The following is a 55,640-nucleotide window of genomic DNA, read 5'->3' as shown; positions in this document are numbered from 1 at the left end:
GCGCTATCAGCAGCGCTGCTGCTGTCAGTTGCCAGACCGGCAACAGCTGCTGGCGCTGTTTGCCAAATATGGCTATGACATCAGCGCCGCCGGCGACGACGAGGGCTACCGCCAACTGGTGCGGGCGTTCCAGCTGCATTTCCGCCCGCAGAAATATGACGGCGTCATGGATGCGGAAACCGCGGCGATCCTGCAGGCGCTGGTAGAGAAATACGTGGCATAACGGCCAACCGGGCGCGCTGGCTGCGCCCGGTTTTCCCGCCGCGGGCGCCGTTTTTCTGCATTTCCGGTTATCCTTTTTCGCCCCGGCTCCGCTACACTGAGGGTTTTCCGTTATCAGCAAGTGGATACACCGTGCGTCTGGATCGTGGCATTTCCTCGTTTGAACATCTGATCTATCGTCATTACCGCATTGTGCACGGCGTGCGCATCGGGCTGGCGTTTATCCTCACCTTTTTACTGATCCGCCTGCTGGACGTGCCGGAGGGCACCTGGCCGCTGATTACGCTGGTGGTGGTGATGGGGCCGATATCGTTTTGGGGCAACGTATCGCAGCGGGCGCTGCAGCGCATTGCCGGCACGGTGTTTGGCGCCGCCTCCGGGCTGGTGGCGCTGTATCTGGCGACCTATTCGCTGTCGCTGATGCTGCTGTGGTGCGGGATAGTGATGTTCGTCTGCGGCTACTTTACCCTCGGTAAACGGCCCTATATGGCGCTGCTGATTGGCATTACGCTGGCGGTGGTGTGCGGCGAGGGCAGCGGCGATATGCAAACTGCGCTGTGGCGCAGCGGTGATGTAATCTTCGGTTCGATACTGGCGCTGCTGTTCACCAGCATTTATCCGCAGCGCGCCTATATTCTCTGGCGGATGCAGATGGCGGAGTGTTTTCGCACCGCCGGGCAGATTTACGGCGGCTATCTGTCGCTGAACGTGGTGGAGCGGCCGCGGCTGGAACTGCGCCTGAAGCGCCTGCTGAACCAGGTGGTGAAGCTGCGCAGCCTGATCGCCCCCAGCAGTAAGGAAAGCCATATCTCCGTTGAAGTGTTTGAGGCGGTGCAGACCCTGAGCCGCAACCTGGTCTGTACGCTGGAACTGCTGGCCGACGCCTACTGGGCCTCGCGTGAGACGCATTTTATTATGCTGAACGCCAAGAAGCTGCGCAGCGCCCAGCTGTTGACGCTGCGTTCGCTGGAGACGCTGGCGGCGATGATGGAGCACGGCGGTCCCGGCCTGCCGCAGCAAACCATCGGCGAGCTGGGGGAGATCTCCGCCGAGCTGAAAACCCTGATGCAGGAAGCCGGCGGCCAGCACGTTGAAGCGCCGATTTACGGCTATGTGTGGCTCAGCATGCAACTGGCGCAGCAGCTGGAGGAACTGAGCGATCTGCTGAAAGTTTGTACCGCCGACAGCGCAGAATAGTGGGTGAGATCATTAAGCGTGCGCTTCGGGTTTTGGCCGCGCGGCTAAAGTGGGTAAGATAGTGGCATTGGGAGTTGTGCCGCACCGCCACAAACCTGTATCTTGAGAACATTGTGGCCGTAAGCAAATGAATCTGTGTATTACTAAAGCAAGGGTTATAAAGATGGATAATGCAACTAAGCCGAGTTTCCAGGATGTTTTGGAGTTTGTGCGTATGTTCCGCCGTAAAAACAAGCTGCAGCGTGAAATCGTCGATAACGAAAAGAAAATCCGTGATAACCAGAAGCGCGTACTGCTGCTGGACAACCTGAGCGAGTACATCAAGCCGGGCATGAGCATCGAAGACATCCAGGGCATCATCGCCAATATGCGCAGCGACTATGAAGATCGCGTTGATGATTACATCATCAAAAATGCCGATCTGTCGAAAGAGCGCCGCGAGCTGTCTAAAAAGCTGAAAGCCATGGGCGAAGTGAAGTAACCCCGGGTTTCCCCCACAGGCCAGATATGCATCTGGCCTGTTTTATTTTACCTGCCTCAAAGTTATGCACGCTACCCGTTGCCAGCCGGTAAACCACGCTTTAGTCTGATATTGAAACGATGTTTTAGTATTAAACCAATGCGTAGGGATCACTCATGTCTTATTGTGCAAATGCTTCCCGATATGACCAGATGCAATACCGTTATTGCGGCAACAGCGGGCTACAGCTGCCTGCTCTGTCGCTGGGGCTGTGGCACAACTTTAGCGATGGCCACAGCCTCTCTTCCCAGCGGGCGCTGCTGCGTAAAGCGTTTGATCTGGGGATTACCCATTTTGACCTGGCGAACAACTACGGCCCGCCGCCGGGTTCGGCGGAAACCCATTTCGGCCAGCTGCTGCAGCAGGACTTTCTGCCGTATCGCGATCAGCTGATTATTTCCACCAAGGCCGGCTACGATATGTGGCCCGGTCCTTACGGCAGCGGCAGCTCACGCAAATACCTGCTGGCCAGTCTCGATCAGAGCCTGCGGCGGATGGGGCTGGATTACGTCGATATCTTTTATTCGCACCGGGTGGATGAACACACGCCGATGGAAGAAACCGCCGCGGCGCTGGCGCAGGCAGTGCAGAGCGGCAAGGCGTTGTACGTGGGGATCTCCTCCTATTCCACCGAGCGCACCGTGGCGATGGCGGCGCTGCTGCGGGAATGGAAAATTCCGCTGCTGATCCATCAGCCGTCTTACAGCATCCTGAACCGCTGGGTTGAAAACAGCGGTCTGCTGGACGCGCTGGAACAGCAGGGGACGGGCTGCATCGCCTTTACGCCGTTGGCGCAGGGCCTGCTGACCAATAAGTACCTGCACGGCATTCCGGATGATTCGCGCATGAAGCGCGAGCAGGGCGGTTCGCTGAAAGAGAGCATGCTGTCCGCGCAGAACCTGCACAGCATTCAGCTACTGAACCAGCTGGCGCAGCAGCGCGGACAAACGCTGGCGCAGATGGCGCTGAGCTGGCTGCTAAAGGACCGGCGCGTCACCTCGGTGCTGATTGGCGCCAGCCGGCCGGAGCAGTTGGAGGAAAATTGCCAGGCGCTGAACAACCTCACGTTCAGCGCGGCGGAGCTGCAGCAGATCGATGAGCACGCGGCCGATGGCCGGCTGAATCTCTGGCAGGCGTCGTCCGATCGCTAAACGCCGGAAAGCAAAAAGCCCGCTTAAGTTGCCTTAAGCGGGCTTTTCTAAATATGGCTCCTCTGACTGGACTCGAACCAGTGACATACGGATTAACAGTCCGCCGTTCTACCGACTGAACTACAGAGGAATCGTGTGAACGGGGCGCATAGTAACGAGCCGGGCGGGCTTTGTCAAAGCGCTAACGGCATTAAACGGTGCGTTCGCTGGCTTAATAAGCGATTTGCGCCATTTTTCAGCATGTTAATACCGAGGCGGACGGTTTTTACGCGCAGAAAAGGTGCAGTCGTCATTGCCTGGCGCGTTGTCGCCGGCGGTTGCTGGCCGTCAGACCGGCGCGGTGCACCAGGCGGCGGATTTGGCGTTGCTAAGCCGGCTTTTAGCTATTTTCCATATAGTTAACAAAAAAATAATAACCCTTCTTAGGTTGATACTTTCCTTTTCACCTTACTGTTTGTTGGGATTTTTCTGTGTTAGCATGATGGCTTGTGTGGGAATACCCCTGATAAATAGGCCGCTGCGCGCTCGCCAGGCGGTTTGATACCTATAACAGCACCTCATAACGGCACAGATACCTCGCCGTTGTCGGATTTCTGGGATTTTGAAAGTTATGAAAAAAACTATCGCAGTAGTAACGTTTTGCGCGTTACTGGCGGGTTGCCAACAGGCTGGCAACCGTTCCGTGACCAAGGCGGAGAAGGCGGAGCCGGCGCAGGCCACGGAAACGTCCTCCATGTTGCCAACCCGGCCGGAGGTGAGTGTGGGCAATGACGCCGCCCTGTATACCTGCATGAAAGAACTGAATGCGCTACAGCAGGTTGCGCCGGCGGCCTATCAGAGTAAAAACGCCGAGCTAAACCAGATTCTGGCGCAGGCCAAACTCTATACGCAGGTGCGCGCCAATCTGAGCAGCGAGATCAACGGTATTCTGGACTCCGGCTATCAATACCGCATCGGCAAAACCTGCAATGACATTCGCACCGCGTTAACCCAGGCGCTGGTTGAGCGGGTGGAGAAAATCTGACGGACGAAGGCGGATAACGCACCGGCACTGTGGATGGCGTCCGACAACGGCCGTCATCCTTTTTCCGCCGCCTCTGGCCGGCGTAAGTAAAAAAATCGCCATAAAAGTGTGATGGGTGTCGCGTTTTTTCCAACAATTGGATAAAATCTCTCCATTGCTTCCCACCTGTTCTGGATCTTGTTTACTCATGAACGAAGTCGCCGCTTCCCGCCGCACAGCCTGGCTGCGCGTTGTCGTGCTTGCCGTTTCCGCCTTTATCTTCAATACCACCGAGTTTATCCCGGTCGGGTTACTGAGCGATATTGCACAAAGCTTTGCCATGCAGACCGAGCAGGTGGGGCTGATCATTACCATTTACGCCTGGATTGTCGCCGCCGCCTCGCTGGTGTGCATGCTGCTGACCAGCAAAATCGAACGGCGTAAATTGCTGATTGGCGTATTTATCCTGTTTATCGCCAGCCATGTGCTGACCGCGGTCGCCTGGAACTTCACCACGCTGGTGATCTCCCGCGCCGGCGTAGCGCTGGCGCACTCGGTATTCTGGTCGATTACCGCCTCGCTGGCGATCCGCGTGGCGCCGGCGGGCAAAAAAGCGCAGGCGCTGAGCATGCTGGCGGGCGGTACCGCGCTGGCGATGGTGCTCGGCCTGCCGCTGGGGCGCGTCGTCGGGCAGCTGCTGGGCTGGCGGATGACCTTTATCGGCATTGCGGTGGCGGCAACGCTGGCGCTGCTGATGCTGTGGCGGCTGCTGCCGGTGCTGAAGAGCGAGCATTCCGGCTCGTTGGCCAGCGTGCCGGTACTGTTTAAACGCCCGGCGCTGGTCAGCCTGTATATGCTGACCATCATCGTGGTGACGGCGCACTTTACCGCTTACAGCTATATCGAGCCGTTTATCCAGCGGGTGGCCGGCCTGAGCGACAACTTCACCACGCTGATGCTGCTGCTGTTCGGCGCGACCGGTATTATCGGCAGCCTGCTGTTCAGCCGCTACAGCGAGCGCTTCCCGTCCGGGCTGTTTATGAGCGCGATTGGTCTGTTGGCCGTCTGTCTGCTGCTGCTGTTGCCGGCCACCGGCAGCGAGTTGCACCTGACGCTGCTGTGCGCGTTCTGGGGGATGGCGATTATGGCTATCGGCCTGTCGATGCAGGCGAAGGTGTTGAGCCTGGCGCCGGACGCCACCGACGTGGCGATGTCGATTTACTCCGGTTTATACAACCTGGGTATCGGCGGCGGGGCGCTGCTGGGCAACCAGGTCAGCCTGCATCTCGGCATGCCGAACGTCGGCCTGGTCGGCGCGCCGCTGGCGCTGATTGCGCTGGGATGGTGCGTACTGAACTTCTACCGCAGCGAACGCCTGCAGCACCACCGCGCCTGATGCGCGCACCGGCCGGCGACGCCTCTTCGCCGGCCGGTTAAATTTTCCCCTCAGCTAAACCGCATCCCCGCAGTTTTTTATGCTTAATTAATTTCTTTAGCCTGCTATTTAAAAATTTAACTCCGTCCGCGAATCATTAGCATAGACAATTAACGTCAATGTTATCGAGAGGTTGCGGGTGAGTGATACTTTTGTGGTGGATAACCGGCAGGCCGGCGCGCAATCGCCGATTTATGAGCAGGACCTGTCGGCCAGAATCGACGCGCTGCCGGCTTCGGCCGGGCTGTGGCGCTTTATTACCCTGCTGTCGTTAGGCGGCTTTTTCGAGCTGTATGACCTGTTCCAGACCGGCTACATCAGCGGCGCGATGATCGCCGAAGGTATTTTCCACCTCGGCGCCGACGGCGTGTTCGGCGTCTCCGATCAGGCGGCGTTCGCTTCGGTGACCTTCCTCGGCCTGTTTGTCGGCGCCAGCCTGCTCAGTCCGTATGCCGACCGCTTCGGCCGGCGGGCGACCTTTATGTTTGCGCTGGCCTGGTACGGCGCCTTCTCGCTGCTGCTGGCGCTGCAAAATCAGGCGGAATGGATCTTGCTGCTGCGTTTTCTGGTCGGCGTCGGGCTGGGCATTGAGCTGGTGACCATCGATACCTATCTCACCGAATGGATCCCGGCGCATTTACGCACCCGCGCGTTCGCCTTTGCTTTCTTTATCCAGTTTTTGTCGGTGCCGGCGGTGGCATTGATGTCATGGTGGCTGGTGCCGCAGACTATTTTCGGCCTGACCGGCTGGCGCTACGTGGTGATTATCGGCGCGCTGGCCTCGCTGGTGATTTGGCTGGTGCGTAAAGGCCTGCCGGAGTCGGCGCGCTGGCTGGTGCAGCAGCGGCGCTACGGCGAGGCGCGGCAGGTGATGGCGGGCATGGAGCGGCGCTGCGGCGTGACGGACGCGCCGTCGTTTCCGCAGCGCGATGCGCCGGCGGCGGAAGAGGGGCGGCAAGGGCGGTTTCGCGATATCTGGTCGCCGCGCTACCGCGGCCGGACGCTGATGCTGGTGGTGATGAACTTCTTCCAGGCGATCGGCTTTTTCGGCTTTGGCAACTGGCTGCCGGCGCTGCTGTCCGGCAAGGGGGCTTCGGTGACCCACAGCCTGCTGTATGCGTTTTTTATTACGCTGGCCTATCCGCTCGGTTCGTTAATCTGCAGCCGCTTTGCCGACCGCATGGAGAACAAGTGGCAAATCGTGCTCTCCTGCCTGATGACGGTGATCTTCGGCTCGCTGTTCGCCTGGCAGAGCAACCCGCTGTGGCTGGTGCTGTGCGGCTTCTTTATCACCTGGTCGAACGCCTGGCTGACCTACAGCTATCACTCTTATCAATCGGAAGTGTTTCCCACCTTTATCCGCGCCCGCGCGGTGGGGTTCTGCTACTCCTTCAGCCGCTTATCGACGGCGTTCAGCAGCATTATCATCGGCGTGATCCTGCAGTATGGCGGTTCGGCCGGCGTGATCGGCTTTATCGTCTTCAGCATGCTGATGGTGATGGGGGTAATCGGCATTTTCGGGCCGAAGACCCGCGGCCGCGATCTGGAAGCGATTTAAGCGGCGAGGAAAAGAACGGCCCGGATTGCCCGGGCCGTTTACCGTCAGCGGAACGGCGGCTCGTTAAAGGTGCGCAGCTTGCGCGAATGCAGGCGCTCGCCCTCGGCGCGCAGCAGATCGATAGCGTGGATGCCAATCTGCAGGTGCTCGGAAATCGCCCCTTCATAAAAGCGGTTGGCCTGCCCCGGCAGCTTGATCTCGCCGTGCAGCGGCTTATCGGAGACGCACAGCAGCGTGCCGTAAGGCACGCGGAAGCGGTAGCCCTGCGCGGCGATGGTGGCGCTTTCCATATCGACCGCCACCGCGCGGCTGAGGTTAAAGCGCAGCGCCGAGGCGGCGTAGCGCAGCTCCCAGTTGCGGTCATCGGTGGTGACCACCGTGCCGGTGCGCAGCCGCTGCTTAACCTCTTCCCCCGGCATGCCGCTGACCTGCTTGGTGGCGTCGTACAGCGCGCGCTGCACTTCGGCGATGCTGGGGATCGGGATGTCCGGCGGCAGCACCGCGTCCAGCACGTGGTCGTCGCGCAGGTAGGCGTGCGCCAGTACGTAATCGCCGATCGACTGGCTTTCACGCAGGCCGCCGCAGTGGCCGATCATCAGCCAGGCGTTCGGCCGCAGCACCGCCAGATGGTCGCAGATGGTTTTGGCGTTAGAGGGGCCGACGCCGATGTTAATCAGCGTAATGCCCTGGCCGTTGGCGCCGATCAGGTGGTAGGCCGGCATCTGGTTGTTCTTCCACGCCAGATCGGACACGGCCTGCTCCGGCGACGGAGTATCGGCGGTGATATAGATACCGCCGGCGCAGGAGAGCGCCTGATACGGGCTGTCCGGATCGGCAATCTCGCTGCATGCCCAGCGGACAAACTCATCCACATAACGGGTATAGTTGGTGAACAGCACAAACTGCTGGAAGTGTTCCACCGGCGTGCCGGTGTAGTGGCGCAGGCGCGCCAGCGAGAAGTCGGCGCGCAGCGCGTCGAAGTGCGACAGCGGGAAGGTATCGCTGGCGTGGGACAGGCCGTCGGCGGTGTCATCGCCGATTTGCGCCAGTTCGGGCACCGGAAAATGCTGCGCCAGGCCAGCGCTCATGGAACGGTCCAGCTCCAGCGAGGAGCCGTCGATCACGTACGGATAGGGGATTTCGCGCTGCGAGGGGGCCACGTCGATGATGGCGCCATACTCTTCCACCAGCAGCGTCAGCTGGTCTTCCAGGTAGTGGCGGAACAGCGCCGGCCGCGTCACGCTGGTGGTGTAGCAGCCGGGATGGGTGAAGCGGCCATAGGCGCGGGTTTTCTTGTCGCTGGGGGCGGCGCCGTGCCAGCTGACGCGCAGTTCCGGGTAGACAAACAGCCCGGCGGCGCGCGCCTGTGCGTCCGGCAGCGTGCCGTTATCAATAAAATCGCCAATCGCCGTTCGCAGCGCCTCGACCGCGCTCTGGTAGCGGGCTTCCAACTGATCCAGCGCGTCTGCGACCGTGTGGTTACTGCCTGTTTTGCTTTGAGCCATAGTACCTCTGAACGTATGGTTGTTCGACCGCGGGTATTGTAAGAAAGTAGCATATTCTCAATATGTTACAAATGTATATCCGCGTGGCGGCCGGTGTCGCTGCCGCCACGCGCGCGTGGCGAATTCTTCGCATAAAAAACTTTGCAGGATCGGCAGGGATCAAACATGATTTAAAACAGGGTTTCGTTTTATGCCATGGAGCAATGTTGAACGTATTTGCGCAGCTTCGTCAACGGGTGATCGCCACGCCGTGGTACCCGAAGCGGAAAAGTTACCGCGTGCTGTTTCGGCGCGAGATCGTGCCGCTGGCGGTGCCGATCCTGCTGGAGAACGCCTGCGTCCTGCTGATGGGCGTATTGAGCACCTTTCTGGTGAGCTGGCTGGGCAAGGAGGCGATGGCCGGGGTCGGGCTGGCGGACAGCTTCAACATGGTGATTATCGCCTTTTTCGCCGCGGTGGATCTCGGCACCACGGTGGTAGTGGCGTTCAGCCTGGGCAAGCTGGATCATCAGCGGGCGCGGGCGGCGGCGCGTCAGTCGCTGGTGCTGATGACGGTGGTGGCGCTGTTGCTGGCGGCGGTGATTCATCTGGCCGGCGCGCAGATTATTGATGTGATTGCCGGCGCCGCCACGCCGGAGGTGAAGGCGCTGGCGCTCTCCTACCTGCAGACCACGGTGTGGAGCTACCCGGCGGCGGCGATTGCGCTGATCGGCAGCGGCGCATTGCGCGGCGCGGGCAATACCAAAATTCCGCTGCTGATCAACGGCGGCATGAATATCCTCAATATTATCATCAGCAGCGCGCTGATTTACGGCATCGCGGGCTGGGACGGGCTGGGGTTTATCGGCGCAGGATTGGGGCTGACCCTGTCGCGCTACCTTGGCGCCGTCGCGATTATTTATGTGCTGGCGATCGGCTTTAACCCGTCGCTGCACATTACCCTGAAGAGCTATTTCAGTCGGCTGCAGCTGTCGATTCTCAAAGAGGTGCTGGGCATCGGCATTCCCGCCAGCATCGAGTCGGTGCTGTTTAACGGCGGTAAACTGTTGACGCAGATGTTTGTCGCCGGCATGGGCACCAGCGTGATCGCCGGCAACTTTATTGCCTTCTCGATCGCCTCGCTGATTAACCTGCCGGGCAACGCGCTGGGGTCGGCGTCGACCATTATCGTGGGCCGACGACTGGGCAAGGGGCAGATCGGCCAGGCGGAGCGGCAGCTGCGGCATATTTTTTGGCTGTCGACCCTGGGGCTGACGCTGCTGGCCTGGGGCAGCGCGCCGTTCGCCGGGCTGTTTGCCGCGTTCTATACCCAGCAGGATGATGTGAAAGAAGTGGTGAAAGTGCTGATCTGGCTGAACGCCGCCTTTATGCCGATTTGGGCCGCCTCCTGGGTGCTGCCCGCCGGGCTGAAGGGGGCGCGTGACGCGCGTTTCGCCATGTGGGTATCGATGCTGGGCATGTGGGGCTGCCGGGTAGTGGCCGGCTACGCGCTGGGGATCGAACTGGGCATGGGGGTGACCGGCGTCTGGCTGGGGATGTTCCTCGACTGGGCGGTGCGCGGCGCGCTGTTCTACTGGCGTATGGTCAGCGGCCGCTGGCTGTGGAAGTATCCGCGCCACAAACAGGATGCCACGCCGCAGGATTAGTTCTGCGGGTAGCGGGTATAGGGATTGTTGTTATTGAGCGACGGCAGAAACATGGCGCCGATCAACGCCAGGTGCGGCAGGCAAAACCAGCTGAAACACCAGGTGCCGCTGTAGCCGCCATCGTGCAGACGGCGGATATTGCTGGCCAGCAGCGGCAGCACGAAAATCATGACCAGGATCCATAAAAGCGGGTAATTCATCACCACCTTTAGCGCCAGATAGAACACAAACCACAGGTGCTGAAATACCACCAGCGTAATATAGAATGCGCGGCTGTCGCGGCCTTTGATATTGAACGACTGTCGGTATCCCTGGTAGATCACATTTAACAGGTAAATGATGACATCCTCCATGATGCACATTTCTTATATATCAATAAGTTAATAATTTATCGACCATGGAGGAAGAGAGCAAGCGTTTGTTGCTTACCCTGTAATGAGCGTTAGTTAGTGGGATGTCGTTAGCAGTCTGTAGGGTTGAAGCGTCGTGACGGACATCTAAGACGCTTATGGATTGAAACTGCTATAAAGGGTTAGTTATGTTACGGAAATGACGCATTTTAACGCAAAGGAGTTGCGTATATCGTGAAGAAATTACCCGGCAATCTGTATCACCTGTTTTATGACGAGTTACCGCCAGCCCGCTATGACAGGATCATCAACCCCCGTGCAGCGTGGTATGAAGTATGCCAACATTATGTGTTAGATACTGGCAGCTCCTGCGGTTTTAATATGTTCGGTGATGATATACAGCTACGCTCGCGATGGGATAATCGTGTGTTGAATGATACTGGCCGCTACGCCCGCAAGTTAAAGGGTGACATAGAATGCGGCAATGTCGTTTACATTGATGATAAAGAAGCATGGAATAGCTCGCGCTTTGCATTTTATATCAATGAAATAGGACGTTTGGTGAGCTGTGGCAAATTTAATTTTTTTGTGCTGAACGGTAGCAACCGCATCATTGACTACTACGAGCAGGCGATATGGAACAGGGGGGAAGGCCCGCGACCTTTGCCAACTGTAAGGTCTGCAGAATATTGCACGCCACCACAGCACGCTCAAGCAGCAAAAAAGCAGCCTGGCACGTTGAATAGCAGAGCCGTTGGGCGGTTGTTGGCCGCCGGGGGAATATACAATCAGAACGTGGAAGGTTTTGCACAGACGGCTAAGCAGTTGGGCGGCGATGCGGCCGAAGGTTTTACCCAGGTGGCTAACCCTCAGTCGATAGGTTCGCTGGTTGCATTATCTTCGATAGTTGCTGTTACTCGTATGCCCGGCGGCAACATTGCTAACATAAAGTCGTTAGAGGAACTTCAGCATTTTCTAGGGACGTACAAGGGTGATAAAAAATTACTCAACAATATTGATGTTATTAAAATGGATTATATTCAGAGACCGAGAGGTGAGTTAGTTGCGTTACGCTCTGAATTCAAAAACAAAGCAAAGGGTAATTTCCTGCGGGATATTGCAAGCCATGATGATATTGTCACGAGGTTTGACTCAGTGAGTAGGGAAAGAATGCTGAAAGGACTTAACCCTGAAGGATGGGAAGTACACCATAAATTACCATTGGATGATAGCGGAACTAACAGCTTTGATAATCTTGTTTTAATAAGTAAAGCGCCAGAGCATCGGGTGTTTACTACGGCACAATATAGAGTAACGAAATCACTGGATGAGAGTAAAACTGTACTGTGGCCTGTACCAAAGGGTGTTGTATATCCTTAAATTGAGGTGGTTATGCTTAATATTAAAAGTGTAGTGCAGGAGTTTCAGGAAATCAGTGCTAAGCTTGGTAATTCACTTTTTCCTGCTTACCTGGGGGAGGTTGTATATCATGATTTTGGTCGAGGCATTGATAAAAACCAAGATAACTTTTGGCTTGAGTATATCGAGTTTGCGCGCTTGAGTGATGGCCTTTTAGCTGATTCGGTGAGTTTCTTTGGGTTGGGGTATTACGATTGGGCTGATTTCAATAACCTCTATAAAAATAATGATATTTTCACAAAAGAGAAAGGTATGCATCATGAAGGTCTTGATGGTTTAATTGTTGTTGGTTCTAATGATACGGATATACTGGTTTACGACACGAAAAGTTTTCAGTGGGAAGTTCGAGACCGTATTGCAATTGACTTTTCAACCGATTCATTTAGTACGCTTGCGGAACTCATCAACGCCCAAATACTGGAACTAAAAAATATACATGGTGATTTATTATGAAAAAGCCGCCCGTAGGCGGTCTCCTGCTGTTCAAGGGATAACTTATTTATCCGTTGTTTTTCCCGCCATTTGCTGCAATAGCCAGTGCCGCAGCGCGATGATATCCGCCCGCTGCGCCGCCTCTTCGGTGGTAACCAGATAATAGCGTGCGCCGGGCAGCGACTCGTCAAACGGCGCGGTGAGCACGCCGCGCTGCAGCAGATCGTTCGCCAGCAGCCGGCTGGCGATCACCACGCCTTGTCCTGCCACCGCCGCCTGCAGCGCGTGCGTTTCATCGCTGAAAATCAGGCCGCTGTCGCAGTCCAGCCCGTCAGGCCCGTAGCGCCGCCGCCAGTTTTGCCAGGTGGGCGAGTCGGCGGGCACGTGCCGCTGCTCCACGTGGAACAGCGTGGCGGTGCGTAAATCCTCCTTTTCTTTGATGCCGAGCGACGGGCTGGCCACCAGAATAAAGTGGTCTTCATACAGCAGGGTGCTGTGCAGCTGGCTTTCCGGCGTTTCGCGGTAGCGGATGGCGGCATCGACGGTGCGCTGGCTCAGGTCTACCCGCTCGACGCTGGTGTGCAGACGTAAATCGATGGTCGGCAGCTGCGCCTTAAAATCGGCCAGGCGCGGCACCAGCCAGTGGGTGAGGAAGTTGGAGGTGGTGGTGACCGTCAGCGCCGGCGGCTGGGCGCGGTGCATAATCTGCGCGGTGGCGCTCTCCAGCGCGGCGAAGGCGCTTTGCGTTGCGGCGTATAACAGTTCCCCGGCATCGGTCAGGCGGACGCCCTGGGCGCTGCGCTCACAGACCCGGCATTCCAGCATCGATTCCAGCAGCTTGATCTGGTGGCTGACGGCGGTGGCGCTGACGCCCAGCCGTTCGGCGGCCAGCTTAAAGCTGAGACAGCCGGCGACGGCATGAAAGGCGCGCACGGCGCCCAGCGGCGGTAAACGGGGCTTTCTCATGGCTGAGTTATTCTCATCTGTGAATGAAATCTATGACTTTGATCGTCTGATTATACGCAGGATAAGCTGATAACACCGCTCACAGAGGGTGAGTTTATTTCATGATTATTGCGTATAGCGCAGGAGGGCGATGATGATGACGTTATCCCAACAGCCGGCCGCCGGCGCAGTTGCGTCGCCGGGCGCGGTGCTCCGGGCGATTGTGTTCAGCGTACTGCCGTCTGCGGCGCTGCTGTTATTCAGCCAGTACGGCGGGGCGCAACCGCTGCCCGCTTTGCTGCTGCCGCTCAGCCTGGCGCTGGCGTTTGCCTGCGGCGCGGCGCTGGGACGCTGGCGTCCGCTGGCGCAGCGGCCGCAGCTGGTGGCGGCGCGCTATGGTCTGCTGCTCGGCGCTGCCGGTCTGCTGTGGATCCTGCTGGCGCTGCACGGCGGTCTGGCATGGACCATGCTGTTGCCGGGGGCCGGGGTGACCGGCCTCGGGCTGGGCGCGGCTTACCAGAGCCAGCGCGCCGTCGCACCGCCGGGACAGCGTGCGGTGAGCGCTCGTATCGCCATGGCGCTGACCTGCGGCGCGGCGCTGGCGGCGACGCAGTGGCTGCAGTGGCAGGCGGCGCCGGCCGGGCTTAACTTTGCCCTGGCGCTGCTGGTGGATATGACGCTGTTCGGCGCGCTGCTGGCGCGCATTGTCGAACGCGACCGGGAAAACGACGCCTGCCGCTGCGGTTAGCCCGTTTTTTCGCTAAGCAACGCAGAAATGCGTATTTCCCTTCCGGGCCGCTAACGGCTTTACTTTGCTCAGGCGTCAATCACTGACTGAGGAGGGGAGCATGAAGCGTTTACTGGCTTTTTGGCGGTTCGGCCGCGGGACACAGGCCGAACCGCAGCAGAGGGGGCAGGACGGCGACAGCGCCGCGCTGCTGGATACCATGCTGGCCACCAGCCAGTTGTATGGTTTTGAGTTCCATCCTTCGCTGCTGCGCCATTATGGAAAATAATCGCTACCGCCGCGCCATGCGCTACAGCTATTGGAATGAGCTGTGCGTCACTGCCTGACTAAAAGGCGGTGTCGAGCTCTGCCTGCAGGTTGTAGTCATCATCAACCAGTAACAGCGTTTTCCATTTATCGAATGTCAGGCAGGGATGCGAGGTGCCGAAGATCAGGATATCACCGACCTGCACATCGCTGTCAGGCGCCAGCTTCAGCATACAGTGCTGATCCATGACCTCGCTGCTGGTATAGGCGCCGGGCCGGAACGGCAGCGCCTTGCCCGCCTGGTAATGGGCGACCGGCTGCGGCAGCCCGGCGTCAAAGGCGCAGTCACGCTTGCCGAAATTCACAATCGCCAGCCCGGCTTCCGGCACCGATTGCACCATCGCCACCAGCTGCAGTGCGGCGCTGAGATCGCCGCCGAGATCGCAGGCGATACGGTCGCGCGCCCGCAGCGCATCCTGCGCCTGTTGATAGATGCCGTTGTCATGGGTGATATAGCAGCCGGGACGAATCACAATCCGGCAGCGCGGCGGCTTCTGCGCCGTCAGCCAGATGTTGCATACCACGTCATACCAGACGGTGCCCGCACCGGTCAGAATAAACTCCCCGTCGACATGGGCCGCCATATCGCAGGCCAGCGCCGCCGCCGCGCCGAGCAGGGCTTCTATCTGCGGCTGCGGATCGTCGCCGTGCAGCACGCCTTCATACAGCTCCAGCCCGCGCAGCCGCAGCCCCGGCAGGCCGGCGACCTCGGCCGCCAGCGCCAGCGCCTCCGCCGTGCTGCGGCATCCGCAGCGGCCGCCTGGCACGCCCAGCTCCACCAGTACGTCCAGCGTTTGCCCCTGTGCATCAAAGAAGGCGGCAAGCGCGGCGGCGTTGCTCACGCTGTCGACGCAGCACAGAAAGTCGCACTGCGGATACTGCCGCTTCAATTGCGCGACCAGCTGCATATTGGCTTTCCCCACCAGCTGGTTGGCCATCAGCACCCGTTCGATGCCCGCGGCCATGGCGGCCTGCGCCTGCCAGGCGCTGCCGACGCCGATGGCCCAGGCGCCGGCCGCCTGTTGCTGACGGAAAATCCACGGCGTCATGGTGGTTTTGCCGTGCGGCGCGAGGGAAACCCCGCGCCTGTCGGCGTAGCGCTGCATCCAGCGGATATTGTTGTCCAGCGCGCCGGCTAGGATAACGGCGGCCGGCAGGCAGACCTCCTCGCGCAGCAGATTACCGGCGCTGGCGCGCATCGGCGCCGCTTTATGCGTTGCGTGACTGATAGCTGTCATTTGTTTTCTCCTGCCAGCGGTCCGATCGGTTTGGCGTCGCTGTGGGTGGTTTCCCGTTCGTCGGTGATCATTTGCAGCACTTCTTCGCGTGACAGTTTATTTTTCGGGGTGAGCAGGGTGACGACCACGGCGGCGAACAGGCTGACGAGCAGCGCCGGGAGCACCGGGTTGCCGAGCGCCTGTGACCAGGCCGGGATCAGAATCACGGTCAGTGAGGTCAGGCTGCCGCCCAGCAGCGCGGCAATACAGCCCTGCCAGTTAAAGCGCAGCCAGAATTTACCCAGCAGCACGGTGACGCACATGCCCGACATAATCATTGAAATCATTTTGGTGATATAGCCAATGATGTCATTCGAGGTCAGCGCGAAAATCAGCGCCAGCAGGATCACCAGCAGCAGGAAAATGCGCGACAGGTTGATGGCCTTCTCCGGCGGCGGCATTTTCCCCGTCACCATGGTGTAAATGTCACGCAGAATGATGGATACCCCGGCAATCGCATCCGAGCTGCCGGACGACAGGTTGGCGGACATGCCGGCAATCAGCACCACCATGGCCAGCGCGGCCGGCAGGGCATTGGTGGCGAACAGGAAGGCAAAGCTGGGGTTTTCCAGCTCCGGGTTCATCACATGGGTCGCCATGCCGATAATCGCCGGCAGGAAAGAGAAGCCCATATACAGCAGGCCGGTAATCACGAAAGACTGGCGGATGGAACGCGTCGAGGCGGCGGAGTAGATGCGCTGACGGTAGGACGGGGTCGCCAGTACGCCGATGCCGATGACGATCGCCAGGGAGAGCGCCGGCCACAGGCCGAGCTTGCCAATGCCGAACAGCGTAAAGGCCTGCGGATCGGTGTTGGCTACCAGGGTATCCCAACCGCCGACGTAGCTGACGGACAGCGCGGCCAGCACGATAAAGCCGACGAACAGCACGATGGACTGCAGCGTGTCGATCCAGGAGACGGCTTTATAGCCGCCGATGCCGACATAGAAGATAAAGCCGACGGCGATAATGATTTTGGCGACGGTGATATCGATATCCGCCGCCCAGGCCAGATACAGCCCGCCGCCGAGGATATGCGCGCCCAGCCAGCCGATAGAGGCGAGGAAAATCAGCAGGGCCACCAGGTTTTTCACAATGCGGCTGCCGCCGGTGTAATAGCAGATCTCCTCGCTCATGGTCATAAAGCGCAGTTTTCTGACCGGGCCGAACAGCCAGGCGGTCAGCAGGATGCCGGTTGCACCGCCGATGCCGTACAGCATGCCGGCCCAGCCGTTGGTGTAGCCAAAGCTCACCGCGCCGATGCTGGAGCCGGTGCCGACCATGGTGCCGACGGTAGAGCCGAGCGTCAGCAGCATCGGCAGCTTCCGGCCGCCGAGTATAAAGTCTTCCCCTGTCTTCTGGTGGCGGGTGACGTACCAGCCGACCGCCATCATGACGAAGGCGTAGAGGAGAAACCAGATCAGGAAATTGTTGTGTTCCATAATATTCCCTTAGGTAGCGTTAATGCCGTTAGTTTTGTTTGTAGTTGGCGTTAAAACAGGTGATGTCGACCTCGACCATACAGTCGACGACCAGATCGGCCACGCAGCACACGCGGGCGGGCGGATGCTCGGCAAAAAACTGGCGGAAGACTTTATTGAAGGACTGGAAGTAGCGTGCATCGGTCAGGAAGACCTTCATATGCACAATGTCTTCCTTGCCGAAGCCCGCCTCGCTCATGATGTCGAGGCAGTTTTGAATCGCCTGGGTGGACTGGGCGACGATGCCGCCGTCGATAATCTCCCCGTCGACCATCGGCGTCTGGCCGGAGACGTACAGCCAGCCGTCTGCGCTGACCGCTTTGGCGAACGGCAGGTTCTGGCCGCCGGTGCCGGTGGAGCCGGTAATTCCGTAACGTTTAATCATGATGTCCTCTTCTCGGGTTAATGGTTTCTGCTCAGGAATTTCCCGGCGCGCCGGCCGGTCATCTGTTGTTGGCTATAGGTCAGTACGCCGTTGACGAACACCTGTTCAATGCCCTCGGCCCGCTGTTTCGGCTGCTGAAAGGTGGCGGCGTCGTTGATGCGCGCCGGGTCGAACACCACCAGATCGGCGAAGTATCCTTCCCTGATCAGCCCGCGCTGCCGCATGCCGAAGCGCTGTGCGGACATGCCGGTCATCTTGTGCACCGCGGTCGTCAGCGGGAACAGCCGTTCATCGCGGCTGTAGTGGCCCAAGACGCGCGGGAAGGTGCTCCACAGGCGCGGATGAGGATTGGGATCGCACGGCAGGCCGTCGGAGCCGACCATGGCGCTGGGGTGAGCCAGGACGCGGCGCACATCGGCTTCATCCATCTGGAAATAGATGGCGCCGGCGGGCATCAGCCGCTGGGCGGCGTGGTGAATATCGCTATCCCAGGCGGCGGCGATTTCCAGCAGGGTTTTGCCCGCCATTTCCGGGTGCGGCGTGGACCAGGTGATCAAAATGTCGTAGTCCGCCGTAACCTGCTGCGGATCGAGGTTGGAGGAGCCGGCGCGGTACGGGTAGAGATCGCAACTGATATCCTGGCGTTGCTGATACTTCTCTATCAGCGCCAGCGTTTCTACCGTGCGCCCCCAGTTTTTGGCGCCCGCGCACTTATGGTGGGAGATCTGCACCGGCACCCGGGCGTGACGGCCGACGTGAAATGCCTCATGCATGGCGTCGATGATCCCGTCATATTCGGTGCGCATATGCGTGGTGTAGATGCCCTGATGCTCGGCCAGCAGCTCCGCCAGCGCGCAGATCTCTTCCGTTGAGGCGTTAACGGCGTTGCCGTAGGAGAGGCCGGTGCTCAGCCCCAGCGCACCCTGCTGCAGCGCCTGCCGCAGAACGGCGCGCATGGCATCGATATCGGCGCTCTGCGCCGGTTCGTCCAGGGACGCCACAGCGTTGTTGCGCAGCGTGGTGTGGCCGATCAGCGTGGCGACGTTCACCGAGGGCATGACCTCATCCACGGTGCGGCGATAGCTGGCCAGATCCGGGTAACGGAACTCCGCCAGCTCCCCCAGCAGGTTGAGCGGGTCGGGCACTTCGTCTTTCATCTGCGCGCAGGCGGCGCTGATGCCGCAGTTGCCGACGATGATACTGGTGACGCCCTGCGAGGTTTTCTCGATATAGTCCGGGTGCTTGATCACGATCAGATCGTCATGGGTATGAACGTCGATAAACCCGGGAGCCAGCACCCGGCCGCGGCAGTCCAGCGTAACCGCCGCGTCCTCATCAATGGCCGGCGCGATGCGGGTGATGCGATCGTCGCTGACGGCCACGTCGGCGGTGTAGCCGTCACCGCCGGAGCCGTCGATCACGGTGGCGTTTTTAAACAGGTAGTGATGTTTCATAGCGATACCTTTAAGCGTTCTGGTTGGCATGGGAGCGGTAGGCCGCCGCAAAGGCCTGCGCCTGCGCCGCGGTGCGGGCCGGCGTTTGTCCTGCGCGGTACAGATCGTTGCCGAGGCCGGCGCCGCTGCAGCCCGCCAGCAGGTAGGCGCCGAGCGTTTCCGGCGTGACGCCGCCGACGGCGTAGAGGGCGATATCTTCAGGCAGCACCGATTTCAGCGCGCGTACATAGCCGGGGCCGAACTGGCCGGCGGGGAACAGTTTGATTTGCCGGGCGCCGGCCTCGATGGCATTGAAGGCCTCCGTCGGCGTCGCGCAGCCCGGCAGCGCCGGCATGGCGTGGTGCAGCGCCCGGCGGATCACCGCAGGCTGCGTTGCCGGCGTCACAATAAACTGGCAGCCCGCCGCCGCCAGCTGGTCGACGTCGGCGACGTTTACCACCGTGCCGGCGCCGATCAGCGCTTGTCCGCCATAGCGTTGGGCCGCGTGGGCAATGCTGGTCTGCCATGACGGCGAGTTCAGCGGGATTTCAATCGCCTCAAAGCCGGCCTCAATCAGGACCGGGATGTGGTCGTCGACTTCATCGGGCGTAATGCCGCGCAGGATGGCGACCAGCGGTAGCGTAAGGTGCATTTTCATCGTGAATCTCCGGATGAGACGGCGTCGGACGGCGACGCGTACGGCGTTGCCGCCTGACGCATGATGATTTCCATCACGCGGATAGCGCCGATGCAGGACAGCGGCCGGGCGGGATCTTCGTCAACCAGCAGCGCGTCGGCGGTGAAAAAGGGATCGGCGGCGATCAGCGCGGCCAGCGCCTGTTGCAGGATCGGTTTGCCGCTGATGACCACGCGGGTCTCCGGCGTCAGCGTCAGCGCTCGGCTCTGTTTCATCGCCTGGATATCGGCGCAGAGCGTAACGCCCAGCAGATAGCTGGCTTTCTGGTCGTGGCTGGCGGCGGTAAACAGATCCAGCAGCCGCACGGAGAAGCAGGCGCGCGAAAGGCCGGTGCGCCGGCAGGCGTCGGCGCCCTGCAGCAGATAGTCGAGCTCCAGGCGGGCGGCGAACTGTCGATCCAGCGAGCCGGCCAGCAGGGAGTGGTGGGTGAGCGCATCCAGTAACTCGCCGGCCATGGTGGTGGCGCAGGCGGCAATGCGCTGCTGTCGATCGATACTGACGAACTTCGAGTGTGAGCCGGGCAGTACGATCACCGCCGGGCCGGGCACGGCCTGTAATGCCAGCAGGCCGAAGGTTTCCACTTCTTCGCCGCGCATCACGTCCATCATATCGAGGTTGGTGAGGTTCACCGTCGGCAGGGCGTTTTTGACGCCGGGAATAAACCAGATCGGCTGCGGAGCGATGGCCGGAATATGGCGCGCTACCGCGCCGTTCGCCAGCTGTTCAACGCTGACCGGCGCGCTCAGGTGGGGAAGCGGGCAGAGCCCGACATCGGCGGTGATCATGCCGGACGCCACGATCGCGCAGCGATCGAGCGTACAGCCCTCAGCCTGCGCCAGCGCGCGATCCAGGGCATCCTTAATCCCGGCGGTGAGCGTCGCCTGGCTGCCGGTTTTGGCGCTGTCGCGCACCCCGACCGCCGCGCAGGCGTCGGCGATGATCCTTTTATCTTGCCAGATACGCACCCGGGTATTGGTGGTACCGGAATCGATGGTGACGATGAACATATCGTTTCCTTAGTAACTAAAATTTCGGAACGTCATTCCTTTTATTTAGGCTATTTTTTATAAATAGGAATGTCATTCCGTTTTTTATCAATTGGTGAAGGGGGTCACAAACTGCGGGCGGGGAAAGACGAAGCAAGATATTCAATGCACTGAAAACAAACGAATTTTGTAGGATGTGGCATTGCGGCTACAATAACGGGAAATTTTCGAATGGGGGTAACAGGATGTCAGGTGGCGAGAGCACGAATGCTTCCAGCATTGATAAGGTTTTAACGCTGTTGGAAGAAATTGGAGACCACCCCGAAGGCATATCGCTGGCGGCGCTGGTCAAGCGCACCGGGATAGCGAAAACGACCGGATTCCGTATCCTGGAAACCCTCAAGGAGCGGCAGTATGTGATGCTGGACAGCGCGACGGAGCGCTATCATCTGGATCTGAAAAGCCTGGAGCTGGGGATTAAAGGATTAATGAATGTGAACCTGGTTGAGGTTTCCATTCCGTATCTGAAGAAGCTTTCCGCCAAAAGTGAAGAAACCTGTTTTCTGGGGGTCTACAACGAAGGCCACGTGGTCTACCTGTATAAAAGCGAAGGGACGCTCTCCATCCAGACCAACGCGCAGCTGGGCGCGCGCCTGCCGGCCTACTGCACCGGAATTGGCAAGGCGCTGCTGGCCTTCCAGCCGCAGGAAGAGATCGACCGCGTACTGAGCAAACCGCTGACGGCGTTTACCGAGAAAACGCTGGTTGACCGAGTGGCGCTGTATGAGGTGCTGGCGGATATTCGCCTGAAAGGCTACTCACTCGACAATGAAGAGAACGAAGAGGGCCTGACCTGCGTGGCGCGCCCGATCTTCAACTATACCGGCAGCGTGGTCGGCGCGCTGAGCGTCGCCGGGCCGACGCACCGTATGCAGCGTAAAATCGAGCGGGTTAACCAGGAGCTGGAGCAGGTGTGCTCACTGATTTCCCGCCGTCTGGGCTATCTGGGGAAATAGTTTTTCCCGGCGCGGCTAACGTCGTGCCGTTTGCCAGAGGGGGGGCGGCATGGTTAACGGGAACGCCCGGCAGGGCGCGCTTAATCATGCCGGTGGCCGCGGCTCAGGCGGCAAAAACTACCGTTTGCGCAATATTTGTACATACTGTGTAAAGCCGGGGAAGCGTTTCCCGGACGCGTGCTGAAGGCCAGCCGGCGCTTCACGCGTTAGTTATCCGGTTGTCTAACATAAGGATTGCGCTATGCGTTGGCCTCAGCACGCTTTGGTAATCTGCACCGCCGCGATGTTATCCCTTCTCACATTTTCCGCTCATGCACACGGCGATAAGCGCAGCGGTGTCGAAACTGAAACGCTGCTGGAATCGGAACACGCCTGGGACGGTACGCAGTATTCCGCCTATCCACAGGGTACCCCGCAGCTGTCGGTGCTGAAGATCACCATCGCCCCCAACAGCAGTCTGGCCTGGCACCAGCACCCGATCCCGAATGCCGTCTATGTGCAGAGCGGCGTGCTGACGGTGAAGAAGAAATCCAACGGAGAAACACGGCAGGTCACCGCTGGTCAGGTGCTGCCCGAAATGGTGGATACTGCCCATCGCGGCTATACCGGCAACGAGGGCGCGGTGCTGATTGCGTTTTACGCCGGTAAGAAGGGTGTGCCGCTGTCGGAGCCGACGGGGGAGAGGTGAGCGGGGAGGCAGTTGATATTTGACGTCGAGGATGGGAAAGTGTCAGAAGTGGACGTATGTCTTCCCCGTATCATTCCAAGCATATCATGCATCCGCAGGCTCTAATCCCGGAATAGGCAGCAAAGATTGTCAGAGCTTCGGTTCGAAGCCCTTTGTATAGTCGATAGACGACTTAGCTAAAATTGCAGTAAATTACCGTGCTCAAGGAGCAGATGGCGCGCGACGATGTTAGTTTCGTAATTGTTACGTTTTGGTGTATTGAAAAGCAGGATAAAATGAGAAGAAATCTTCAGTATATGTGTTGGCTACTAGGGGCATTCGTGAGTGGCGCATCAGCAGAGCAATACGGTACTCCTCTATCAAGTTGCCTCAATGACCAAACCATCCCGTTTATTAACACAGATAAACCCGCAGTTGAGATAGTTGATACTGCGTACGAGCAGTGCAATAAAGAGAATCTAAAATGGAAAGAAGAGCGTAAACCATTATCTCCTGAAATAGTTGCCAAACAGGATGGGGAACTTCATGACTTTTATGTGCGTATGATTGAAATAAGGCGTAAAGCCGCAGATAAAGCAAAGTGACTATAGTTTTTCTTCTCATTATGATAGAAGGTGAGACAGGAACTTTGCTGAATAAACGAAAGTTTGGCTGAAGTGCAAGTTTACAGTAAAGATGATTAGGTTTGAAAACATAAACACACCAACATTATAAAAGGGATGCAATTGTGTTGAAAAAATTAGTAACGGGACAACTAAGTTTGCCAATGACGTTCTGGGGGGGGGGTTGCGGAGGTCTGTTTATCGGTCTTATTGGTCTGGCAGGCATACATACAGGCCATACGGCAATGGTGCCGTTGTCTTACATACTTAAAACGGTTCTTTTCGGCGCGGTTCTTTCCGGTATTACGTCCATCCTTCGTAGAAAAATCACAGTGCTTGGTGCTCTTGCATTTTTTGTTGTCTTGATTCAGCTGATAATGAGCATCGTAATGATTTTAGGGCTTTCCTCATTGCTGTTTACGTAATTGAGTTAGAAATGAAAAGTATTTTCAAGGGAATAGACTACGGATTTGGCAGGTCTGTTATCACTCAGGAGGGGAATAATAATGGTACAGAGGGTGGGAGCTGGCTATTGCCCTGTTTCGGGGGAAGGAACCACTCCTATTATAGGGGGGAATAGACGTTTCATTGATAGATAACTACAGTATGCTCGGTGATTCTTCGGGCCAGGAGTGCAACTCTTACCATTTTCTCCGGTCCACACCGGTCCACTATATCCACCACATCCCCCAAAGCAAAAAGCCCGCTTAAGTTTCCTTAAGCGGGCTTCTCTAAATATGGCTCCTCTGACTGGACTCGAACCAGTGACATACGGATTAACAGTCCGCCGTTCTACCGACTGAACTACAGAGGAATCGTGTGAACGGGGCGAATCATAGCGAGCCGCCGCGGGCATGTCAAAGGGGGATTACGCATTCTGTGACTGTTTGCTTACAGAATGCGCAATTGCTTGAGTTTTTTGCAGATTTAGCATATTTCACCGCCAAAAGTCTTGCCCTGTCGCGGGGAGGAGGGCGTCAGGCGACGGCGACGCCGCGATAAATCCGCTGCGGGCGGCCGACCTTGCCGTAAACCATCTCCGCCGTCAGCTGCTGGTGCGCGCTGCAAAACTCCAGGTAGCGGCGGGCGGTGGTGCGGCTCAGCCCCAGCTGCTGCGCCACGCTTTCGGCGGTGTGGCGCGCGGCCGGGTCGCTGAACAGCTCGCGCACCTTGCCCAGCGTCAGCGCGTCGATGCCCGCCGGCAGCGCCGCCTGCCGCTCGCTGCGGGCGTAGGTGTTGAACATCTCGTCGATGCGCTGCTGGCTGACGCGGGTTTTTCCCTTCAGCGCCTGCCGCCGCTGGCTGAAGCGCTGCAGGGTCTGCGCCAGCCGGTCATAGGCCAGCGGCTTAATCAGATAGTCGAATACCCCGTAGCGCAGCGCTTCGGCCACCGTATCCATATCGCTGGCGGCGGTGATAAACACGATGCCGCCGCCGTAGCCCTGCAGCGTCAGCTCACGCAGCAGCTCAATGCCGCGGCCGTCGGGCAGGAAGTTATCCAGCAGGATCAGGTCGGGCTTAAAGCGCTCGCACATCGCGCGCGCCTGCGCCAGGTTGCCCGCCAGCCACATCTGCCGGCAGTTGCCGTGCTGCCTGATAAACTCGGCGTGCATCTCCGCCAGCGGCGTTTCGTCCTCAACGATTAAGATATTCAGCCATTCCATATGCTTCCCCCGATGAAATAACGCGTTAGCTGAAGGTAATAGATCTTCGGCCATCGGGTTACCGCGTCAGATCAATAAAAACGATAAAAATAATTAAGTAAATAAAAATCATTAAATAACTTATTAATCGCCAACGCTTTGTGAATTAGGTCAATTATTACCGCAATATTTCCCTTTACCATAATTTCCAGCTTACCTCTTTGTTGTTATATCCGGCATAACCTGATGGTTTTTAAGTTGTTATTTGGCCGTTATTGTTAATTCAAACCGGGTTTTGTATTTAAATTGTTATATTAGCGAGCGAGTTATGTTGGCGGGCGCCATATTTAATCGAGTCTACAGAACGGAGCATCAGGCCATTGCCGATATTCGCGCATTTCTGCGCGCCAATGAGCTGAATATGGATACGACGGTGGAAGTTTTTATTACCGTTACGCAGAACGATAAATTGGTGGCCTGCGGCGGCATCGCCGGCAATATTATTAAATGCGTCGCCATCAGTCCGCAGCTGCGCGGCGCCGGGCTGGCGCTGTCGCTGGCGACCGAGCTGGTCAATCTGGCGTACGAACGTCATCACAGCCAGCTGTTTATCTATACCAAAACGCAAAACGCCGACCTGTTCCGCCAGTGCGGCTTTTACCCGATCGCCGACGTGCCGGGCATTGTGGTGCTGATGGAGAACAGCCCGTGCCGCCTGCAGCGCTATGCGGCGCGGCTGGCGACACAGCGCCGGCCGGGCGGCGTGATCGGCAGCATCGTGATGAACGCCAACCCGTTCACCCGTGGCCACCAGTATCTGATTCGCCGCGCCGCCGCGCAGTGCGACTGGCTGCACCTGTTTCTGGTGCGCGAAGACACCTCGCGTTTTCCCTATGAAGACCGGCGTCGGCTGGTGATGCAGGGCAGCCGCGACATCGCCAACCTGACGGTGCATGAAGGCTCGCAGTATGTGATCTCGCGCGCCACCTTTCCCTGTTACTTCATCAAGGAGCAGGGCGTGGCCGACGACTGCTACACCGAAATCGATTTAAAAATCTTCCGCCAGTATCTGGCGCCGGCGCTGGGCATTACCCACCGCTTTGTCGGCAATGAACCCTTCTGCGCCGTGACGGCGAAATATAACCGCGATATGCGCCACTGGCTGGAAACGCCGGCGCTGCCCAGTCCGCCGATCCAGCTGGTGGAGATTGAACGCCTGCAGTATCAGGGCACCGCCATCTCCGCCTCCTGGGTGCGCAAACTGCTGGCCGCCGGCGATTTCCACGCCGCCGCACCGCTGGTGCCGGAAGACACCCTTTACTACCTGCAGGATCTGCAGGCGCGACGCCAGGCTCACGCGGCGTCGCCGGAATTTGAGTCCGCACAATCAGGTGAATGATGAAGATAATCCGAGAAGCAATGGCCGGCACGCTGGAATCCAGCGATGTGATGGTGCGCATCGCGCCCGGCGACGGCCCGCAGCATGACCTGCTGATTGCCAGCAGCGTAGAGAAACAGTTCGGCGCGGCGATCCGCCGCACGCTGCTGCAGGTGTTGAACCAGTACGGCGTCGAGCCGGTGCAGGTGATGGTTGACGATAAGGGCGCGCTGGACTGCGTGCTGCGCGCCCGGCTGGAAACCGCGCTGATGCGCGCCAGCGACGGCGGCCAGCTGCCCTGGGAGGTGAACGATGAAAACGCTGAATAAATCCCGTCCGCGCCGCAGCATGCTGTTCGTGCCGGGGGCCAACGCGGCGATGGTCAGCAACGCCTTTATCTATCAGGCCGATGCGCTGATGTTCGATCTGGAAGACTCGGTGATCCTGCGGGAAAAAGACGCGGCGCGCCGGCTGGTGTACCACGCGCTGCAGCACCCGCTGTATCAGGAGGTGGAAACCATCGTGCGGGTCAACGCGCTGGACTCTGCCTACGGCCTGGCGGATCTGCAGGCGGTGGTGCGCGGCGGCGCCGACGTGGTGCGGCTGCCGAAAACCGACAGCGCGCAGGACGTGCTGGATATGGCGGATGAAATCGACGCCATCGAACGCGCGTGCGGCCGGCCGCAGGGCAGCACCGGCCTGCTGGCGGCGATTGAGTCGGCGGCGGGCATCACCAACGCCGTCGCCATCGCCCAGGCGTCGCCGCGCCTGATCGGCATCGCGCTCGGCGCAGAGGATTACGTGCGCAACCTGCGCACCGAACGTTCGCCGGAGGGGATTGAGCTGCTGTTCGCCCGCTGCTCGATTCTGCAGGCGGCCAGGGCGGCCGGCATTCAGGCGTTCGACACCGTCTATTCCGATGCCAACAACGAGGCCGGTTTCCTGCAGGAGGCGGCGCTGATCAAACAGCTGGGCTTCGACGGCAAATCGCTGATCAACCCGCGGCAGATTGAGCTGCTGCACAACCTGTACGCGCCAAGCGCCAAAGAGGTGGCGCATGCCGAGCGGGTGGTGCAGGCCGCCGAGGCGGCGGCGCGCGAAGGGCTCGGCGTGGTGTCGCTGAACGGCAAAATGGTCGACAGCCCGGTGATTGAGCGGGCGCGTCTGGTGCTGCAGCGCGCGGCGCTGTCCGGCATTCGTGAAGAAGCAGCGCACAGCGGGGAGGCGCAATGAAACGTCAACAGTGTCCGGTCGATCTGCATCAGCTGGCCGGCTATCAGGAGAGTTCAAAAGCCAACCGGCAGGCGGCCAGACCGCGCGACAGAAAGCGCTGCGACTCATTGCAGGAGGCGGTGCGCCGCAGCGGCCTGCAGGACGGTATGACCATCTCGTTCCACCACGCGTTCCGCGGCGGCGATCTGGCGCTGAACCAGGTGATGGCGACGCTGGCGGCGATGGGCTTTCGCAACCTGACGCTGGCTTCCAGCTCGCTCAGCGAGTGCCATGCGCCGCTGGTGGAGCATATCCGCCACGGCGTGGTCAGCCGCATCTACACCTCCGGCCTGCGCGGCCCGCTGGCGGAAGAGATTTCACGCGGCCTGCTGGCGCAGCCGGTGCAGATCCACTCCCACGGCGGGCGGGTCAACCTGATTGAATCCGGCGAGCTGCATATCGACGTCGCGTTCCTCGGCGTGCCGGCCTGCGATGAGTTCGGCAACGCCAACGGCTACAGCGGCGACGCCTGCTGCGGTTCGCTCGGCTACGCCAAAGTGGACGCGCAGCATGCCGACACCGTGGTGCTGCTGACCGAAACGCTGGCGCCGTACCCGCACCATCCCGCCAGCCTGGCGCAGGATCGGGTCGATCTGATCGTACAGCTGGAGCGGGTCGGCGACGCCGACAAGATCGGCGCCGACGCCACCCGCATGACCTCCAACCCGCGCGAGCTGCTGATCGCCCGCCGCGCCGCCGAGGTGATCGCCGCCTCCGGCTACTTCAGCGAGGGCTTTTCGCTGCAGACCGGCACCGGCGGCGCGTCGCTGGCGGTGACGCGCTTTCTGGAGGACAAGATGCGCGCCCGCGGCGTACGCGCCGGCTTTGCGCTCGGCGGCATCACCTCCACCATGGTGGATCTGCACGAGAAGGGGCTGATCGGCAAACTGCTGGACGTGCAGAGCTTTGACCGCGCTGCGGCCGGTTCGCTGGCGCGTAACCCGCAGCATATCGAAATCAGCGCCAATCAGTACGCCAACCTGACCTCGAAAGGGGCGGCGGTGGATCGGCTCGACGTGGTGGTGTTGAGCGCGCTGGAGATTGACACCGGTTTTAACGTCAACGTGCTGACCGGTTCCGACGGCGTGCTGCGCGGCGCCTCCGGCGGCCACTGCGACACCGCCGACGCTGCGCGGCTGGCGATTATCGTCGCGCCGCTGGTGCGCGGTCGCATCCCGACGCTGGTGGATAAGGTGACCACCCGCGTTACGCCGGGCTCCAGCATCGACATTCTGGTTACCGATCACGGGATTGCCGTCAACCCGGCCCGCCCGGAACTGGCGCAGCGGCTGCGTGACGCCGGACTGGCGGTGGTCGATATCGGCTGGCTGCGCCAGCGCGCCCTGACGCTGACCGGTGAGCCGCAGCCGATCGCCTTCAGCGACAGGGTGGTGGCGGTGGTGCGCTACCGCGACGGCTCGGTGATTGACGTGGTGCGTCAGGTGGCGGAGTAGCGTATGACGACTCTGCATCCCGAACGGGCCGCCAACCGCGCCGTCGGCCTGACGGAACTGCTCGCCGCCCGCGAGCAGCGGCGCGACCGCCAGCAGGCCTGGCTGGCGCGCCACCCGACGACGCTGGTGGTGCTGACGCCGCTGGCGCCCGGCGCGCTGAAGGACAGCCCGCTGACGCGGCGCATCTTTAACCTCGGCTGGCAGGCGCTGCGCAACGAGCAACGGCGGCAGGGCTGGCATTGCCTGCGCGCCGAGGCGCTGGGACTGCCCGCCGGCGGCGAAGGTTTTATCTCGCTGCAGGCCGCCGCGCCGCAGGTGAAGCAGTGCTGCATCCGGCTGGAGGAGACGCATCCCGCCGGGCGGCTGTGGGATATCGACGTGCTGGACGCGCAGGGGCGTATTTTGTCGCGTGATGACTGCGGGCTGCCCGCCCGGCGCTGCCTGCTGTGCGACCAGCCGGCGCGCCTCTGCGCACGGCAGCGGCGTCACGACGTCGGGCAGCTGCTGGCCGCCATGGAGGAGACGCTCAATGCTGCGCTCGCTGCCCGCTAGCTGCGCCTGTTTGCCGCCGCCATCGGCGGACGAGCGGTGTTTTGCCCTGCATGCCTACCGCGCCTTGCTGAGTGAGGTCAACCTGACGCCGAAGCCCGGCCTGGTGGATCGTGACAACAACGGCGCGCACCGGGATATGCATATCGGCCACTTCTACCGCAGCGCGCGCGCCATCGGCGTCTGGCTGCCGCGCTTTATCCGTCAGGGGCGGCAGGATGCGGCGCTGCCGGCCGATCGCGTGCTGGCGCGGCTGCGGCCGCTCGGTCTGGCCTGCGAAAACCAGATGTTCCGCGCCACCGGCGGCGTCAACACCCACAAGGGCAGCGTATTTGCGCTGGGGCTGCTGTGCTGCGCGTTCGGTCGTCTGCCGCCGTCGGGGCGTACGCCTGCCGCGCTGTGTGCGGAAGTGGCGGCCATCTGTCGGGGGCTGACGGCGCGTGAGCTGCGGCGCAACAACGCCGGACAGACCGCCGGCCAGCGGCTGTACCGCCGGTATGGTCTTGGCGGCGCGCGCGGCGAGGCCGAAGCGGGCTTCCCGCTGGTGCTGCACGGCGCATTGCCGCGCTATCTGCGGCGGCTGCGGCAGGGCGATGACGCGCAGAGCGCGCTGCAGGACTGCCTGCTGTGGCTGATGGCGCACAACGACGATACCAATGTCGCCGCGCGCGGCGGCATGGAAGGGCTGCGCTGGCTGCAGCAGCGGGCGTCGCAGCTGCTGGCGCAGGGCGGCGCCGGCGGCAGCGAGGGCAACGCGCGACTGCGCCGGTTTGACGCCGAGTGCATTGCCCGCCATCTCAGCCCCGGCGGCAGCGCCGATTTACTGATGATCACCTGGCTGTTGGCGCAGATGCCGCCGGCGGCCTCACAGGAATAATAATGCTGCGTTCAGGAGAACCTCTATGAGTCCGTTGAAACAAAAATTCGCCAAGGCGCTGGCGCCGCTGGTGGTATTGGCGGTGCTGCTGCTGATCCCGGCGCCGGACGGCATGCCGCCGCAGGCGTGGCGCTACTTCGCCATTTTTGTCGCCATGATTGTCGGCATGATCCTGGAGCCGATCCCGGCGACCGCCATCAGCTTTATCGCGGTGACGGTGGGGGTGCTGGGAGCGCCCTGGGTGCTGTTCAGCCCGCAGGAGCTGGCCGAGCCGGGCTTTAAGGCCGGTAAAGAGGCGCTGAAGTGGGGGCTGGCCGGTTTTTCCAGCACCACGGTGTGGCTGGTGTTCGGCGCGTTTATCTTTGCCCTCGGTTACGAGGTCACGGGGCTGGGGCGGCGCATCGCGCTGTTTCTGGTGAAGTTTATGGGCAAGCGGACGCTGACGCTCGGCTACGCGGTGGTGATTATCGATATCCTGCTGGCGCCGTTCACCCCGTCCAACACCGCGCGCACCGGCGGCACCGTGTTCCCGGTGGTGAAAAACCTGCCGCCGCTGTTTGACTCGTTCCCCAACGACCCGTCGTCGCGGCGCATCGGCGGCTACCTGATGTGGATGATGGTGGTCGGCACCAGCATCAGTTCGTCGATGTTTGTCACCGGCGCGGCGCCGAACGTGCTGGGGATTGAGTTTGTCAGCAAGATCGCCGGCGTGCATATCAGCTGGATGCAGTGGTTTATGGCGTTCCTGCCGGTAGGGCTGGTGCTGCTGATTATCGCGCCGCTGCTCTCCTATTACCTGTACAAGCCGGGCGTCACCCACAGCAGCGAGGTGGCCGGCTGGGCCGACGGCGCGCTGGCGGAGATGGGTAAGCTGAGCCGTCAGGAGTACACCCTGATCGGCCTGGTGCTGCTCAGCCTGTGCCTGTGGGTGTTCGGCGGTAAAGTGGTGAACGCCACCGCGGTGTGCCTGCTGGCGGTGTCGCTGATGCTGGCGCTGCACGTGGTGTCATGGAAGGCGATCACCCAATACTCCAGCGCCTGGAACACGCTGGTGAATCTGGCGACGCTGGTGGTGATGGCCAACGGCCTGACGCGCTCCGGCTTTATCGACTGGTTCGCCACCACCATGAGCACCCACCTGAGCGACTTCTCGCCGACGATGACCGTGGTGGCGCTGGTGCTGGTGTTCTACTTCGCCCACTACCTGTTTGCCAGCCTGTCGGCCCACACCGCCACCATGCTGCCGGTGATCCTGGCGGTGGGCAAGGGGCTGCCGGGCGTGCCGATGGAGCAGCTGTCGATTCTGCTGGTGCTGTCGATCGGCCTGATGGGCGTGCTGACGCCGTACGCCACCGGCCCGGGGGTGATTATCTACGGCTGCGGCTACGTGAAGTCGAAGGACTACTGGCGGCTGGGGGCGATCCTCGGCGTGCTGTATATCGCCGCCTTGCTGCTGATCGGCTGGCCGATCCTCAGCCTGTGGTATTAAACCTTCTTTCGGCGGCCCGTTAGGGGGCCGCCGCTCTGCATTGCGCCGCGCGTGATAATCCTCACACCTTTTCTTGCCGAACCCCGCCATGATGTCTGGTCAGGCTAACTGACTAAAAACACACACAACAGGGACCCTTAGCGATGAAGAAAAACAAGATACTGCTCTGCCTGCCGCTGCTGTTTTCCGCCTCTGCGCTGGCGGAAACCGCCGACTATCAGCTGGAGCAGGTGCTGGTGATGAGCCGCCACAACCTGCGCGCGCCGCTGGCCAATAACGGCAGCGTGCTGGCCAACTCGACGCCGCAGGCCTGGCCGCAGTGGGATACGCCGGGCGGCGAGCTGACCACCAAGGGCGGGGTGCTGGAAGTGTATATGGGGCACTACTTTAACGCCTGGCTGAAGCAGGCCGGCCTGCTGCCGCAGCAGGGCTGCCCGACGGCGGACAGCGTCTACGTCTACGCCAACAGCCTGCAGCGCACGGTAGCCACCGCGCAGTTCTTTACCAACGGCGCGTTCCCGGGCTGTGACGTGGCGGTGCACCATCAGGAAAAAATGGGGACCATGGACCCGACCTTTAACCCGATCATCACCGATAACAGCGAGACGTTTAACCAGCAGGCGCTGAAGGCGATGAACGACAAGCTGCACTCGCTGCAGCTGGATGCCGCCTACCGGCAGCTGGCGCAGATCACCGACTACGCCGACTCCAGCGCCTGTAAAACCGACAAACAGTGCGACCTGACCGCGGCAACCAGCACCATGAGCGCGGTGCCGGGCAAGGAGCCGGGCGTCGCCGGCCCGCTGCGGGTGGGCAACTCGCTGGTGGACGCCTTTATGCTGCAGTATTACGAAGGCTTCCCGGCCGACCAGGTGGCGTGGGGCAAGGTGAAAACGCCGGAGCAGTGGCGGCAGCTGGCGCAGCTGAAAGACGGCTATCAGGATTCGCTGTTCACCTCGACGGTGGTGGCGCAGAACGTCGCCAAGCCGCTGCTGAGCTACATCAACGGGGCGCTGATCGGCAAGGCGAAGGGCGAAGCGCCGAAGCTGACGGTGCTGGTGGGGCATGACTCCAACATCGCCTCGCTGCTGTCGGCGATGCGCTTCAAGCCTTATCAGCTGCCGCAGCAGTATGAAAAAACGCCGATCGGCGGCAAGCTGGTGTTCCAGCGCTGGCACGATAAGCAGGGCGATCGCGACCTGCTGAAGATTGAGTATGTCTATCAGTCCACCGAGCAGCTGCGCAACGCCGACAAGCTGACGCTGCAGCATCCGCCGCAGCGGGTGACGATGGCGCTGGAAGGCTGCCCGATCGATAAAAACGGCTTCTGCAGCTGGAGCGATTTCGAAAAAGCGATGAAAACGATGCTGTAACGGCTATTGCCCCTTTCTCCGGTGAGAGAGGGGCTGTACGCCCGCCCGTCACTCGCATTACACTGCTCCCAGTCGATCCTAAACTGCGGAACCGCCGTGCTCACTACGTTTCTTACCGATATCTGCTGGCTGCCGGTCAGCGACTTTCCCGGCCGGGTTATCCGCGGCCGTTTCAGCCTGACGGCCTACCATGACGCGCTGTGGCAACAGGCGGCGCTGCCGTTCCCTGACCATCTGTCCGCGGCGGTGGCGAAGCGCCGGGCGGAGTATCTGGCCGGACGCCTGCTGGCGCGCCAGGCGCTGGAGGCGCTGGGGCATCCGCAGCAGCTGGTGGCGCGCGGCGCCGATCGCGCGCCGGTCTGGCCGGTCGGCATTGCCGGCGCGCTGAGCCACAACGCGGATACCGCGCTGTGCGCCGTGGCGCCGGCGACCCGCGGCGGCGGCGTCGGGCTGGATGTGGAAACGCAGATGCCGGCGCAGCGCGCCGAGCAGCTGTGGAGCGGGATCGTCAATCCGGCGGAGCAGGCGTGGCTGCGTCAGCAGCCGCTGTCGTTCAGCCTGGCGCTGACGCTGACGTTTTCCGCCAAAGAGAGCCTGTTCAAGGCGCTCTACCCGCAGGTGCGGCGCTACTTTGATTTTCTCGATGCGCACATCGTCGCGCTGGACCCGCAGGCGCAGACCTTTACGCTGGCGCTGCTGCAGGATTTAACGCCGCAGTGCCCGGCCGGGCGGCGTTTCAACGGGCGCTTTACGCTTGATGGTGACAACGTAACTACGTTTATTTTCTTCTGAATCAATCTATTAGACGGATATCTTCGCCGCTGACGGCGGCGCTGGACAAGCGCGTTTTCGCCGCTACAATAAATACTGGTTAAATAAACAGGTATCGGCGATGACGATCGATCTTTTTGAAGACGCGCTGCCGGCGCCGTGGCGCGAGGAGATCGCCCCCGGCGCGGTGGTGCTGCACGGTTTTGTGCGCGACCACGGCCCCGAGCTGCTGGCGGCGGTGCGCGGCGTGGTGGCGCAGGTGCCGTGGCGGCATCTGACCACGCCCGGCGGCTATACCATGTCGGTGGCGATGAGCTGGTGCGGCAACGGCTGGACCAGCGACAGCCGCGGCTACCGCTACGCCGAGCGCGACGCGCGCAGCGGCCGCCGCTGGCCGGCGATCCCGCCCATTTTGCTGGCGTTGGCGGACGAAGCCGCGCTGCAGGCCGGCTTTGGCCACTTTACGCCGGACTCCTGCCTGATCAACCGTTACGACCCCGGCAGCAAACTGTCGCTGCATCAGGACAAGGACGAGCGCGATTTCGGCGCGCCGATCGTCTCGGTATCGCTCGGGCTGCCGGCGGTGTTCCAGTTCGGCGGCCTGCAGCGCAGCGACCGGGCGCGGCGCATTCCGCTGGCGCACGGCGACGTGGTGGTGTGGGGCGGCCCGTCGCGGCTGTGCTTCCACGGCATTCTGCCGGTGAAGGAGGGCTACCACTCGCTGGTGGGGTCACAGCGCATCAATATCACTCTGCGCAAGGCGCTGTAAGCCGCGGCTGCTGCGCCAGGCAGGCGACCAGATGGTCGATAAACACCCGCAGCCGGGCGGGCAGGTGCGGCGTCGGCGCATACAGCAGCCACAGCCCGCCGCGATAATTACTGAGAAACTCCCACTCCGGCAGCACCTGCACCAGCTCGCCGTCCGCCAGCGCCTGCCGGGCGGTAAAGTACGGCAGGCTGCCGATGCCGATATGCTGCCTGACCGCATCCAGCCGCACGCCGGTGTGGTTGGCGGCATAGCGCCCGCGCACGTTGATCGTCTGCGTCCTGCCCGCGCGGCGGAAACGCCAGCGTGCGTCGTGCGGCGTCTCCCCCAGATAGATGCAGCTGTGCTGCGCCAGCTCCTGCGGCTGTTGCGGCGTGCCGTGCTGCACCAGATAGTGCGGCGTGGCGCACAGCAGGTGCTCAATCTCCATCAGCCTGCGGCCAATCAGGCCCGGCGACGGGCTGTCGGTGATGCGCAGCGCCAGATCCACGCCGTCGTCAATCAAATCCATATAGCGGTCTTCCAGCCGCAGGCGCACGTCCACCTTGGGGTAGCGCTGCAGAAAGGCCGGCATATGCGGATGCAGCACAAAGCGGCCGACCGCTTTCGGTACGCTGACGCTGACCAATCCTTCCGGTTCGGCATGGTTTTGCCCGCTGAGGCTGAGCACCGCCTCGGCCGCCGCCAGCATCTGCCGGCAGTACTGCAGGGCGCTCTCTCCCGGTTCGCTCAGGCGCAGTTTACGGGTGGTGCGGTGCAGCAGCCGCAGCCCCAGCGCCTGTTCCAGCTTGCTGACGCTGCGGCTGACGGCCGAAGGCGACGCGCCCAGCCGGCGGGCGGCGGCGGAGAAACTGCCGCTCTCGGCCACCTGGACGAATACGGCCATCTCGGCCAGTAATGCGGAGGCTTGATTTGTGATCACAGCGCAAAAGTCCATTCTTCTGGTAACGGATTATCCTCTGATTATGACATGAATATACTGTGTGCAGGGTGAATCAACCGGAGAATAAACGATGACCGAACGACGTTATTACTACAGCGATGAACTGCAGGGGCAGGCGCAGCTGTTGGATTGCCGGCCGCTGGAGGACGGTAACCATGCGCTTGTTCTGGACGGCACGCTGTTTCATCCGCAGGGCGGCGGCCAGCCGGCCGACGGCGGCAGCCTGAACGGCGAGCCGCTGCTGCGGCTGGTGCCGCACGGCGATGATATCCTGCACGTGGTGGCGCGGCCGCAGCCGCCGGGGCCGGTTACGCTGGCGGTTGACGGCCGGCTGCGCGCGCTGCATGCGCGCTGGCACTCCGCCGGCCATCTGATTGGCTATCTGGGGGAGACGCAGGGCTGGCGGCCGGTGAAGGCGCACCACTGGCCGGGTGAGGGACGTATTACCCTGGCGCCCGGCGACGGCGTCAGGGCGCTGGAGCAGGCGTGGCTGCAGCAGGCGATGAATACGCTGATCGCCGCCGACCTGCCGCGCCGTCAGCAGCAGGAAAACGGCGTGCGTCAGGTCGGCTTCGGCGATTTGCCGGCCTACGGCTGCGGCGGCACCCACGTGCGCTCGCTGGCCGAGCTGGGCGAGGTGACCATCAGCGCGCTGAAAATGAAAAAGGGTCAGCTGGTGGTGTACTACACGTTGTAGGCCGTCGGGCCGCCCGCCTTGTGCATTTTCTGCAAAAGGAATGCGATATTTGTTCGTTCAACCGCGCGCCGTTTTGGTTTGTTATCTAAGCGATAACTTACAGAAATATAAGGGCGGGTATGGTGAACTTTTCGGGCAAGATTTTAGCGCGGGGAATCGCGCTGACGCTGGGCGCCGCGGCGCTGAATGCGCCGGCAGGGGCGACGGTGCAGGGCGGCACGCTGGTGTATCTGGAGCAGCAGGCGCATACCAATCTTTATCCGCCGTCGGGCGGCTTTTACCCCAACGGCGGCATTCTCAACCAAATCACCGACAAACTGACCTACCAGAATCCGGACACGCTGGCGATCGAACCGTGGATCGCCGAGTCGTGGAGCAGCAACGCGGATAAAACCGAATATACCTTCAAGCTGCGGCCGGGCGTGACCTTCTCCGACGGTACGCCGCTGGACGCCAACGCGGTAGCGAAAAACTTCGACACCTACGGCCTGGGCAATGCGGCGCTGAAGCTGCCGGTTTCCGAAGTGATCAACAACTACGCCCGCAGCGAGGTGATCGATCCGCTGACGGTGAAGTTCTATTTCAAGCGGCCGTCGCCGGGCTTTCTGCAGGGCACGGCCACCATCGGCTCCGGGCTGGTGTCGCTCGGCACGCTGCAGCGCAGCTATGAGCAACTGGGCGATGCGCGCCATATCATCGGCTCCGGGCCGTTTGTGGTCAGCGATGAAAAACTGGGGCGCGAGGTGACGCTCAGCGCGCGTAAGGATTACCGCTGGGGGCCGCCGGCGTTGAAGCAGCAGGGGCGGGCCAACCTTGATCGGGTCAAGGTGATCGTCGCCGGTGAAGACAGCGTGCGCATCGGCGCGCTGCTGGCCGGCCAGGCCGACTTTATCCGTCAGATCCAGGCGTATGACGAACGGCCGACCCGGGAGCAGGGGTTTACGATTTATGCCGCGCCGACCCGCGGCGTCAACGACAGTCTGGCCTTCCGCCCGGATAACCCGTTGGTCAGCGATCTGCGGGTGCGCCGCGCGCTGCTGCACGCCACCGACAGCCAACAGATCGTCGCGACGCTGTTCTCCGCCAACTATCCGCCGGCAAAATCGGTGGTGGCGTCCGGCGCGCCCGGCTTTGTCGATCTCTCCTCCTCGCTGACCTTTGACCCGGCGCTGGCGAACCGGCTGCTGGACGAGGCGGGCTGGCGGCGCGGCGCCGACGGCCTGCGGGAGAAGGACGGCAAAGCATTACGCCTGACGGTGTATGAGTCGCTGCCGCAGCCGCAGAACAAGGCGGTGCTGCAGCTGGTTTCCCAACAGTGGGGCAAGGTGGGCGCGCGGCTGACGATCCTGCCGGGCGATGCCGGCAGCAAGGTGGCGGATAACCTCGACCCGCAGAAAACGCCGCTGGCGGTGATCGAGGTGGGGCGCGCCGACCCGGACGTGATTAAGAGCCAGTTTTATCCAGAGAACCGCGACGGTCTGCTGCAGCAGGGCGGCGCCGGTAAAAACAGCCGCTTCAGCGATGCGCGGCTGAATGCGCTGCTGCTGGGGATCGCCAGCGAAGTCGACGCGCCGCAGCGGCTGAAGATTGCCGCCGACGCCCAACGCTACCTGCTGGAGCAGGCCTATGTCATCCCGTTCTTTGAAGAGCCGCAGGTGTTTGCCGGCGCGCCGTATCTGCACGGCGTCAGCTTTGAGGCGGTGGGACGGCCGAGCTTTTACGGCGCGTGGCTGAATAAACGCTGAGGAGGCGAGATGAGCCGATATCTGAGCGGCCGCATCGGCCAGGCGCTGCTGGTGCTGTGGGCGGCGTTTACCCTGTCATTCCTGCTGCTGCAGGTGCTGCCGGGGGATGCGGTGCTGATCCAGTTCCAGAATCCGGAGATGGGCCTCAGCCCTGAACAGGTGGCGCAGCTGCGCGCCGCCTACGGCGCCGACTTGCCGCTGTGGCGGCAGTATCTGCATACGCTGGGCAATTTTTTACGCGGCGATATGGGGTATTCCCTGCAGGCCGGCGTTGCGGTCAGCGATCTGCTGGCGGCCAACCTGCCGGCGACGCTGCAGCTGGCGGCGCTGGGGTTGATGCTGGCGCTGCTGCTGGCGCTGGCTATCGCGCTGCTGGCCAACCTGACCGGTTTCGGCAGGCTGCGCGCGGCGCTGCAGGCGTTGCCGGCGCTGTTTGTCTCGGTGCCGACCTTCTGGCTGGGTATTGCGCTGATCCAGCTGTTCTCCTTCCGCCTGCGGCTGGTGCCGATTATCAACCCCGGCGAATGGCAGGGGCTGATACTGCCGCTGGTCACGCTGGCGCTGCCGATTTCCGCGCCGCTGGCGCAGATCCTGCTGCGCAGCATCGACCGGGTGCGCACCCAGCCGTTTGTCGCCGTCGCCCGCGCCAAGGGAGCCAGCGCGGGGCGGGTGTTGCTGCGCCATATTGCGCGCAACGCCATGCTGCCGACGCTGACCATCGCCGGCATGCTGTTTGGCGAGCTGATCGCCGGCGCGCTGGTGACCGAAACGGTGTTCGGCCGCAGCGGGCTGGGGCAGCTGACCCGGCAGGCGGTGGAGAATCAGGACGTGGCGGTGCTGCAGGCGATCGTAGTGATCTCGGCGGCGGCGTTCGTTGCGATCAACTTACTGGTGGATCTGCTGTATCCGCTGCTGGATCCGCGTCTGAATCACTATGCAGGAGCCGGAGTATGAGCACGCTTTTCTTTGATAAACCGGCGGACGGCGCCGGGGGACCACGCCGCCGCTACCTGCGGCTGCCGCTGTCGCTACTGCTGGCCTGGGCGGTGGTGATCGTGGCGGCGCTGTGGGCGCTGGCGCCGGGGCTGTTTACCGGCTATAGCGCGGTGGAGGGCATTGCCGGCGCGCACCGTCTGGCGCCGGGCGGCGAACACTGGCTCGGCACCGATCAGCTGGGGCGCGATCTGTATGCGCGCATGGTCTACGGCGCCGCCCAGACGCTGAGCGGCGCGCTGGTGGCGGTGACGGTGGGGCTGCTGGCGGGCAGCGCGCTGGGGATGACCGCCGGCGCGCTGGGCGGCGCGGCGGACGCGCTTATGATGCGTATCGTCGACGTGCTGCTGGCGATCCCCGGGCTGCTGCTGGCGCTCAGCGTGATTATCCTGCTGGGCTTCGGCACGGTGAACGCCGCCATCGCTGTCGGCATCACTTCGGTGGCCAACTTCGCCCGTCTGGCGCGCGTCGAGGTGGTGCGGGTGCGCCGCAGCGACTATGTCGAAGCGGCCTACGGCAGCGGCGGCACCTTCCGCGCGGTGCTGTGGCGGCATATTCTGCCGAACTCGCTGACCTCGGTGCTGGCGTTTTCGGCGCTGCAGTTCGGCAATGCGATCCTGGCGATCGCCACGCTGAGCTTCCTCGGCTACGGCGCGCCGCCGCCCACGCCGGAGTGGGGGCTGCTGATCGCCGAAGGGCGCAACTATCTGGCGACCGCCTGGTGGCTGACCACCTTTCCCGGCCTGGCGGTGATCGCCGTGGTGCTGGCGGCCAACCGCATCGGCCGGACAAACGGAGGACGCACGCTATGACGCTGCACAGCGCATTATTACAGACTGCTTCCGCGCCGCTGCTGGCGCTGTCCCGGGTCGCCATCGGCTATCAGGGGCGCGACGGGCACCGCCAGGTGGTTGATGACGTCTCCTTCAGCATTCAGCCGGGCGAAGTGGTGGCGTTGGTGGGGGAATCCGGCTCCGGCAAGACCACCACCGCTCAGGCGATCATGGGGCTGCTGGCGGAAAACGGCCGGCTGGAGCAGGGGGAGATCCGTTTTAACGGCGTCGATATCGCGCACTGGTCGTCGCGACGGATGGAGGCGCTGCGCGGCGCGCAGATCAGTCTGATCCCGCAGGACCCGGCCAGTTCGCTGAACCCGGTCAAAACCATCGGCGAGCAGGTGGCGGAAATTATTCAGATCCACCGCCGGCTGCCGGCGAAGCAGGTGCGCCAGCAGGTGGAGGCGCTGCTCGGCCGCGTCGGGCTGTCTCATCCGGCGCAGCGCGTGCATCAATACCCGCATCAGCTGTCCGGCGGCATGAAGCAGCGGGTGCTGATCGCTATCGCCATTGCGCTGCGGCCGGCGCTGATCATCGCCGATGAGGCGACCAGCGCGCTGGACGCCACGGTGCAAAAACGCATTCTCGATTTGATTGACGAACTGCGGCGCGAGTCCGGCACCGCGGTGCTGTTTGTCACGCACGATCTGGGCGTGGCGGCCGAACGCGCCGATCGCATTCTGGTGTTCCGCCACGGGCGGATCCAGGAGCAGGGCGCCGCCGAGGTGCTGTTGCGCCATCCCGCCCATGACTACACCCGCCGGCTGTTTGCCGATGCGCCGGCGCTGAGCAGCCGGCCGGCGCCGGTAAGCGATGGCCGGCGTGAGCCGACGATCGTGGTCAGCGGGCTGGTGAAGGATTTTCGCTTCGCCGGACGTCGGGGCGAGCCGTTTCGCGCCCTGGATCGGGTGTCGTTCAGCGTGGAGCAGGGCTGCACCCATGCGCTGGTGGGCGAGTCCGGCTCCGGCAAAACCACGCTGGCGCGCTGTCTGCTGGGCTTCGAGCGCCCGGATGCCGGCCAGATTAGCGTCGACGGCGTCGATCTGACCCGGCTGCGCGGCGAGGCGCTGCGGCAGTTCCGCCGCCGTATCCAACTGGTCTATCAAAATCCGTTTGGTTCGCTCGACCCGCGCCAGACGCTGTATCAGGCGATCGAGGAGCCGCTGCTGAACTATGCCGCGCCGGGCAAGGCGGAACGCTATCGCCGGGTGCGCGAGCTGTTCGACCGTGTGGCGCTGCCGGACGAGCTGCTTAACCGCCGGCCGCACGAGCTTTCCGGCGGCCAGCGTCAGCGGGTGGCGATCGCCCGGGCGCTGGTGCTGCAGCCGCGCGTGCTGGTGCTGGACGAGGCGACCTCGGCGCTGGACGTCACGGTGCAGGCGCAAATCTTACGCCTGCTGCAGACGCTGCAGCAGGAGCTGGGGCTGACCTATCTGTTTATTTCTCACGATCTGGCGACGGTGCGGCAGATCTCGCACGGCGTTTCGGTGCTGCAGCACGGGCGGCAGGTGGACTATGGCGCTACCGACGCGGTCTTTGCCCGGCCTGGCAGCGCGTACACCCGCCAGTTGCTGGATGCCATTCCCGGTCGCCATTTCCGCCGCGACTTTCAGCCTGTTAAGGATGCCTATGAGCAGTAAAAGACTTGGTTTTTTCACCCGCCTGCTGGACCGGGGCAGCGCGCAGGAACGCTACCGGCTGGCGCTGGAGCAGATCGTGCAGGCGGAGCGCGTCGGTTTTGACAGCGCCTGGGTGGCGCAGCACCACTTCCATGAGGACGAAGGCGGGCTGCCGGCGCCGCTGGTGTTTCTGACGCACGCCGCGGCGCATACCCGGCGTATTCGTCTGGGCACCGGGGTGATCACGCTGCCGATGGAGTCGCCGGTGCGGGTGGCGGAAGACGCCGCGGTGCTGGATCTGCTGTCCGGCGGGCGGCTGGAGGTGGGGCTGGCGGCGGGCGGCACGCCGTCGGCGTTCAGCGCCTTTGGTCTGGACGCCGGCCAGCGCAATGCGGCGTTCAGCGCGCATCTGCACACCCTGCTGCAGGCGTGGCGCGGTGAGCCGCTGGGCGACGAGGACAACCGGCTGTATCCCGCCGCACCGCAGCTTGCGCGCCGCGTGTGGCAGGCGACCTTTTCGGTGGCGGGCGGTGAGCGCGCCGGCCGGGCGGGCGACGGGCTGATGCTGTCGCGCACCCAGCCGCGCCCGGCGGACGCGCCGGATATGCCGCTGGACGCGCTGCAAAACCCGATTATCGACGCCTATCTGGCGGCGCTGCCGCCGGGCGTTGAGCCGCGCATTATGGGATCGCGCACCCTGTTTGTCTGTGAGGACAACGCCAGGGCGCGGGATTTCGCCGCGCAGGGACTGAGCCGCGGACTGGAGCGGCTGCGCGCGGCGGGGCACCGGCCGGCGGACGAGTCGCTGGACGGCCTGATCCGCGCCTTTGACGTGCACCTGGGCACGCCGGAGCGGGCGATTGCCTCGCTGCAGCAGGACAGCGCGCTGGCGCGGGTGACCGATCTGGCGTTTCAGGTGCATTCGATCGATCCGCCGCACCGCGAAATTTTACGCTCCATCGCGCTGATTGCGCGCGACGTCGCGCCGGCGCTGGGCTGGCGGCGGTCAGAACCGGCTGCGGCCGCACCATCTCATCAGACAGAGGAAAGGGTATGACGGACAGTAACGATCTGCTGGCAACGCTGGCGCAGGCGGAGCGTTCCGCCGAACTGACGCAGGCGCGCATTACGCGCCAGGGGGCGAGCGACGCGATTCAGGCCAGCTATCACGCCTTGTTTGACGCGGAAGAGGAGGATTTCCCGGCGGATGAGCGCGCGCTGTTGGCGCAACGCATCAGCGAATGGCATGGCGCGAGCGCGCTGGCGGCGCACTATGCGGCGCGGCAGCAGCGGCGTCCGGCTACCACGCCGCGGCTGAGCGCGGCGCTAGACCATGCGGAGCGGCTGGCGTTTAAGCTGGCCGAGGCCGCGCCGGAACATTTACAGGCGCTGCAGCAGGCGGGCTGGTCGCCTGCGGCGATAGTCACGCTGTCACAGCTGATCGCCTTTGTCAGTTTCCAGAGCCGTCTGCTGTACGGCTATCGGCTGCTGGCCGGCGACGTGCCGCCGGCGGCCGAGCCGGTGCCTGCCGCCAGCTGGCGCCGTGCGCCGCTCACCCACGGCGGCCGCCCCGCGCCGCCGGCGTTCACCCGGCAGGAACTGGGCTGGGAGCCGTGGATCGCCGCCAAGCCGCTGGCGGAGTTCGACGCCGCAGGGCTGGCGCTGCTGGCGCGTTTCGGCCATACCGATTCCGACTATTTCCGCCTGCTGGCGCGCAATCATCCGCTGCTGGAGCAGCGCACGCTGGCGGACCGGGCGATTTTCTACACTTCCGGCGGGCTGGCGCGTCAGGATCGCGAACTGGCGGCGACGGTGGCCAGCAAGGTTAACGGCTGTATTTATTGCGCCTCGGTGCATGCGCGCAAGGCGGCGCAGCTGTCGAAGCGGGAAGAAGAGGTGCAGCGCCTGCTGGATGTCGCGCCCGGCGGCGTGCTGAGCGCCGGCCAGCAGGAGGCGTGGAGTGCGCAGATTGAGTTTGCCGCCGCGCTGTCGGCCACGCCGCCGCGGGCGGATGCTGAACAGCTGGCGACGCTGCGCCGTCAGGGACTGAGCGAACTGGCGCTGTTGGATCTGGTGCAGTCGACGGCGTTTTTTGCCTGGGCCAACCGGCTGATGCTGACGCTGGGCGAACCGTTTGAGCCTTAGGCCGTCGGTTTCCGGCCTTTTTTGCCCCCCGTAGCACGTGCTACGGGTTTTTTTATGCCGTAACGTCCGCTAACGGCATAACTTGTGACCCGCCTCACGTCGTTTCCCTGATTTTATCCCCGATGCTTGAGAACGCTCTCATTCCGGTTTATTGGCGTTGGAAACCGGTTTCCATATCGTTTCCAATGGCGGTGAGAAACGCATCCATCCATCACTGGGGTAATAACAATGAAGAAGATTATGCTTTGCTGTTCTGCGGGGATGTCGACCAGTCTGCTGGTGAAAAAAATGACGGCGGAGGCTGCCAGCCGCGATCTGCCGGTGGAGATCGCCGCCTACAGCGCGGGGGAGTTTGACGAGCAGTTCAGCCGCTATCAGGTGGTGCTGCTGGGGCCGCAGGTGAAATATATGCTGCCGGCGCTGTCGGCGCGCGCAGCGGAGCAGGGCATTCCGGTCGCGGCGATCGACATGATGGATTACGGCATGCAGCGCGGCGATAAGGTGCTGGACTTCGCGCTGGCGCTGATCGCACAGCAGGGAGAGCCGGCATGACGTCCCTCTATCAGGCGATGGTCAACCTTATCGAGCAGAAGGTGACGCCGCTGGCCGGCAGCGTCGGCCAGCAGCGCCATGTGATTGCGATCCGCGACGGCTTTGTCTCTGCGCTGCCGTTTATGATCATCGGCTCGTTTATGCTGGTGTTTATCTTCCCGCCGTTCTCCGCCGACAGCAGTTGGGCCTTCGCCCGCGGCTGGCTGAACTTTTCCCTGCAGTATCGCGAGCAGCTGATGCTGCCGTTTTACCTCAGCATGGGGGTGATGACCTTCTTTATCTCGGTGGGGATCGGCGCCAGTCTGGGGCGGCATTATAAGCTTGACCCGATTATGACCGGCCTGCTGGCGCTGATGGCGTTTCTGCTGGTGGCGGCGCCGTACCGCGATGGCACCATCTCCGCGCAGTATTTCTCCGGCGAGGGGATTTTCACCGCCATTATTACCGCGCTGTATGCCGGTGAAGTGTACGCCTGGCTGAAGCGACACAAGATCACCATCCGCCTGCCGCAGGAGGTGCCGACCGGCGTCGCGCGCTCGTTCGAGATCCTGATCCCGGTGGTGGTGATTGTCGCCACCCTGCACCCGCTCAACCTGCTGGTGCAGAGCTACACCGGCATGATTATTCCTCAGGCGATCATGCATCTGCTGCAGCCGCTGGTGTCGGCGTCGGACTCGCTGCCGGCGATCCTGATCTCGGTGCTTATTTGCCAGGTGCTGTGGTTCGCCGGTATTCACGGCGCGCTGATCGTCACCGGCATTATGAACCCGTTCTGGATGACCAACCTGGCGCTGAACCAGAGCGCGCTGGCGGCGGGCGCGGCGCTGCCGCATATCTACCTGCAGGGCTTTTGGGATCACTACCTGTTGATCGGCGGCGTCGGCTCCACGCTGCCGCTGGCGTTTTTACTGCTGCGCAGCCGGGCGGCGCATCTGCGCAGCATCGGCAAGATGGGCGTGGTGCCCAGCATCTTCAACATCAACGAACCGATCCTGTTCGGCGCGCCGATCATTATGAATCCGGTGTTTTTCCTGCCGTTTATTCTGGTGCCGATGATTAACGCCACCTTCGCCTATATCGCCACCAAATTGGGTTGGGTGGCGCAGGTGGTGTCGCTGACGCCGTGGACCACGCCGGCGCCGATCGGCGCCTCCTGGGCGGCGAACTGGGCGCTCAGCCCGCTGTTGATGTGCCTGTTCTGCATGGTGCTGTCGGCGCTGATGTACTACCCGTTCCTGAAGGCCTATGAGCGCACGCTGATCAGGCAGGAGCAGGAAAAACAATCACCACAGGGCGGCGAAGCCGCCGTTAATTCCTGACATAAGGGGTCGTGATGAAATATGCATTTCCGCAAGATTTCTGGTGGGGCAGCGCCAGTTCGGCGCCGCAGAGCGAAGGCGAAAGCCTCGGCGGCGGCAAAAGCGCCACCATCTGGGACGAATGGTTCCGCCTGCAGCCGGAGCGCTTTCACCAGCAGGTCGGCCCGCAGCAGACCTCGGATTTCTACCGCTGCTGGCGCGACGATATCGCCCTGCTGAAGCGGCTGAACCACAACAGCTTCCGCACCTCGATCTCCTGGGCGCGGCTGATCCCGCAGGGGCGCGGCGAGGTCAATCCGCAGGCGGTGGCGTTTTATAACCAGGTGATTGATGAGCTGCTGGCGCAGGGCATTACGCCGTTTATCAACCTGTTTCACTTTGATATGCCGCTGGCGATGCAGCAGCAGGGCGGCTGGGAAAGCCGCGAGGTGGTGCAGGCGTACGCCGAATTTGCCGATGTCTGCTTCCGCCTGTTCGGCGACCGGGTCAAGCACTGGTTCACCTTTAACGAGCCGATTGTGCCGGTGGAGGGGGGCTATTTGTATGACTTCCACTACCCGAACGTGGTGGACTTTAAACGCGCCGCGACCGTGGCCTGCCACACCATGCTGGCCCATGCGCTGGCGGTGCGTAACTATCGCGCCCGCGCACAGGGCGGGGAGATCGGCATTATCCTCAACCTGACGCCTTCCTACCCGCGCTCCGCCAACCCGGCCGACGTGCAGGCGGCGCACATCGCCGATCTGCTGTTTAACCGCAGCTTCCTCGACCCGGCGCTGCGCGGCAGCTACCCGCAGGAGCTGGTGGCGCTGCTGCGCCAGCACGGGCAGCTGCCGGCCTGCCAGGCGGAGGACGCCGCGCTGCTGGCGCAGGGCGTGGTGGATCTGCTGGGCATCAACTACTACCAGCCGCGGCGCGTCCAGTGCCGCGACAGCCTGGTTAACCCCGACAGTCCGTTTATGCCGGAGTGGTTCTTCAGCCACTATGCGATGCCGGGCCGCAAGATGAACCCGTACCGCGGCTGGGAGATTTACGAAAAGGGCATCTACGATATTCTCACCAACCTGCGGGAAAACTACGGCAATCCGCGCTGTTTTATTTCCGAGAACGGCATGGGGGTGGAGGATGAGCGGCGCTTTGAGCAGGACGGGCAGATCCAGGACGACTACCGCATCGATTTTATCCGCCAGCATCTGCAGTGGGTGCACCGGGGCATCGCCGAGGGCAGCCGCTGCCTGGGTTACCATATGTGGACCTTTATCGATAACTGGTCGTGGTGCAACGCCTACAAGAACCGCTACGGCTTTGTGCAGCTGGATCTGGCGAGCCAGCAGCGGCGCATCAAGAAAAGCGGTGAATGGTTCGCCGCCACCGCCGCCGCCAACGGATTTGAGGAGCCGCGCTGATGGACGATTTGGAAAGTACGGTGATGGAGATCATCGTCAACGCCGGCCAGACGCGCAGCCTGTGCTTCAGCGCGCTGCAGGCGGCGCGCGACGGCGATTTTGCCCAGGCGCAGGCGCTGCTGCGGCAGTCCGATGAGTTTTCCCGCGCCGCGCACCGGGTGCAGACCCGGCTGATCGAGCAGGACGGCGGCGAAGGTAAAACGCCGATGACGCTGATTATGGTGCACGCGCAGGATCACCTGATGAATGCGATACTGGCGCGGGAGCTGATCGCCGAAATGGTCGAACTTTATCAACGACAACGGCCGTCGGCTCAGGGATAATCACCGGCGGGCCGTCGGCCCGCTTTTGTTCATCAGCAGGAAGACCCGCAGTTATGGCCAATATCAATGATGTTTCCCGCCTGGCGCAGGTATCGAAAGCCACGGTGTCCCGGGTGCTGAGCGGCAGCCGCGGGGTAAAGGAAGAGAGCCGGCAGGCGGTGCTGCGGGCGGTGGAAACGTTGAACTATCGTCCGAACGCCGTCGCCCAGTCGCTCACCAGCCAGAGCACCGGCTGCATCGGCGTGATTTGCGCCACGGAACACGTGCAGCAGGCGACCGGTTATCTCCAGGCGCTGGAAAAACAGCTGAGTCGCCAGCAGAAGCATCTGCTGCTGCGTTTTGCCAACGACGCCGCAACGCTGGGCGCGGCGGTGGCGGAGCTGAGCAGCGGCTGGTGCGATGCGCTGATCGTGGTCGGCGCGCGTTTTGCGCTGCCGCCGCTGCCGGACAACGCGGTGTGTCTGGACTGCGTTACGCCGTCGACGGCGAAAAGCGTGGGGGTTGACCACCCGTTTGCCGCGGAAACCGCGGTGCACTACCTGGCCGGCCAGCAGCGGCGGCAGATCGCCCTGATTAACTTTACCGCCGGCGACGCCGCCGAACAGGTGCTGCAGGGCTATTGTCACGCGCTGGAAATGCACCTGATCCCCTATAACCGCCGGCTGGTGGTGGACGATGAGCCGGTGACGCGCATTGCGCTGCAGCGGCTGCTCAACGGCGGGATGCCGTTTAATGCGCTGTTGGTGACCGACGACTGCCAGGCGCAGGAGGCGCTGACGCTGCTGGCGCAGTATCAGCGTCAGGTGCCGGGGCAGGTGATGGTGTTCAGCCTGGACGGAGCGCCGCAGTGGCCCGGCGCGCCGGCGGTGCCGTCGATCGCCTATTCGCTGGATACGCTGGCGCAGCGCGCGCTGGCGCTGCTGAGCGGCGCAGAAGAGCGCAGCCTGCTGCGCGGCAGCCTGACGGCGGGCTGAGCCGGCCCGCCGCCGGCCGTGCTTTCGCCCCCCAACGCGGCAGGCCCGCAAGAATCGATTATGCTTAACTGTCGTCAGGCATGTTTTTCTCCCTGCAATCATTTGAGCGGCGTCCCGTCATCGCGCGGGTGCAGTCATCGCTATACCGTCTGGTGCATAACGGCCACCCCGTTATCAGCAAATAGAGGTCATAACCATGATGAGCCATCGCGGTATGATATTGACGACGCTGCTGCTGTGGGCAAACGGCGGTGAGGCGGCGGCCGAACCGTTGCCGTTTAGTCCGGAGGAGCTGCGCGCAGGCCTGCGGGAGAGCGCCGGCGGGCTGAAAAATCTCTATCAGGAGTTGTCGATTATCGGCACCACGCCCGGCATCAGCGCCGCTAATTTCCGCCCGACCCACGACTCCTCCGACCCGCTGGATATCGATTCCTACAAGCTGGCGCCGAAGTATGCTTTTGATATCGGCGTCGACGGATTCAGACCGTATATCGAAGGTACGTTCGGCTATGTCAACAGCGATCAGACGCTGAATTTCGGCGATTCTGACGGCATGGCCAACCGGCTGGATCTGGATACCCGGACCCTGTCGCTGCTGGGCGGCGCCGGGGCGGAATTTGATATCGCCAGCGGCACCATCCTGCGGCCGATGCTGCTGCTGGGCTATTCACGCACTTCCAATAACACCGCCTCCAGCGGCCCCGTCGGGGATCTGTTCCATGAGGCGGGCAAAGGGTTACTGGTCGATTTTAAGATCCACAGCCTGTTGTACGGCGGCGCGCTGGAGATTGAGCAGAATCACCGCTGGGACAACGACGTCGGCCTGACGGCCAACCTGCGCTACAACTATCTGGTTGACGACAGCTATCGCGCCAGCGATCCCGAGCTGGAAGGGCGCAATGACTTCAGCGTGATGACCGCCGCAGCGGAGCTGAACGGCCCGACGGATCTGGCGCTGTTCGGCCGGCCGCTGCGCTGGATCGGTTTTGTCACCGGCACCTATCTGCCGGAGATCAAAGACGACATCGGTTTTGACTACTTTGTGGAGATCGGCGGCGGTATCGAAATTGTCGACGGCGGCGTTATTCCCGGTATCGACGGCGTGAGCCTGCGCGGCTCCGGCCTGGTCGGGGACGGGGTTAAGGGCTGGAGCGTCGGGCTGGCCGCCGAGTTCTAGGGGCCGGGCCGTGCGCCTTAGCCTTACTTTCCTGTCGTTTTCACCGCCCGCGCTGCGTTGCCCCGGACGCGGTTCCCCCCTTACCGCGTCCCTGCGCTGCGCGCCGTCACTTTTACGGCAAATTGTTACGTCACACACATTCTTTACTGAAACCGGTTGCAGAAACCGGTCGCAGTTCCTATTCTGCAACCGGTTTCATTATTGCGAAATACTCAGGCGGCAGTCATAACCTTTACGATAAGGTATTAAAATAATGACAAAAATAAGAGACTATGCCCGGCTTGCCGGCGATATTCTGGCGGAGGTCGGCGGGCAGGATAATCTGGTGAGTTTTGCCCGTTGCGCCACCCGTCTGCGGCTGGTGCTGAAGGAGACGCCGCCGCAGGCGGAAGCGCGGATTAAACAGCTGCCGGGCGTCATCATGGTGGTGCAGAGCGGCGGACAGTTCCAGGTGGTGATCGGCGTACACGTGGCGGAGGTGTATGACGCCTTTTCCGGCCTGGTCGATCCGAGCCAGTTAAAAACCGACGGCGCCAAGGTGCGTCTGGTGGATGCGGTGATCGGCTCCATGTCGGCGATTTTCGCGCCGATTGTGTTCGTGCTGGCGGCGGCGGGTATTCTGCAGGGGGCGCTGATCGTCGCCAGACATTTTGCACCGCAGCTGGCGGACGGCGGCACCTTTGCGGTGCTCAACTTTATGTCCTGGACGCCGTTTGCCTTTCTGCCGGTGCTGATCGCCATTACCGCGTCGCGCTTTTTCCGCTGCAACACCTTTATCGCGGTGCTGTGCAGCTGCGCGCTGATTAACCCGGAGTGGGGCGCCATCGCCGCGCGCATCGCGCAGGGCGAAGCGATCACCTTCCTCGGCCTGCCGCTGGCGGAAACGGTGTACACCTCGTCGGTGCTGCCGCCGATCTTTATGATCTGGTGCCTGTCGTATGTGGAGAAGTACGCCCGTCGGGCGATCCCCGACGTGGTCAGTGAGCTGTTCACCCCGCTGGTCTGTATGCTGATTATGGTGCCGTTTACGCTGCTGCTGATCGGCCCGATCACCAGCTCGGCGGCGTTCGCCATTGCCGGCGGCTACAACTGGCTGTTTGAGACCGCGCCGGCGCTGGCCGCCGCCCTGATTGGCGGCGTCTGGCAAATGGTGGTGATCTTCGGCGTGCACTGGGGTATTACCCCGGTGATTATGGCCAACTTCGACGCGCACGGTCGCGACTCTTTTCAGGCTTTCCAGACCATTGCGGTCGTGGCGCAGATGGCGGCGGCGCTGGCCGTCGGCTTTAAGTCGCGCAACCCGCAGTTTAAAACCACGGCGTTTTCCGCCGGCGTCACCGGCGTCTTCGGCATTACCGAGCCGGCGCTGTACGGCGTCACCCTGCGGCTGAAAAAACCGTTTATCTGCGGCTGTATCGGCGGCGCGTTAGGCGCACTGGTCACCAGCTTCTTCGGCAGCTACTACTATGCTTATGCAGGGTTACCCAGCTTGCTGACCGTGGTGAACGCCATCAGCGCGGAAAACCCGATGTCATTTATCGGCGAACTGGCCGGCGTCGCAACGGCGATTGTCAGCACTATGGCGATGGTGTACGCGGTAGGCTTTGACGACCCGCCGCTGACGCTGGACGGCGTTACACCGGCGGCGGCAGGACAGCCGGCGGCCGACGAATCGGCGGCGCAGCCGCGGGCGGTGACGCTGCTGTCCCCGGCGGCGGGGCGCTATGTGCCGCTGGAGCAGGTGAACGATCCTAGCTTTGCGCAAAAACTGCTGGGCGAGGGCCTGGCGATCCGCCCGACCGACGGCCAGATCCTGGCGCCCTGCGACGCGGTGGTCTCGTCGGTGATCGACAGCCGCCATGCGGTCGGGCTGACCTGCGGCAACGGCGCCGAATTGCTGATCCACGTCGGGCTGGATACGGTCAAGCTGCAGGGGCGGCACTTTGACACGCTGGTGACGGTGGGCCAGCAGGTGAAGGCGGGCGAGCCGCTGATCCGCTTTGAGCAGCAGGCGATAGAGGCGTCGGGGTATGACGTGACCACGCCGTTTGTGGTGCTGAACAGCGATGAGTTCGCGGTGCGCCTGCTGGACGTAAACAGAGAGGTTGCCTGCGGGCAACCGGTAATGCAGATTGGGTAACCAACAGGAGCGATGATGAAAAGCGTATTTCCGCAGGATTTTCTTTGGGGCGGCGCGGTTGCCGCACACCAGGTTGAAGGGGGTTGGGATCAGGGCGGCAAAGGCCCGAGCATTTGTGATGTGCTGACCGGCGGCGCGCACGGCGTGCCGCGCGAGATCACCCAGGCGGTGGTGCCGGGTAAATATTACCCGAACCATGAAGCGGTGGATTTTTATCATCACTATAAAGATGACATCAAACTGTTCGCCGAGATGGGGTTCAAATGTTTCCGCACCTCGATCGCCTGGACGCGAATTTTCCCCAAGGGCGATGAGTCGGAGCCGAATGAAGAGGGGCTGCGCTTCTATGATGAGATGTTCGATGAGCTGCTCAAGCACAATATTGAACCGGTCATCACCCTGTCGCACTTCGAAATGCCGCTGCATCTGGTGCAGCAGTACGGCGGCTGGACCAACCGCCAGGTGGTCGATTTCTTTGTCCGCTTCGCCGAGGTGGTGTTTGAGCGTTACAAACACAAGGTGAAGTACTGGATGACCTTCAACGAAATCAATAACCAGCGCAACTGGCGCGCGCCGCTGTTCGGCTACTGCTGTTCCGGCGTGGTGTACACCGAGCATGAGAACCCGGAAGAGACCATGTATCAGGTGCTGCACCACCAGTTTGTCGCCAGCGCGCTGGCGGTGAAGATTGGCCACCGCATCAATCCTGAGATGAAGATTGGCTGCATGCTGGCGATGGTGCCGCTGTATCCGTTCTCCTGTAAGCCGGAAGATGTGATGTACGCGCAGGAGTCGATGCGTGAACGCTATGTCTTCACCGACGTGCAGCTGCGCGGCTACTATCCGTCCTACGTGCTGAACGAGTGGCAGCGCCGCGGTTTCAACATCCGGATGGAAGCGGGTGACGAACAGATCCTGCGCGAGGGCTGCTGCGACTATCTGGGCTTCAGCTACTACATGACCAACGCAGTGCAGGCCGCCGGCGGCGAGGGCGACGCGATTTCCGGCTTTGAGGGCAGCGTGCCGAACCCGCACGTAAAAGCCTCTGACTGGGGCTGGCAGATTGACCCGGTCGGCCTGCGCTATGCGCTGTGCGAGCTGTATGAGCGCTATCAGAAGCCGCTGTTTATCGTCGAGAACGGCTTCGGCGCCTATGACAAGGTGGAAGAAGACGGCAGCATCAATGATGATTACCGCATCGACTACCTGAAGTCGCATATCGCCGAAATGGGCAAGGCCGTCAGCTATGACGGGGTGGAGCTGCTGGGCTATACGCCGTGGGGCTGCATCGACTGCGTCTCCTTCACCACCGGCCAGTACAGCAAGCGTTATGGCTTTATCTATGTGAACAAGCATGACGACGGCAGCGGCGATCAGTCGCGTTCGCGCAAGAAGTCGTTCTACTGGTATCAGGGGGTGATCGCCTCCAACGGTGAAACCCTTTAAGCGGGGCAATCCCCTGATTGATATGCGTTGATACGCCGACAAAACCTGCCTGCGCGGCAGGTTTTTTTTGCCTTGTCCACGCCGGCTGACGGATAAAAATAATAAGCTATAACATCTTGTTCTGAATTTATTTTCTTAATAAAGCTATCTTAGCGCTTTAGGCGAAATTTATGACTCTCAGCGAACGGGCGAGGATTTTTGCGACTCAGGCGCATGCCGATGCGGGCCAGAAGCGAAAATTCACCGACGAACCTTATATTGTGCATCCGGCCGCCGTGGTCGAGCTGCTGATGTCTGCGAATCCTAGCGAAGAGATGATTGCCGCGGCCTGGCTGCATGACGTTGTTGAAGATACCGGGGTCACGCTGGCGGCCATCGGCGCGCTGTTCGGCCCCCGGGTTGAGCAGTACGTTGAGATGCTGACCGACGTCCGCACCCGCAGCAGCGGCGGTGAGCGTATTGAGCGTAAAAACGCCAACCTGCGGCACAGCGCCCAGGCCCATCCGTCAGCCCAGACCATCAAGCTGTGCGACCTGATTGATAATGCGCGCTGCGTGGTGGAGCGGGACCCGCTGTTTGCCCGCGACTATCTTCTGGAGATGAAACGCCTGTTAACCGTGATGACTGCCGGTGACGCTGTCCTGTATGCGCGCGCCCTGAAGGTCTGCGATGACGGCATCGCCCGGCTGCACCGGCAGCTGGGCAATGACGCGTGGTTTATCCAGGGCTGGGCGCGCTATGAGCAGCATACGCCGCTTAGTGCGGTGACAGGGTGGTCAGGAACAGAATTGTCGGGATGGTGATCGGCGCCAGCACGGTCTGCACCGAGATAATGCCGGCCGATAAGCGGTGATCGCCCCCGAGCAGTTTGGACATGATATAGGCAGACGGCGTACAGGGAAGCGCATTAAACAGCACCACCGTGGCCAGCACCGGGCCGCTGATGCCCGACCATACGCCAATCAGCAGCGTAATGAGCGGAACGAACAGCAGTTTGACAAAGGCGGACTGCAGCACTGCGCCTTGGGACGCGCGGGCGGCCCTGAGATCCAGCCCGGCGCCCACGGCCAGTAATCCCAGCGGCAGCGAGGCGCCGCCCAGAATGTGCAGAATGTCGCGCACCGTCTGCGGCAGGGCGATCTGCAGGGCATTAAACAGCAGCCCGGCCAGCACTGAAAGAATCACCGGATTACGCGCCAGCGCCCGTATGATCTGCGATGCGGCCGGTTTTGCGCCCCGGCCGTAATACATCAATATAATGATGGAGGCGACGTTCAGCAGAGGAATGGCCACGGCAATGCTGATCGAGGTGACCGTCAGGCCGGTGCTGCCATAGGTCGCGGCCGCCGCCGCGACGCCAATATAGGTATTGGGGCGTAACGCGCCCTGTATCACCGATGAAAACACCGGGCCGGACTGTTTACTCAATCCGCGCCACACCCATAGCGTGAAGGCCGCCATCACGACCGCCCCCAGCAGCGACCAGGCGATAGGGCGGATGGGAAAGTCTTCCAGTTTGGCCGTGGCCACCTGCGAGAACATCAGGGCCGGGAATAACCAGAAGTAATTGAGCTTTTCACAGGGCAGCCAAAACTGCACGTCAATAAAATTACGTGAACGCAGAAAATAGCCCAGCGCGATCAGAAAGATGATTGGAGTCAGGGCGAGCAGTATCGTCGTCATGGCGGTCAGATATATCCCTTGGTCAGTACTACCACGCCATAGACCGCAATAAACCCCGTCAGCAGGCCTTCATAGACGCCGGAGCTGGTGCGGCGGAACAGGATGCTGCCGACGCTCCAGTAAATAAACCAGGCAAGCGGCGCGGCCAGAAAGCCGGCAATGCTCAGGGCGTGGGGTTTTAGCATAATCAGCGTTATCAGCTGGATGACGCCAAACATCAGGTAGTAGCGGGAGACGGTATTACGTATCGCGGTTTTCTCACGCTGCGTGCTGGATGCATAGAGGGCCAGCAGGGCGCCGCCCATATTGGTGACGCCATGTACGGCGCCCATCAGCAGTAAATAGGCGCGCCGTTGCTGGATAAGCCGGTTGCTGATAAACGTTCTGAAGCTGGCGCTGAGCCTGACAAGGGCGGAAAAGATCAGGATCGGCCCAATAATCAGATCAAGATTAACCTTCAGGCCGGTGGTGACCAGTACGGAAAGGAAAATGATAACGGCCAGGCCGCAGAGCAGCATATTGCGCCTTTCCGCCCTTTCGGTCGCCCAGCCGTTGCCGCCATAGAGCTGGGTGAATGAAATCAGCACTGATGAGGGTAACAGCAACCCGAGTACGGATGAAAAGTCATAGCCCAACAGCAGCAGCGTTGGCGTCCCGAACACCAGAATGCCCATCCCGAACAGCGACTGAATGACGGAGAAGAGTAGGATAGCGATCAGAAAAAGGTATTCATGCTCCATTTACGCCACCTCAGCGTTATTGAATACTTTCCGTTGGTTATGCAGCCAGGCTTTGACGTTGAGAGTACGGATCACATTGCCGTCGGCGCTCTGGCTGTCCTGCCGGGCCTGAATAATGACCACGTAATCGTCGCCGTGCAGGTATCCGCCGTCGGTCAGTACGCGCAGAAGAGGCTCTTCTTCCTGGGCAAACAGCTCGCTGGCGTCATTAAGGTAAAGACCGGTGACATTTGGCAGAAGATTCCAGCTGCGGGTTAATTGTTCGTGCGCGCCTACGGCCAGGACGGGCAGGCCGGTATCAGACATTGCCGCGATGCGTACGGCATAC

General features: G+C 61.7%; 56 protein-coding genes and 2 tRNA genes (2 of these 58 cut by a window edge). 42 read left to right on the top strand and 16 right to left on the bottom strand.

Annotation, left to right across the window (positions count from 1 at the left end; all coding sequences use genetic code 11):
• From I6G83_RS22340 to mgrA, 4 genes are all read left to right on the top strand, one after another.
• Window positions 1-223, top strand: partial view of an N-acetylmuramoyl-L-alanine amidase gene (locus I6G83_RS22340; RefSeq protein WP_054307573.1) — the end only. The gene continues 542 nt to the left of window position 1, outside the view; 223 of the gene's 765 nt are visible here — the last part of the coding sequence; the start codon falls outside the window, past its left edge; its stop codon occupies window positions 221-223.
• A 131-nt stretch (window positions 224-354) separates the two neighbouring features.
• A complete protein-coding gene (locus I6G83_RS22335) occupies window positions 355-1,419 on the top strand; it encodes an FUSC family protein (RefSeq protein ID WP_054307572.1) in 1,065 nt (354 codons plus the stop codon).
• A gap of 163 nt (window positions 1,420-1,582) precedes the next feature.
• The gene (gene tmaR / locus I6G83_RS22330; RefSeq protein ID WP_015673026.1) at window positions 1,583-1,900 is read left to right on the top strand and encodes a PTS system regulator TmaR; all 318 of its coding nucleotides are present in this window, start codon (window positions 1,583-1,585) and stop codon (window positions 1,898-1,900) included.
• 155 nt (window positions 1,901-2,055) lie between these two features.
• Window positions 2,056-3,090 (top strand): L-glyceraldehyde 3-phosphate reductase, encoded by a 1,035-nt coding sequence (gene mgrA, locus I6G83_RS22325; RefSeq protein ID WP_054307571.1) that lies wholly within the window; start codon window positions 2,056-2,058, stop codon window positions 3,088-3,090.
• 54 nt (window positions 3,091-3,144) lie between these two features.
• Here mgrA and I6G83_RS22320 read toward each other — a convergent pair.
• Window positions 3,145-3,220: transfer RNA gene (locus I6G83_RS22320), tRNA-Asn, on the bottom strand.
• Window positions 3,221-3,700: 480 nt separating this feature from the next.
• Between I6G83_RS22320 and I6G83_RS22315 the strand changes: the two genes are divergently transcribed.
• From I6G83_RS22315 to I6G83_RS22305, 3 genes are all read left to right on the top strand, one after another.
• A complete protein-coding gene (locus tag I6G83_RS22315; RefSeq protein ID WP_138111677.1) occupies window positions 3,701-4,114 on the top strand; it encodes a hypothetical protein in 414 nt (137 codons plus the stop codon).
• 187 nt (window positions 4,115-4,301) lie between these two features.
• On the top strand, window positions 4,302-5,489 hold the full coding sequence (locus I6G83_RS22310) for a sugar transporter (RefSeq protein ID WP_054307697.1): 1,188 nt from the start codon (window positions 4,302-4,304) through the stop codon (window positions 5,487-5,489).
• Between the two features lie 244 nt (window positions 5,490-5,733).
• Window positions 5,734-7,086: an MFS transporter gene (locus I6G83_RS22305; RefSeq protein ID WP_054307701.1), complete on the top strand. Its 1,353-nt coding sequence runs from the start codon at window positions 5,734-5,736 to the stop codon at window positions 7,084-7,086.
• Between the two features lie 44 nt (window positions 7,087-7,130).
• Here I6G83_RS22305 and I6G83_RS22300 read toward each other — a convergent pair whose 3' ends face one another.
• Complete coding sequence (locus tag I6G83_RS22300) at window positions 7,131-8,591, bottom strand: AMP nucleosidase (RefSeq protein WP_054307696.1); 1,461 nt, start codon at window positions 8,589-8,591, stop codon at window positions 7,131-7,133.
• Window positions 8,592-8,797: 206 nt separating this feature from the next.
• Between I6G83_RS22300 and I6G83_RS22295 the strand changes: the two genes are divergently transcribed.
• Window positions 8,798-10,237, top strand: a complete 1,440-nt coding sequence (locus I6G83_RS22295; protein WP_054307700.1) for an EmmdR/YeeO family multidrug/toxin efflux MATE transporter — start codon at window positions 8,798-8,800, stop codon at window positions 10,235-10,237.
• Here I6G83_RS22295 and I6G83_RS22290 read toward each other — a convergent pair.
• The gene (locus I6G83_RS22290; RefSeq protein WP_158510611.1) at window positions 10,234-10,590 is read right to left on the bottom strand and encodes a DUF805 domain-containing protein; all 357 of its coding nucleotides are present in this window, start codon (window positions 10,588-10,590) and stop codon (window positions 10,234-10,236) included. The two genes, I6G83_RS22295 and I6G83_RS22290, sit on opposite strands and share 4 nt — an antisense overlap.
• 231 nt (window positions 10,591-10,821) lie before the next feature.
• Here I6G83_RS22290 and I6G83_RS23615 point away from each other — a divergent pair, with 231 nt between their 5' ends.
• Both I6G83_RS23615 and I6G83_RS22280 read left to right on the top strand, forming a co-directional pair.
• Window positions 10,822-11,967 carry an HNH endonuclease signature motif containing protein gene (locus tag I6G83_RS23615; RefSeq protein ID WP_232238936.1) on the top strand — a complete coding sequence of 382 codons (1,146 nt, stop codon included), beginning with the start codon at window positions 10,822-10,824 and terminating at the stop codon, window positions 11,965-11,967.
• Between the two features lie 12 nt (window positions 11,968-11,979).
• A complete protein-coding gene (locus I6G83_RS22280; protein WP_054307694.1) occupies window positions 11,980-12,459 on the top strand; it encodes a YrhA family protein in 480 nt (159 codons plus the stop codon).
• A 42-nt stretch (window positions 12,460-12,501) separates the two neighbouring features.
• On the opposite strand, the gene I6G83_RS22275 is transcribed toward I6G83_RS22280, so the two are convergent.
• On the bottom strand, window positions 12,502-13,404 hold the full coding sequence (locus I6G83_RS22275; RefSeq protein WP_054307693.1) for a LysR substrate-binding domain-containing protein: 903 nt from the start codon (window positions 13,402-13,404) through the stop codon (window positions 12,502-12,504).
• Window positions 13,405-13,534: 130 nt separating this feature from the next.
• Here I6G83_RS22275 and I6G83_RS22270 point away from each other — a divergent pair, with 130 nt between their 5' ends.
• Complete coding sequence (locus I6G83_RS22270; RefSeq protein ID WP_062779044.1) at window positions 13,535-14,131, top strand: hypothetical protein; 597 nt, start codon at window positions 13,535-13,537, stop codon at window positions 14,129-14,131.
• Between the two features lie 100 nt (window positions 14,132-14,231).
• Window positions 14,232-14,399: a hypothetical protein gene (locus I6G83_RS22265; RefSeq protein ID WP_156484020.1), complete on the top strand. Its 168-nt coding sequence runs from the start codon at window positions 14,232-14,234 to the stop codon at window positions 14,397-14,399.
• 58 nt (window positions 14,400-14,457) lie between these two features.
• On the opposite strand, the gene I6G83_RS22260 is transcribed toward I6G83_RS22265, so the two are convergent.
• The 6 genes from I6G83_RS22260 to I6G83_RS22235 are packed head-to-tail and all read right to left on the bottom strand — an operon-like array spanning window position 14,458 to window position 20,717.
• Window positions 14,458-15,675, bottom strand: a complete 1,218-nt coding sequence (locus I6G83_RS22260) for an amino acid deaminase (protein ID WP_054307691.1) — start codon at window positions 15,673-15,675, stop codon at window positions 14,458-14,460.
• Entirely contained in the window at window positions 15,672-17,156 is a 1,485-nt protein-coding gene (locus tag I6G83_RS22255) for a sodium:solute symporter family protein (RefSeq protein WP_054307690.1), read from the bottom strand. The genes I6G83_RS22260 and I6G83_RS22255 overlap by 4 nt, the downstream gene beginning before the upstream one ends.
• A gap of 28 nt (window positions 17,157-17,184) precedes the next feature.
• Window positions 17,185-17,583: a RidA family protein gene (locus I6G83_RS22250; protein WP_041411827.1), complete on the bottom strand. Its 399-nt coding sequence runs from the start codon at window positions 17,581-17,583 to the stop codon at window positions 17,185-17,187.
• A 14-nt stretch (window positions 17,584-17,597) separates the two neighbouring features.
• On the bottom strand, window positions 17,598-19,034 hold the full coding sequence (locus I6G83_RS22245) for an N-acyl-D-amino-acid deacylase family protein (RefSeq protein ID WP_054307689.1): 1,437 nt from the start codon (window positions 19,032-19,034) through the stop codon (window positions 17,598-17,600).
• A gap of 10 nt (window positions 19,035-19,044) precedes the next feature.
• A complete protein-coding gene (locus I6G83_RS22240; protein ID WP_062779046.1) occupies window positions 19,045-19,671 on the bottom strand; it encodes a 2-dehydro-3-deoxy-6-phosphogalactonate aldolase in 627 nt (208 codons plus the stop codon).
• A complete protein-coding gene (locus I6G83_RS22235; protein WP_054307565.1) occupies window positions 19,668-20,717 on the bottom strand; it encodes a 2-dehydro-3-deoxygalactonokinase in 1,050 nt (349 codons plus the stop codon). Before I6G83_RS22235 ends, I6G83_RS22240 begins: the two co-directional genes overlap by 4 nt.
• 278 nt (window positions 20,718-20,995) lie before the next feature.
• Here I6G83_RS22235 and I6G83_RS22230 point away from each other — a divergent pair, with 278 nt between their 5' ends.
• From I6G83_RS22230 to I6G83_RS22215, 4 genes are all read left to right on the top strand, one after another.
• A complete protein-coding gene (locus tag I6G83_RS22230; RefSeq protein WP_232037655.1) occupies window positions 20,996-21,712 on the top strand; it encodes an IclR family transcriptional regulator in 717 nt (238 codons plus the stop codon).
• A gap of 241 nt (window positions 21,713-21,953) precedes the next feature.
• On the top strand, window positions 21,954-22,400 hold the full coding sequence (locus tag I6G83_RS22225) for a cupin domain-containing protein (RefSeq protein WP_054307567.1): 447 nt from the start codon (window positions 21,954-21,956) through the stop codon (window positions 22,398-22,400).
• A gap of 212 nt (window positions 22,401-22,612) precedes the next feature.
• On the top strand, window positions 22,613-22,984 hold the full coding sequence (locus tag I6G83_RS22220) for a hypothetical protein (protein ID WP_054307568.1): 372 nt from the start codon (window positions 22,613-22,615) through the stop codon (window positions 22,982-22,984).
• Window positions 22,985-23,127: 143 nt separating this feature from the next.
• Entirely contained in the window at window positions 23,128-23,427 is a 300-nt protein-coding gene (locus I6G83_RS22215; RefSeq protein ID WP_054307569.1) for a hypothetical protein, read from the top strand.
• A 313-nt stretch (window positions 23,428-23,740) separates the two neighbouring features.
• Here I6G83_RS22215 and I6G83_RS22210 read toward each other — a convergent pair.
• Window positions 23,741-23,816 (bottom strand) — tRNA-Asn (locus tag I6G83_RS22210).
• 163 nt (window positions 23,817-23,979) lie between these two features.
• Window positions 23,980-24,666, bottom strand: a complete 687-nt coding sequence (gene dpiA, locus I6G83_RS22205) for a two-component response regulator DpiA (protein ID WP_054307283.1) — start codon at window positions 24,664-24,666, stop codon at window positions 23,980-23,982.
• Between the two features lie 307 nt (window positions 24,667-24,973).
• Here dpiA and citC point away from each other — a divergent pair, with 307 nt between their 5' ends.
• The 10 genes from citC (at window position 24,974) to alkB (ending at window position 34,577) form a co-directional block, all read left to right on the top strand.
• Window positions 24,974-26,044: a [citrate (pro-3S)-lyase] ligase gene (gene citC / locus I6G83_RS22200; RefSeq protein WP_054307284.1), complete on the top strand. Its 1,071-nt coding sequence runs from the start codon at window positions 24,974-24,976 to the stop codon at window positions 26,042-26,044.
• Complete coding sequence (citD, locus tag I6G83_RS22195) at window positions 26,044-26,352, top strand: citrate lyase acyl carrier protein (RefSeq protein ID WP_015672996.1); 309 nt, start codon at window positions 26,044-26,046, stop codon at window positions 26,350-26,352. Before citC ends, citD begins: the two co-directional genes overlap by 1 nt.
• Window positions 26,336-27,256: a citrate (pro-3S)-lyase subunit beta gene (citE, locus tag I6G83_RS22190; protein WP_054307285.1), complete on the top strand. Its 921-nt coding sequence runs from the start codon at window positions 26,336-26,338 to the stop codon at window positions 27,254-27,256. The genes citD and citE overlap by 17 nt, the downstream gene beginning before the upstream one ends.
• Window positions 27,253-28,749 (top strand): citrate lyase subunit alpha, encoded by a 1,497-nt coding sequence (gene citF, locus I6G83_RS22185; RefSeq protein ID WP_054307286.1) that lies wholly within the window; start codon window positions 27,253-27,255, stop codon window positions 28,747-28,749. Before citE ends, citF begins: the two co-directional genes overlap by 4 nt.
• Window positions 28,750-28,752: 3 nt before the next feature.
• Window positions 28,753-29,301: a citrate lyase holo-[acyl-carrier protein] synthase gene (gene citX / locus I6G83_RS22180; protein ID WP_062779050.1), complete on the top strand. Its 549-nt coding sequence runs from the start codon at window positions 28,753-28,755 to the stop codon at window positions 29,299-29,301.
• On the top strand, window positions 29,282-30,175 hold the full coding sequence (gene citG, locus I6G83_RS22175; protein ID WP_156484021.1) for a triphosphoribosyl-dephospho-CoA synthase CitG: 894 nt from the start codon (window positions 29,282-29,284) through the stop codon (window positions 30,173-30,175). The genes citX and citG overlap by 20 nt, the downstream gene beginning before the upstream one ends.
• A 25-nt stretch (window positions 30,176-30,200) precedes the next feature.
• Complete coding sequence (locus I6G83_RS22170) at window positions 30,201-31,664, top strand: anion permease (RefSeq protein ID WP_054307729.1); 1,464 nt, start codon at window positions 30,201-30,203, stop codon at window positions 31,662-31,664.
• Window positions 31,665-31,807: 143 nt separating this feature from the next.
• A complete protein-coding gene (agp, locus tag I6G83_RS22165) occupies window positions 31,808-33,037 on the top strand; it encodes a bifunctional glucose-1-phosphatase/inositol phosphatase (RefSeq protein WP_054307730.1) in 1,230 nt (409 codons plus the stop codon).
• 96 nt (window positions 33,038-33,133) lie between these two features.
• Window positions 33,134-33,829, top strand: a complete 696-nt coding sequence (locus tag I6G83_RS22160) for a 4'-phosphopantetheinyl transferase family protein (RefSeq protein WP_054307731.1) — start codon at window positions 33,134-33,136, stop codon at window positions 33,827-33,829.
• A 100-nt stretch (window positions 33,830-33,929) separates the two neighbouring features.
• A complete protein-coding gene (gene alkB / locus I6G83_RS22155; protein ID WP_054307732.1) occupies window positions 33,930-34,577 on the top strand; it encodes a DNA oxidative demethylase AlkB in 648 nt (215 codons plus the stop codon).
• Here the strand turns inward: alkB and I6G83_RS22150 are convergent.
• The gene (locus I6G83_RS22150) at window positions 34,555-35,511 is read right to left on the bottom strand and encodes a LysR family transcriptional regulator (RefSeq protein ID WP_054307733.1); all 957 of its coding nucleotides are present in this window, start codon (window positions 35,509-35,511) and stop codon (window positions 34,555-34,557) included. The genes alkB and I6G83_RS22150 overlap by 23 nt on opposite strands.
• 76 nt (window positions 35,512-35,587) lie before the next feature.
• Here I6G83_RS22150 and I6G83_RS22145 point away from each other — a divergent pair, with 76 nt between their 5' ends.
• The 16 genes from I6G83_RS22145 to I6G83_RS22070 all read left to right on the top strand — a co-directional run bounded on the left by I6G83_RS22145 (window position 35,588) and on the right by I6G83_RS22070 (window position 53,692).
• A complete protein-coding gene (locus I6G83_RS22145; protein ID WP_054307734.1) occupies window positions 35,588-36,214 on the top strand; it encodes an alanyl-tRNA editing protein in 627 nt (208 codons plus the stop codon).
• A 119-nt stretch (window positions 36,215-36,333) separates the two neighbouring features.
• A complete protein-coding gene (locus tag I6G83_RS22140) occupies window positions 36,334-37,959 on the top strand; it encodes a TIGR04028 family ABC transporter substrate-binding protein (RefSeq protein ID WP_054307735.1) in 1,626 nt (541 codons plus the stop codon).
• Between the two features lie 9 nt (window positions 37,960-37,968).
• Window positions 37,969-38,913 carry an ABC transporter permease gene (locus tag I6G83_RS22135; protein WP_054307736.1) on the top strand — a complete coding sequence of 315 codons (945 nt, stop codon included), beginning with the start codon at window positions 37,969-37,971 and terminating at the stop codon, window positions 38,911-38,913.
• Window positions 38,910-39,764 carry an ABC transporter permease gene (locus tag I6G83_RS22130; protein ID WP_054307737.1) on the top strand — a complete coding sequence of 285 codons (855 nt, stop codon included), beginning with the start codon at window positions 38,910-38,912 and terminating at the stop codon, window positions 39,762-39,764. The genes I6G83_RS22135 and I6G83_RS22130 overlap by 4 nt, the downstream gene beginning before the upstream one ends.
• Entirely contained in the window at window positions 39,761-41,428 is a 1,668-nt protein-coding gene (locus I6G83_RS22125) for a dipeptide ABC transporter ATP-binding protein (protein ID WP_054307738.1), read from the top strand. The genes I6G83_RS22130 and I6G83_RS22125 overlap by 4 nt, the downstream gene beginning before the upstream one ends.
• Window positions 41,418-42,464, top strand: coding sequence for a putative FMN-dependent luciferase-like monooxygenase (locus tag I6G83_RS22120; protein WP_062779056.1), 1,047 nt, complete (start codon window positions 41,418-41,420; stop codon window positions 42,462-42,464). Before I6G83_RS22125 ends, I6G83_RS22120 begins: the two co-directional genes overlap by 11 nt.
• Window positions 42,461-43,552, top strand: a complete 1,092-nt coding sequence (locus I6G83_RS22115; protein WP_062779059.1) for an alkylhydroperoxidase domain protein — start codon at window positions 42,461-42,463, stop codon at window positions 43,550-43,552. The genes I6G83_RS22120 and I6G83_RS22115 overlap by 4 nt, the downstream gene beginning before the upstream one ends.
• Window positions 43,553-43,780: 228 nt before the next feature.
• Window positions 43,781-44,104 (top strand): PTS sugar transporter subunit IIB, encoded by a 324-nt coding sequence (locus I6G83_RS22110; protein ID WP_054307116.1) that lies wholly within the window; start codon window positions 43,781-43,783, stop codon window positions 44,102-44,104.
• On the top strand, window positions 44,101-45,423 hold the full coding sequence (locus tag I6G83_RS22105) for a PTS sugar transporter subunit IIC (RefSeq protein WP_015672984.1): 1,323 nt from the start codon (window positions 44,101-44,103) through the stop codon (window positions 45,421-45,423). The genes I6G83_RS22110 and I6G83_RS22105 overlap by 4 nt, the downstream gene beginning before the upstream one ends.
• A 14-nt stretch (window positions 45,424-45,437) precedes the next feature.
• Window positions 45,438-46,829, top strand: coding sequence for a glycoside hydrolase family 1 protein (locus tag I6G83_RS22100; protein WP_054307115.1), 1,392 nt, complete (start codon window positions 45,438-45,440; stop codon window positions 46,827-46,829).
• Entirely contained in the window at window positions 46,829-47,152 is a 324-nt protein-coding gene (locus tag I6G83_RS22095) for a PTS lactose/cellobiose transporter subunit IIA (RefSeq protein WP_015672982.1), read from the top strand. Before I6G83_RS22100 ends, I6G83_RS22095 begins: the two co-directional genes overlap by 1 nt.
• A gap of 53 nt (window positions 47,153-47,205) precedes the next feature.
• A complete protein-coding gene (locus tag I6G83_RS22090) occupies window positions 47,206-48,126 on the top strand; it encodes a LacI family DNA-binding transcriptional regulator (protein ID WP_054307114.1) in 921 nt (306 codons plus the stop codon).
• Window positions 48,127-48,322: 196 nt separating this feature from the next.
• Complete coding sequence (locus I6G83_RS22085; RefSeq protein ID WP_054307113.1) at window positions 48,323-49,303, top strand: hypothetical protein; 981 nt, start codon at window positions 48,323-48,325, stop codon at window positions 49,301-49,303.
• 253 nt (window positions 49,304-49,556) lie between these two features.
• Window positions 49,557-51,443, top strand: a complete 1,887-nt coding sequence (locus I6G83_RS22080) for a glucose PTS transporter subunit IIA (RefSeq protein WP_054307112.1) — start codon at window positions 49,557-49,559, stop codon at window positions 51,441-51,443.
• Window positions 51,444-51,458: 15 nt separating this feature from the next.
• Entirely contained in the window at window positions 51,459-52,889 is a 1,431-nt protein-coding gene (locus I6G83_RS22075; RefSeq protein WP_169802939.1) for a 6-phospho-beta-glucosidase, read from the top strand.
• Window positions 52,890-53,059: 170 nt separating this feature from the next.
• On the top strand, window positions 53,060-53,692 hold the full coding sequence (locus I6G83_RS22070) for an HD domain-containing protein (protein ID WP_054307260.1): 633 nt from the start codon (window positions 53,060-53,062) through the stop codon (window positions 53,690-53,692).
• Here the strand turns inward: I6G83_RS22070 and I6G83_RS22065 are convergent.
• The 3 genes in view from I6G83_RS22065 to pyk are tightly spaced (at most 5 nt apart) and all read right to left on the bottom strand, a layout consistent with a single transcriptional unit that may run on beyond the window.
• A complete protein-coding gene (locus tag I6G83_RS22065; protein WP_054307259.1) occupies window positions 53,646-54,572 on the bottom strand; it encodes an AEC family transporter in 927 nt (308 codons plus the stop codon). The two genes, I6G83_RS22070 and I6G83_RS22065, sit on opposite strands and share 47 nt — an antisense overlap.
• 5 nt (window positions 54,573-54,577) lie before the next feature.
• Window positions 54,578-55,312, bottom strand: a complete 735-nt coding sequence (locus I6G83_RS22060; protein ID WP_054307258.1) for a hypothetical protein — start codon at window positions 55,310-55,312, stop codon at window positions 54,578-54,580.
• A protein-coding gene (gene pyk, locus I6G83_RS22055; protein ID WP_054307257.1) for a pyruvate kinase crosses the window boundary here: on the bottom strand, window positions 55,313-55,640 show its 3' end. Its footprint extends 1,100 nt past the window's final position; only the last 328 of its 1,428 coding nucleotides appear in the window; the start codon falls outside the window, past its right edge — the gene reads right to left on this strand; it ends in the stop codon at window positions 55,313-55,315.

Origin of the sequence: Serratia rubidaea (assembly GCF_016026735.1) — a bacterium.
In the GTDB taxonomy this organism is placed as follows: domain Bacteria; phylum Pseudomonadota; class Gammaproteobacteria; order Enterobacterales; family Enterobacteriaceae; genus Serratia_B; species Serratia_B rubidaea.
This window is presented reverse-complemented; position numbering and strand designations above follow the sequence as displayed.

Excerpts from the sequence above, each read along its gene's own strand:
- tmaR (WP_015673026.1), top strand. The coding sequence starts at position 1,583 with ATGGATAATGCAACTAAGCCGAGTTTCCAGGATGTTTTGGAGTTTGTG.
- mgrA (WP_054307571.1), top strand. The coding sequence starts at position 2,056 with ATGTCTTATTGTGCAAATGCTTCCCGATATGACCAGATGCAATACCGT.
- I6G83_RS22315 (WP_138111677.1), top strand. The coding sequence starts at position 3,701 with ATGAAAAAAACTATCGCAGTAGTAACGTTTTGCGCGTTACTGGCGGGT.
- I6G83_RS22310 (WP_054307697.1), top strand. The coding sequence starts at position 4,302 with ATGAACGAAGTCGCCGCTTCCCGCCGCACAGCCTGGCTGCGCGTTGTC.
- I6G83_RS22300 (WP_054307696.1), bottom strand. The coding sequence starts at position 8,591 with ATGGCTCAAAGCAAAACAGGCAGTAACCACACGGTCGCAGACGCGCTG.
- I6G83_RS22290 (WP_158510611.1), bottom strand. The coding sequence starts at position 10,590 with ATGGAGGATGTCATCATTTACCTGTTAAATGTGATCTACCAGGGATAC.
- I6G83_RS22280 (WP_054307694.1), top strand. The coding sequence starts at position 11,980 with ATGCTTAATATTAAAAGTGTAGTGCAGGAGTTTCAGGAAATCAGTGCT.
- I6G83_RS22275 (WP_054307693.1), bottom strand. The coding sequence starts at position 13,404 with ATGAGAAAGCCCCGTTTACCGCCGCTGGGCGCCGTGCGCGCCTTTCAT.
- I6G83_RS22270 (WP_062779044.1), top strand. The coding sequence starts at position 13,535 with ATGATGATGACGTTATCCCAACAGCCGGCCGCCGGCGCAGTTGCGTCG.
- I6G83_RS22265 (WP_156484020.1), top strand. The coding sequence starts at position 14,232 with ATGAAGCGTTTACTGGCTTTTTGGCGGTTCGGCCGCGGGACACAGGCC.
- I6G83_RS22260 (WP_054307691.1), bottom strand. The coding sequence starts at position 15,675 with ATGACAGCTATCAGTCACGCAACGCATAAAGCGGCGCCGATGCGCGCC.
- I6G83_RS22255 (WP_054307690.1), bottom strand. The coding sequence starts at position 17,156 with ATGGAACACAACAATTTCCTGATCTGGTTTCTCCTCTACGCCTTCGTC.
- I6G83_RS22245 (WP_054307689.1), bottom strand. The coding sequence starts at position 19,034 with ATGAAACATCACTACCTGTTTAAAAACGCCACCGTGATCGACGGCTCC.
- I6G83_RS22240 (WP_062779046.1), bottom strand. The coding sequence starts at position 19,671 with ATGAAAATGCACCTTACGCTACCGCTGGTCGCCATCCTGCGCGGCATT.
- I6G83_RS22235 (WP_054307565.1), bottom strand. The coding sequence starts at position 20,717 with ATGTTCATCGTCACCATCGATTCCGGTACCACCAATACCCGGGTGCGT.
- I6G83_RS22225 (WP_054307567.1), top strand. The coding sequence starts at position 21,954 with ATGCGTTGGCCTCAGCACGCTTTGGTAATCTGCACCGCCGCGATGTTA.
- I6G83_RS22220 (WP_054307568.1), top strand. The coding sequence starts at position 22,613 with ATGGCGCGCGACGATGTTAGTTTCGTAATTGTTACGTTTTGGTGTATT.
- dpiA (WP_054307283.1), bottom strand. The coding sequence starts at position 24,666 with ATGGAATGGCTGAATATCTTAATCGTTGAGGACGAAACGCCGCTGGCG.
- citC (WP_054307284.1), top strand. The coding sequence starts at position 24,974 with ATGTTGGCGGGCGCCATATTTAATCGAGTCTACAGAACGGAGCATCAG.
- citD (WP_015672996.1), top strand. The coding sequence starts at position 26,044 with ATGAAGATAATCCGAGAAGCAATGGCCGGCACGCTGGAATCCAGCGAT.
- citE (WP_054307285.1), top strand. The coding sequence starts at position 26,336 with ATGAAAACGCTGAATAAATCCCGTCCGCGCCGCAGCATGCTGTTCGTG.
- citF (WP_054307286.1), top strand. The coding sequence starts at position 27,253 with ATGAAACGTCAACAGTGTCCGGTCGATCTGCATCAGCTGGCCGGCTAT.
- citX (WP_062779050.1), top strand. The coding sequence starts at position 28,753 with ATGACGACTCTGCATCCCGAACGGGCCGCCAACCGCGCCGTCGGCCTG.
- I6G83_RS22170 (WP_054307729.1), top strand. The coding sequence starts at position 30,201 with ATGAGTCCGTTGAAACAAAAATTCGCCAAGGCGCTGGCGCCGCTGGTG.
- agp (WP_054307730.1), top strand. The coding sequence starts at position 31,808 with ATGAAGAAAAACAAGATACTGCTCTGCCTGCCGCTGCTGTTTTCCGCC.
- alkB (WP_054307732.1), top strand. The coding sequence starts at position 33,930 with ATGACGATCGATCTTTTTGAAGACGCGCTGCCGGCGCCGTGGCGCGAG.
- I6G83_RS22150 (WP_054307733.1), bottom strand. The coding sequence starts at position 35,511 with ATGGACTTTTGCGCTGTGATCACAAATCAAGCCTCCGCATTACTGGCC.
- I6G83_RS22145 (WP_054307734.1), top strand. The coding sequence starts at position 35,588 with ATGACCGAACGACGTTATTACTACAGCGATGAACTGCAGGGGCAGGCG.
- I6G83_RS22140 (WP_054307735.1), top strand. The coding sequence starts at position 36,334 with ATGGTGAACTTTTCGGGCAAGATTTTAGCGCGGGGAATCGCGCTGACG.
- I6G83_RS22135 (WP_054307736.1), top strand. The coding sequence starts at position 37,969 with ATGAGCCGATATCTGAGCGGCCGCATCGGCCAGGCGCTGCTGGTGCTG.
- I6G83_RS22130 (WP_054307737.1), top strand. The coding sequence starts at position 38,910 with ATGAGCACGCTTTTCTTTGATAAACCGGCGGACGGCGCCGGGGGACCA.
- I6G83_RS22125 (WP_054307738.1), top strand. The coding sequence starts at position 39,761 with ATGACGCTGCACAGCGCATTATTACAGACTGCTTCCGCGCCGCTGCTG.
- I6G83_RS22120 (WP_062779056.1), top strand. The coding sequence starts at position 41,418 with ATGAGCAGTAAAAGACTTGGTTTTTTCACCCGCCTGCTGGACCGGGGC.
- I6G83_RS22115 (WP_062779059.1), top strand. The coding sequence starts at position 42,461 with ATGACGGACAGTAACGATCTGCTGGCAACGCTGGCGCAGGCGGAGCGT.
- I6G83_RS22110 (WP_054307116.1), top strand. The coding sequence starts at position 43,781 with ATGAAGAAGATTATGCTTTGCTGTTCTGCGGGGATGTCGACCAGTCTG.
- I6G83_RS22105 (WP_015672984.1), top strand. The coding sequence starts at position 44,101 with ATGACGTCCCTCTATCAGGCGATGGTCAACCTTATCGAGCAGAAGGTG.
- I6G83_RS22100 (WP_054307115.1), top strand. The coding sequence starts at position 45,438 with ATGAAATATGCATTTCCGCAAGATTTCTGGTGGGGCAGCGCCAGTTCG.
- I6G83_RS22095 (WP_015672982.1), top strand. The coding sequence starts at position 46,829 with ATGGACGATTTGGAAAGTACGGTGATGGAGATCATCGTCAACGCCGGC.
- I6G83_RS22090 (WP_054307114.1), top strand. The coding sequence starts at position 47,206 with ATGGCCAATATCAATGATGTTTCCCGCCTGGCGCAGGTATCGAAAGCC.
- I6G83_RS22085 (WP_054307113.1), top strand. The coding sequence starts at position 48,323 with ATGATGAGCCATCGCGGTATGATATTGACGACGCTGCTGCTGTGGGCA.
- I6G83_RS22080 (WP_054307112.1), top strand. The coding sequence starts at position 49,557 with ATGACAAAAATAAGAGACTATGCCCGGCTTGCCGGCGATATTCTGGCG.
- I6G83_RS22075 (WP_169802939.1), top strand. The coding sequence starts at position 51,459 with ATGAAAAGCGTATTTCCGCAGGATTTTCTTTGGGGCGGCGCGGTTGCC.
- I6G83_RS22070 (WP_054307260.1), top strand. The coding sequence starts at position 53,060 with ATGACTCTCAGCGAACGGGCGAGGATTTTTGCGACTCAGGCGCATGCC.
- I6G83_RS22065 (WP_054307259.1), bottom strand. The coding sequence starts at position 54,572 with ATGACGACGATACTGCTCGCCCTGACTCCAATCATCTTTCTGATCGCG.
- I6G83_RS22060 (WP_054307258.1), bottom strand. The coding sequence starts at position 55,312 with ATGGAGCATGAATACCTTTTTCTGATCGCTATCCTACTCTTCTCCGTC.